Origin of the sequence: Paenibacillus sp. FSL E2-0178 (genome assembly GCF_038593005.1) — a bacterium.
GTDB classification, from domain to species: Bacteria; Bacillota; Bacilli; order Paenibacillales; family Paenibacillaceae; genus Paenibacillus_AQ; species Paenibacillus_AQ phytohabitans.
Genome location: NZ_CP151953.1, coordinates 230,687 through 288,357, shown reverse-complemented (window position 1 = coordinate 288,357; position 57,671 = coordinate 230,687). Strand labels below are relative to the sequence as shown.

Here is a 57,671-nt window from a genome sequence, read left to right as displayed (position 1 = left end):
CAGCCGCACAACCTCTTGGCCTTCCATGTCGGTAATCCGGATATCATACTTCCGCGTTCCCTCATCATCCGTGCCGGTTGCCCCCTCTGCAGGCTTCGCATAGGCGTAGCACTGCCGGGGAACCTCACCGACCAGCTCCATACGGTCCAGGGCGAACGGCACCCGGAGCGTCAAGTCCTCATCGCTGCGTCTTCCTGCCCATGAGAGCGACCGCACCGCACCGTCGATGATCGACGGATGCAGCACATAGTCGGCGTAATCCGCCTCAAGATGCTGTGGCAGAGAAATTTCGGACAAGCCTTCCTGTACAGAGCAGTAAGCAGTCTTCGTCACCCGGAAAGCAGGGCCATAATCGAAGCCGACGCCCTTGAAGATATGGTCATAACACTGTGCATGATCGAAGGTGGATGTACTTCTCTCCTTGATCTTCGCAATCTCCAGCGTTTGGGCGGAAGCCGGTGTCTCCTGCAAAATAATCCCCGAGGAGTGCATAACGCGCTGATCCCCGGCTTCACTGAACACCCGGTATTCCAGCTCTCCTGATTCAACAAGCCGGAAAGAGGTGTAAATTACCTTCCGGTCTTCCTCCAGCTCCACGGCCTTAATCCATCTGACATCCTTCAGCCCCGTTACCGGGGTGATTCCCGCCAAAGCGGCAGCGGCTCTTACCATCTCCAGATAGGCTACACCAGGCAACAGAACCTTGCCGCCGACCACGTGATCCTTCACAAAAAACTGATCCAGCCGCAGCACCGTTCGGAATTTCTCCTCTTCCATAGTGGAGACATTGCTGTCAACCATCGGATGGAGTACGGTGGCAGCCGTTTCTGCGGACGACAGCTTGGGAGCGATACGGCGTGTATTTTTACGGACCCAGCAGATTTCTCTGGCAAAAGGATACACCGGCAGCGGAATGCGTCTGCCCTTCCGGTTCACATACAGGCGGCTCCAGTCCACCGCCTCTCCGGAGGTCCATTGTTCCGCCAGCTCCGAAAGCTCCAGGGCTGTAAACGGCTGCGCCGGTATTTGATTCCCCGCTTTGACAGTTAGCGAAGTCGTTGCCGCAGGCTGTGCGGATACCTGACCGTAGCACACTGCATATACTTGTTCCTGCCCGGCGAGGCAGCTGCGCAGAATGTTCACCAGCTCCTCCTTGCCGGAGGCGGCAAAAGCCATCCGCTCCGCCATTTCCTCTCTTCCTGTCTGCAGCGTGAAGGCGATGTTATGCAGTGTAAGCTCTTCCTTATCACCATGAAGCGTCAGGTAGCTGAGAAGCTGTTGCATTTTTTGCTGAAGCTGGGGCTTGGTCTTGGCAGACAGGATAATCACGTTCCCCTGCCCCGACTCCCCGGATTGCCCGGAACCGGAACCAGAACCGGAAGAATCGCTGGCGGCTGCAGGCGTATAATCCTCCAATACCACATGGGCGTTCACTCCGCCGAAGCCGAAGGAGCTGACCCCTGCCCGTCTTGGCACACCTTCAAGCGCTGTCCATTCCTGCGTCTTCTCCACGATATAAAAAGGTGAATGCTCAAGCTCGATATACGGATTCAGCTGGTTAAAGTGAACGTTGCCCGGTAAGGTCTTATGCTTCATCGCCAGCACAACCTTCAGGACTCCGGCAATACCTGCGGCGGCCTCCAGGTGGCCGATATTAGTCTTAACCGCACCTAGTCCGCAATACTGCTCCCGGCTCACCAGGATTCCGTGTCTGTGATACAGCTCCTTAAAAGCACTTTTCAGCGCATTGATCTCCACCGGGTCTCCCAGGCTGGTACCGGTGCCATGCGCTTCGATATAACCGATAGTATCCGGGGAAATACCGGCTTTATCATAGGCTTCCACCAGCACCTCAGCCTGCGCCTTCGGATTCGGCACCGTCAGCGAGCTGACCTTGCCGCCATGGTTGATCGCCGTTCCTTTGATAACCGCATAAATATAATCCCCGTCTGCTTCGGCCTGGCTTAACGGCTTCAGAAGAACGGCTCCTGTACCTTCTCCGCGCACATAGCCGTTAGCGCTTTGATCGAAGGTTTTGCAGCGTCCGTCCGGTGACAGCATGCCTGCCCGGCTGAAGGAGATGTGCAGGGTTGGAGCGGCAATCACGTTCACACCGCCGGCAATCGCCTGTTCGCAGTCGCCGTTCTGAATACTCTCCACCGCCCGGTGCACGGCCACCAGGGAACTGGAGCAGGCTGTATCAATCGGCTCGCTTGGGCCGCGGAAATTGAGCAGGTAAGAAATCCGGTTGGCGAGTACGCAGTGAGAGCTGCCTGTGGAAGAATAAGCCTCTATCTCGATATCGTTGTCCTGCAGAAGAGTGCTGTAATCATTCGTAGAGACCCCAACGAACAGCCCCACCTTCTTGCCTGACAGCGCCGAAGCCTTATATCCGGCATCCTCAAGGGTAGACCACACGGTTTCCAGGAATATCCGCTGCTGCGGGTCCATCAGATCGGCTTCACGCGGGTTAATGCCGAAGAAGCCCGGGTCAAACTTGTCGATGTCCTTCATGAAGCCGCCCCAGCCGGAGATCGGCTTGTCCGGGCCGCGGCCCTTCAGCCGGTTCAGTTCCTGAATATCCCAGCGGTCGCCGGGAATCTCCGAGATCAGATCCTTCTGCTGCCGCAGCTGCTCCCAGAATATCTCCAGATCCCTCGACTCAGGCATAGCTCCACTGATCCCGATAATGGCAACCGGTTCGCGTTTGACGGCTCCGGCTGGCTCCGGCTGAGGCACCTTCCACCCTTGTCTGGCCTTCGTACCGGAGGTCCCCGCCTTAACCGGCCCATAATCAACAGAGGCTACAGCTGCCTGCGCGGCTCCTTGACTGAAATATTCAACCAATTCGTCCGGATAGCTCTCTGCCAGATGGGCAGATAATGCACGGACCGTCGGATATTCAAAAAAGACCGCCGGTGTCATCCGCACCTGGAACGTATCATTGACCGCACCCGCCGCATCCGTGAACGTAATGGAACTCATTCCGTATTCGCCCAAATCCTGATCGGGATGGATCACAGCTTCATCCAGCTTCATCAAGCGGCTGATGACTCCGGTGATGGCTTGCTGTGTCTGTTCCAGTAAGTCGGCTGCCAGATTCACCGGGTGACCGGCTCCTTCTCCGGTTATAGCTGTACCGGAAACCGCAGCTTCCAGGCCCAGAATGCTGCTGATTTTCTTGCGATTTGCCTGAAGCGGCAATATTTGTGATACATTCCCGTTCAGGATTGCCTCGAAATAGCCCAGTCCTGCCGCAGTCTCCAGCGGTTTCAGACCCACGGTATTCCGGAAGAACAAGAGAGTCTGTTCCTCTACCTGCATCCCCCCTTCTTTCCAGAGCGGCCAATTGATGGAGATGGACTTTCCGTATCTGTGACCCGATCGCACCAAGGCATGTCGGGACAGCATATATTCGTCCATAAAAGCATTGGCATACGCGTAATCGCTCTGCCCGGTATTTCCCGTCACTGCAGCTATTGAGGAGAATGCCGCTATGAAATCCAGCTTATCCTCCTGCGTTGCCTGGTCGAGATAGATCAGCCCCTGGACCTTTGCCTCAAGCACTTCGCCGGCCTGCTCCGCATCCTTCACCTGGATAAGTGCATCGCGGGTGACTCCCGCCGCATGAATGATGCCATGCAGGCTGCCGAACCGGCTCCTTGCTTCGGCAACAGCCGCTGCTGCTGCCTGTTCCTGCGAAATATCCGCCTGCACGTACAGCACTTCTGCCCCGAGCTTCTGCAGACGGGCGATTTGCTGTTCCTGCCCCGGCTGAAGTGCTGATCGGCCGATCAGCACAAGCCTGGCCTGAACCTGCCCGGCAAGATGCTCCGCCACAATCAGCCCCAGCTTGCCCAGTCCGCCAGTAATGAGGTACACGCCCTGAGGACGGAGGATATCCTGCACGCTTTCCTTCTCAGGCAGTGCAATCTCCTTCAGTGCATGAACATACCTTCTGTCCTGCTGGTACAGCACTTCATCGTCAGCCGATTGGACCTCGGCGGCAACCATCCGGTATATCTCCTCCGTGCTGGCTTGTCCGGTGAACAGCGTGCTGAAATGCAGTTTGGAATGCTCCAGCCTGAGTGTTTTGTTGAATCCTCTCAGTGCTCCAAGCTCCGGTGGTACAGCCTCTTTCTCCCCGCCCCGGCATAACTGGATCACCCGGGTATGCCGGTTTTCCTGGCCAGCCATCAGCGACTGGGCCAGATACAGCTGGTGCAGATAAGCTCCGGCGGCAGCTGCCCCGGCAGAAGCAGCAGCGACCTCCGGCTGTTCATACACGATGGTCTCCAGCGTACAGCCTCTGTTCTTCAATTCACGAATCAAGCGGGTATAATCGGCCGGCTGCTCCGGGTTAATCCGGTAATGCGTTTCTCCGTCCTGATGGTACTCTGCACCGGCTTCCACAATAATTAACTGGCCCTGACCGGCCTTGCTTTTGGCCTTGGCAAATTCCTTATATAGCTCAGACTGCCCGGTAAATAAGAGCACATCACCTTGAATATTTCCTTGTGGCGGAAGAGCCGTACCGTTTTCCTTCCACTCGTAGGCAAAGCTCATCTCCTCCGTGCTCTGCTGTCTTCCCTGATGGAAGACCTTCAGTACAAAGCGGGTGAACTTCAACAGGACCCGGCCCTGCCCGTCGGCCAGCACGACATCGAACTCCTGGTCACCGCCGCTATTGGCGGACTCCAGCTTTTTCACATAGGATACACAGCTCGCCGGCAGGCTCCCGAAGATTTCCAGCTTGTCAAAAGAATACGGCAGTGCCACCGCATCCTCCAGTTCTTCCTGAGAGCTGACCAGCCCGATGACCGCTTCCAGTACTCCGTCAACCACGGTGGGATGCAGCGTATATTCCTTGAAGCCTTCGCGCAAATGTGCAGGCAGTTCGATGAAAGCTAACGCTTCTGTCTCCCCGGCAAACATTTCGGTTATCGACTGAAAGGACGGGCCGAGCAGCAACTGATGTTGTCTGAACTTGTCATAGATTTGGGTTCCGCTGACGCGCGTCTTCCCTTGGCTTAGCGCGGTAATATCCAAGGTGTCCAGCAGATTACCAGACGGTTCTTCCGCTGTGTAACTGATACTGCCCTGGCTATGAACGACCGTATTTCCTTCGGACAGGCTTGTAATCTCATAATCTAGTTCAGCTTCCGCTTCCCCCGGATACAGGCGCACCTGCACAGTCTTAGCGGCTTCGCCGTCTTCCAGTTGAATCGGGTAAGCCCAGACAACATCGGTTATCCCGCGGACCGTTGTACCCGGCAGGGAAGCGGCCGCAGCGGACAAGGCCATCTCCAGCTGGACCACACCCGGAAGCAGCTTATGGCCGGATACGATATGATCGTTCAGGTAGAACTCTGTGCCGGTCAGCTTTTTCGCAAAACACTGCTCATGCACCGTAGACTGGTTGCTATCCAGTACCGGGCCTATCGCTTGTACCGCAGCGCCTCCTGTTGCGGCTAAAGGCGCTGCCGTGTTCAGCTCCAGCCAATACTTGTGTTTCTGAAACGGATAGGTAGGCAGCGGTGTTTTGTTATATTGGCGATCGCAGTACATGACGTTCCAGCTGCAAATGCAGCTTTCCATATACAGTCCTGCGGCCTCATCCAGCGCTTGCCGGGAGACTGGAGCCCCGTTTGTTTTTTTCACCATAATCCCGTCCAGCCTTCGCTGATCCTCACGCCCGTTCTGGCTTCGCCGCAGCACGCGGGAGGCACTGCCAGTATCTGCAGCAAGCGCCTCCAGGGTGCGCAGCAGCTCCGTTTCCAGCTCCTGCAGATCGCCGGCAATCACGGCCGCCCGCTCGGGAAAGTGGCTTCTGCCGACGGATAACGTGTAGGCGATATTTCCGACATCCGTACTGGCGTCCGCCTCTTCCTTGATCCACTCTTTTAGATCCGCAAGTCTCCGAATCAGGCCCTCCCGGGTCTTGGCTGAAAAGAGAAACAGATAAAAAGGGCGTTCGCCGCTATGTATGCCATTATTGCTCATCTGTTTAGCCTCCACTTCTCTTCCTAATGAATGTATGAATTTCGGCCGCTCTTACAGCTTCTAGCTTCCCCTGCGGTATTCTTCGATGACGATATGGCAGTTCGTGCCACTGAAGCCGAACCCGCTGATTGCAGCCATTCTGGAGCCCCGTTTGTTCTCCGGCCAATCTACCAGCTCGGTGTTGATGTAGAAGGGGCTTCCGTCCAGCCTGATCTTCTCATTAAGCCGGTTATAGTGGATCAGCGGCGGGATTTGTCTGTTTTTCAGAGACAGCAGGATTTTGATCATTCCGGCGACACCGGCGGCCATTGTGGCATGTCCGATATTGGCTTTGACGGACCCAAGCGCGCAATACTGGCTGTCCTGCGTAAATTCGCGGAACGCTTCGGTCAGGGCCTTTACTTCGATCGGATCCCCCAAAGCGGTGCCCGTTCCATGCGCTTCGACATAGTTGATCTCGGCCGGATCGATGCGGAACTTCTCGTACACGCGTTTCTCCAATTGAATCTGAGAGTTCACGCTCGGTGCGGTAATGCCATTGGTCCGGCCGTCCTGATTCACACCTGAGCCGCGGATTACACCATAGATATGATCCCTGTTCTCCAGCGCCTGCTTCAGCGGCTTCAGCACCACGACCCCTACACCCTCACTCAGCAAGGTTCCGTCTGCTTCCTGATCGAAGGGTCTGCATACGCCCTGCGCTGACAAAATTTCCATCTGGCTGCTCTGCACCATGCTGTCCGGGGTAATCATCAGCCGGATACCTCCGGCCAGCGCCATGTCGCACTCCTCATTCCAGAGGCTGACACATGCCTGGTGTACGGCAACCAGCGACGAGGAACAGGCGGTATCTATTGAAATGCTCGGGCCTTTCAGATTGAGAAAATACGAGATTCGCGCAGCCAGGATCGACGAAGAAGTTCCGGTAAAAGCATCTGCGGTATTGCTTAGACGGTTCGCTTCCAGATGCTTGGTATAATCGCTTGGTGCACAGCCGACAAATACGCCGCAGCGGGTATCCTGCACCGCCTGGTCGGAATATCCGGCATCCTCCAGCGCCTTCCAGGCCTCTTCCAGAAAAATCCGCTGCTGCGGGTCCATAATCTCCGCTTCCTTAGGAGAAATATTGAAGAATAACGGATCGAATTCATCCACATGGTCAAGCAGTCCGGCAACCGTACAATAAGTCTTCTGATCCGCTTTCCGGTCTTCGTCATACCATGCCCGAATATCGAACCGGCTGGCGGGAATTTCACCCGTGCTGGCTACACCGTCACGGAGATTACGCCACAGCTCTCTCGCCGAAGCAGCGCCGGGAAATCTGCCAGATAACCCGACAATCGCAATGCCTTCTGCCGCGGCGGCTAGGGCTTGGTCAACGGAAACTCCTGGTGGAGCTTCCGGCATGATCTTTACCGGTTCTTCCGCAGGGCGGGAGGCGGCAAAGCCCAGTTTGATTTTACCTGTAGCCTCTGTACTTGAAGCTGCGGGAGCTATGGGGGCTGGGCCGGTTTTCAGTGTCAGCTTGGGCGCTCCAGAGGCCGGTTGTCCAGCGGATAAGGCAGCCTGCGCCGCAGATGCTTGTTCCTCCTTGGCCTGACGCCCGGTTAGTGGCTTCAGGGATCGGGCGGCGGGCGGCGAGACTGCGGCTGGTTCAGAAGCTTTTACCGGCTCCTTAAAGTCGTTCACCGGCTCCTTCATTGGCGCTTTCGGTTTGGACGGCGCTGCTGCCGGTTTGTTTGTCGAGAATTGATCGATTAGATCATTCATATATTCATATCTGTGGTTCAAACGCTGGGACTGGACAGGTTCGTGTATCTGCTCTTGCGGGTTCGCATTCGCAGCACTGGCATTGATTCGCTTCACCGGCATTGCGCCGCTGTTCTTCTGAATCTCATCTACCATATACCGGGCCAGCTCGGGAATGGTCGGATAATCATAGAGCACGATGCCGTCAAGCTGGATATGCAGCGCTTCATTCAGATCGCGGACAATTTCCACACTGCTGATCGAATCAATGCCCATTTCCTTAAAAGAAAGCTCATGGCTCAGCTCCTCCGGCTGAAGCTTCACTACCCGGCACAGCACATCCTTGACCTGCTGCTCCACGGCTTCCGGAGAGAGGGTCTGCTCTGCACCGGAAACCGCATCTCCCCGCTGCTTTAGCTCATGGATACGTCTCAGACCTTCGCGTGCCTCCAGCTTATGGTCCTTGATCTGCTGCAATATGTCCTTGATCGTCTCGCCGTTACTCATAGTACACCTCCAAAAACTGGGCTACTTCGTCCACATCCAGCTCATCCTCGTTCAGCCTGGACAACAGCTCCAGCAGATCACGGTCCTCCTGGTTAACCGATGAGGCAGAAGAGCTGGCGGATATCTCTGATACTCCTGATCCGGCAAGCCCTCCTGAGATCCCGGCTGCTGCTTCCCCTTTTATACCTGATGATGTTCCCGAGACTGCGGATACTGCCAATAATCCCGGTATTCCCGTTACTTCCGCTTCCTTAACCTGTAAAAACGCCCCCAGCTTGCGCCCGATATGCGCGGCAAGAAGATTAATAGAGTAGTAGTCATAGATATCGATGGTGTCGAGCTGCAGGCTGAAGCTCTCATTGAGATCGCGCACAATTTCAACGCCGCTGATGGAATCCACACCCATATCCTTGAAATTCATATCCTCGTCCAGTTCTGCTTCATCCAGTTGTATCCGGTTAGCGATGATCCGGGTCAGTTCGTCCTTGAAGTTCCGTCCGGCTCCTGCTGAACCGTCATGGTCCGTTAAACCGGAATGTATACCCCCGGTCGGCAGGCTTGCCTTGTTTCCTTTATCTTCAGGTGCAGACAGGGTTGCTGCCGTTACAGCTTCCCGCTCATTCCCCCCTGTTTCCGCGGCCCGGTATAAGTGGCGGATCTTTGCTTTGACCTCTGAGGTGGTGAAGGTAATCCGGTGCATTTCATTCTCACGTTCCACGCATTGCAGCAATGAATCCAGCACCCGGCTGGACAGCTCCTGCTTCAGCACACTGACCGTGGTCCTCGGCTTCTCGGCTATCAGCCGGGCAACCGACACCGCCTCCTGCAGCACCTTGTCCTTTGCCCGGAAGATGACGGAGGCTGATCTGCTTTTGAGCTGTTCGCCGGAATACATTTTGGCCGTGAACATCATCTCAACCGCGAGATTCTTGCCCAGTTTGTCCTCCAGAATGAAGGTTGCGCCCATCCCCGGAGTGAAGCCGTATTTGGCAAAAGCAGCGGAATACAAGCTCTCCTCAGCCATAACCACAATATCCGCATACAGTCCGAACAGCAGGCCGCCACCGGAAGCGTGGCCTTCCATCGCAGAGATCACAGGAATAGGGCACTCCAGCATCCCCCTGTACAAAATCGGCGCATCTGTGAAGCTCAGCTTGGAGTCGGAAATATCCAGCAGCTGCTCCTGGGTTCCGCCCATGGAGAAGATCCGTTCATTCCCGGCAACTACAATCGCCTTGACCTGCTCATCCTGCTGCGCGGCCTGGAAGCAATGGGTAAGCCCCTGTATAACCTCATGGGTAAAAGTATTGTTATGCTTGGCATCCTGAATCCGGATAATAGCGACGCCGCCCTCCACATGCTCCAGCATAACTTCATTTCCCGCATACGCCGGAAATGCTTCAGGCGCTGCGAATCCGGCACTTGGAGCGGGTTCTGCATACTCTTGTATAGTTGTAATTAGTTGTGAAGGGTTAATCGGCTCGATCCAATAGCTTTTACGGGCAAACGGATAATGCGGCAGCGAAAGAAGCTCAGGTACGTCATTCCCGTATAATGTCCGCCAGTCTATAGCTGCGCCTTCCGCCCATGCCTGGGCCAGGCGTTCAGCATCGCCCAGCGTATACGGATTCGCCTGGATTTGTACATGGCTCTGCATTTGCGCCTTGCTTGCCTGCCCTTGTGCAGCCGTGCCTGCCTCTGACGTGAACAGTTGAGCGGATGCCCGCTGCTCCAAATAATCCCCGATCGTCACCAGCAGCTCACTAAGTGTACGGTACACGACAGCCAGCCGGTGCTTCATGGGTTCCCGGGCCACCTGAAGTGTATAGCTGAGCCCCGGCAACGACAGTTTCTGCACCGCCCCGGCCCTGACTTCAGCAGCCTCATAACCTTCCATACCTGCAACTCCGTGTACAAGCTGACTGCTGAACTCTTCCACTGTTAAGTCACCGCTAACGGCAGAAGCATTTGCCTGGATGCCAAAGCTCGCCAGGAGCCTGTCACACAGCTGGATGAATTCAACAGGCCCGAGGCCCAGCTCCTCCAGAGAGTGATCCTGTCCAATCCCGGTGACCGGAAGGTCCAGCATTTGAGCAATGACCTCCTGCAGGGCAGTTGTCATGTCCTTATGACTACCGTGGCCCTCTGTTGTTCTTTGTTCCATAAAAGCTTTCATCCGCCGGGCATAAGCCTGCAGCCGTTCAGGGGTCTGCGCGGATAATATGAAGATATACGGATCATTATCAACATTCTGCTGATCCTGATTCCCTCTGCTTCTGCTGCCGGTATATTGCTCCAGAATGACATGGGCGTTAGAACCTCCCGCACCAAAAGCACTGATGCCGGCGCGTCTCGGGTACACCGTTGTCCGCCCGTTTGCGTTACGGGTGACCGGCTTCCACGGCTCCAGCTTCTGCTGAATGTAGAAGCCCGAATCGCCAAGCCGGATATGCGGGTTAATTCGTTCAGAATGAATTGATGGTACAAGCTGCCCGTGCTGCATCTGCAGAAGCACCTTGGCGATGGAGGATATGCCTGCAGCTGCTTCGGCATGGCCGATATTGGACTTGACTGAACCGATGGCACAGCTGAAGGCTTCATCCTTATGGGGAGCAAAAGCATTCATCAGCGCCTTGATCTCAATCGGATCGCCCAGCGAGGTCCCCGTGCCATGCGCTTCGATATAATTGATGGTGCCGGCATCGATGCCGCTTCTGCGAATCGCTTCGGACACGGCCTCCTCCTGTGCACGCTGATTGGGAACCGTGAACCCGCTGGCCTCCCCGCCATGATTAATGGCGCTGCCCTTGATAACTGCATAGATCCGGTCATGATCCCGCTCTGCCTGCCTTAGAGGCTTGATCAGAATGGCGCCCGCTGCCTCGGCAGGCACGTAACCATCGCCGCCTTCGCCGAAGCTGCGGCACCGGCCATCCGAGGAAGCGAAATTCCCTTGGGACAACAGAAGATACTTATCCGGGTGCACGGAGAGATTCACCCCTCCAACCAGGGCCATGGCACAATCCTGATTCTTCACACTTTGACAGGCCATGTGCAGTGCCGTCATCGACGAGGAACACATGGTATCAATGCCCAGCGAAGGTCCGGTCAGCCCAAAATAATATGAGACCCGGTTGGCAATGGACGAGAGGGTGGAAGTGGAGACCTGCCGGCTGGTGTTGTAGAGCTGGTACTGCATCCACATGGCTCCGGTGAATACGCCTACCTTTTGACCCTTGAGCGCAGACCGGATATACCCGCCATCCTCGAATGCTTCCCAGGCCAGCTCCAGAAATACCCGCTCATGCGGGTCCATCAGCACGGCTTGATAAGGGGCCACATTGAACAGCAGTGAATCGAACTTGTCCACATCGCGGAGGAAGCCGCCCCACCGGGAGCTGTCCTTGCCCCAGCTCTCCCGGGCAATCTGCTGCTGCTCCTCATGACTCCACCTCAGCGGATCGATCTCCGATACGGCGTCCCGTCCTGCCTTGAGCAGCTCCCAATACTCCGGCAGATTGTCCGCACCCGGAAATCTCCCGCTGATTCCGATAATCGCTAGGTCATCCTCTTCTGTACCTCCGGCAGAACGGATAGTCGGATTCGGTGCCATCTCAGGCTGTGTAGCCGCCGTTTCCTTATGTAACTCCTCATTCCACTCCCCGTCCCGGACCAAGACAGCGTCAATCCTGCTTTCTTCCCCCGGAACCATGAGCAATAGGGTTTCTTCCCGCTGCAGCGCCCATTCCAGCGCCTCTATCCCTGCGGAAGTCTCCAGGAGCGAGATGCCAAATCTGTGTTTTAGCGCAAACTCCGTATGTTCGTCGCCTTTCATGCCGCCTTCGCGCCAGAGTGGCCAGTTGACGGACAGGGATTTGCCGCTTCTCAGCCCCTGCGCTCTCCAGAGTTCTCTTTGCTGTATATAGCCATCCATATATAAATTGGCATACGCATAATCGCTTTGACTTGGATTGCCCAGAATTCCCGCCACGGAGGAAAAAGCGGCAAAAAACGTGAGCGGCTCCGCCTTGAACACTTCATCGAGATTGGCCGTACCCTCCGCCTTCACCCGCAGCACCTGACGCAGCTCATCACTGTCCTTATGCACCAGTAACGAATCGCGTGTAAGTCCCGCACAGTGAAAGATTCCGTCCAATTCCCCATACTTCTCTTTCACAAAAGCATGCAGGCGCTCCACCGATATCCGGTCCGTTACATCACAAGCTACATACTCCAGACGCTGATGCGCGCCTAACCCTGCTGCAGCCTCTTCCGGCAGCTTGGCAGCTCTGCCGCAGAGAATGGCTGTCCCGCCCTGCTGCAGAACATGGGCTGCCAGCTTCAGTCCGATGCCTCCGGCTCCGCCTGTAATCAAGTAGACCTGATTGCTGCGAATGGCCGTTTTACCTCCGCCAGCTACGCGTCCTGCCTTACGGTAGGTCTGTATTCTCCGTATGTCCTGCTCATACACCACACGGCGTCCGCTATCCCAGCCCCTGTAGAGTTCATCTTGGAAAATAGTCCGGAGCTGCCTGCGGTTCTCCGCATCCAGGCCAATACATTTATAAGCCACCTTATCCGTTTCGGATTGGATGCAGTGCAGGAATCCCTCCATCGCTGCATCGCCCGGATGAGCGGCAGAACCTTCTTGATCGAAGAAATACAGCACCTTTACTGCCGATTTAATTCTGCTTCTCAGCAGCTCCCGCAGGATGTAGAACATGGGGATCACCTGCTGCTCGGACTCCGGCAGACCGCCTTGCTTCCGCCCGCCGCAATTCAGGCTGTTGACCAGAACTGTGGGCATGCGGTCCGCTGCCTGCAATTCATCTGCCAATTGCCTGTAATCATCCTCGCAGTTAAAGTTCATGCGGTAAATGCCAGCTTCTGCTGCGGTAAATTGCTCTCCCGGAAGCACAAAGGTGTAGCGATTGCCTGCCTCTATTCCCGCCAGAGACAGCAGCTCATCCTGCTGCCCGCACAAGACCAGTACCTGCTCCTGCTGTCCCGGGTATCCTGACTCGCTAAGCTGTGTTAGCGGGCCGTTGATCCAAGCGGAGGTATAGGCGTGAATGGCCGCAGCGGACGGTTCCGGCTTGACCGATTGATGCACATCGCCAGCCGCTGTATCGGAGCCAAAAAACGAATCGCTATGCTCCCGGAGAATATACTGGCTTAACTCCTCCATCGTGGCGTATTCAAACAGCAATGTTGGGTAAAGGGGGCATCCCAGCTTCTCTTCCAGCCGCTTGACGATGTCCAGCAAATGCTGTGAGTTCAGCCCTTGATTGTAAAAACCCTCATCGGTCCGCAGCTCAGCCTCATCCCTTCCGGACAGACCGCTTACCAGCCGCTTCAGATAAGCGGTGACGGCAGCCTTGCGCATACCTTCTTCCGCCGGATCTCCTATACGGGCCAGCGGAGCTTGGGCTTTGACTTGGACCGGCTCCAGCTTAGCAGGTGCGGACGAAGCCAGTGGGGAAGCTGCTGGAGATTGAACCTTCAGAGGCCCGCTGATCAGTTCCCTGGAGCGGATCTTCTTCAGGCCCCAGCGTCTGAAGCTGGCAATCTCCTGTCCTTGCCCGTTATACACCTCGATATCGAAATACATCAGGTCCTTGATGTCTCCATCCGGATAACCCTCATCCTTGATATAGACATAGATCTGCTCCTTCATCGGTTCATAGGAACGGAAGGATTCGATGAACATCGGAATGGAAGCCTGAATGTCCCTGGAGAAATCCAGCTCCTGCAATACGACGAATCCCTGAACCAGCGTTGCCGCATCCAGATAACAAGGGTGCATGTAGAACTGGTCCATATATTCCTTCGCCAGCTCGCCCAGGGTAATCTCAGCCAGGATACGCTGATCGCCGTAATACAGCTTCCCCAGACCCTTCATAAATTCCAGATGGCGGATATCAATTCTCCGTACATAGCTGTAGGCATGGTCCATATCTTCTACGCGATGACTCAGACTTTTAATCTGCTGAATGTCGATTGATTTCCTCTCGCCGGTGCGCGCAGGGGACAAATGCAGCTCACAGCGCAGGTTTTCATCCCAGGTACTGTCAAGAAGCTCGTGCTCCTTAATCTTCCGGCTCTGCGCCACGACCTCGTATCCGTCCGCTTTTTTGGTGAACGAGATTTGGATTTTTTTATCATATTGTCCGCTGGTGGAGACCGGCTCGCTGAACAGAACCTTGCGCAGCTCGATATCCCGCAGGTTGATGCCCTTGGTCTGCAGGAACCGGTAGATCATGTCTAGCAGCGTCACACCCGGCATGATCCGTACTCCGTGAACCCGATGATCTCTGACGATATAATTGCTGTTTTTAATTACTGTACTGAACTTCACACCGTTTAAAGCGTCCATGCGTGCACACCTCTCCGCTCTCCCGTATTCATGCCTACTCTTCCACGAATTGCAGAAAGGACAGCTGATCCTGTTCATCCTGTGTCTGCCTGCCCTCTTCCTTCCCGCGGTTTACCCAGGCCTGCTGCCTGTTATACAGCGGTGCAGGCAACGGATATCTGCGCCGGGTATAACCGTTGAGTGCATCCTCCCCGCACTCCCCGATGATCATATGAACATTGGTGCCGCCGAATCCGAAGGAGCTGACGGCTGCCCGCCGGACCTCCCCGTGGCTGTCCCAGGCTGCGGCCTCAAGCACCGGATAAAAAGGCGAGTGCCCGAAGTCGAAGCGCGGATTGGGCCGGCTGCAATTCAGCGTGGGAACAAGCATCTTGTGGTGGACGCACAGCGCCGCCTTAATGAAGCTGGCAATGCCTGCCGCGCTGAGGCAATGGCCGATATTGGTCTTCACGCTGCCCACACCGCAAAAGCCTGTGGCACCGGTATATCTTTTGTAAACCGAGGTCAGGGCCTTCAGCTCAATGGGATCGCCGATCATCGTACCTGTGCCGTGCGTCTCCACGTAACCAATCGTCTCCGGGTTAATACCGGAACGGCGGATCGCTTCAGCGATAACCTCTTCCTGGGCCTGCATGCTTGGGGTGGTAACCCCCATCGTACGGCCGTCATTGTTGGTTGCCGAGGCTTCAATGACCGTGTAGATTCTGTCTCCGTCGGCGAGGGCCTTGGCCAGCGGCTTGAGCAGCACCGCCCCGCAGCCTTCTCCCGGGACGATGCCGTTCGCCTCCTCATCAAAGGTATGGCATTTGCCGTCCGGCGACATGGCTTTGGAGGCGCTGAATACGAGATGGGGACGCTCATCCAGAAGCAGATCCACCCCCCCCGCTATAGCCATTTCCGACTCGCCGGAGCGGATGCTCTGGCAGGCCAGGTGCAGACTGAGGAGCGAGGAAGAACAGGCGCTGTCCACCGTTAGGCTGGGACCCTTGAGATTGAAGAAATGGGAGGCATAAGCCGCGATGAAATTTTGCCCGATGCCGATGATCGTATTCTTATTGATATCCTGCACCCAGCCCGGATAAGAGCCTGGATGGGCGCCGATGAATACACCGACCTTCTTCCCGCTGATGTCCTCCATCTCATAGCCCGCATCCAGAATGGTCTCCGCAGTAACCTCAAGGGACTGACGCATGAGCGGACTGATCTGCTCCACATTCTCCTTAAGGCCGAAATACCCGCCGTCGAAGCGCTCGATATCGTCCAGGAACCCGCCCCATTTGCTGATGCTTTTGCCTTCTGCATAGACAGGTGCGTACCATTCATCCTTATCCCAGCGGCTGGCCGGAACCTCCGTAATACTGTCCAGTCCCTGCCGCAGATTGTTCCAGAAGGCGTCCTTGTCTCCAGCCCCCGGAAAATGGCAGCCCATGCCGATAACGGCAATCCGTCCGTCATGCCTGCCTTCAGGGCTAGGCGTTTCGTCCTGTACGTTGTGTACCGCTTGCATTCTTGCTTCCCTGCCACGGCCGTAATGAAATTCCGGCACCCGGTTATACGGTTCAGCGAATCTGATTCTATTGCCTGTCAGCAAAGGCGGGTCATCCTGCACCAGCTCCGGCTGACTCTTATATTCTGCGCCGGTTGAGCAGAGATGCTCTGCCAGCGCGCGCATGTCTCTAAGCTCGAAGAACAACGCCGGATCCATGCGGGTCTGAAAAGCGGTGTCCAGCTTCTTAATGACCTCGATCAGCAGAATGGAATCCACACCGATTTCGGCAAACGGAACATCCTCACGTACACGGTCCCCCGGCAGCTTCAGCTCTGCACAGAAGATATCCAGAATCAGGGCGGACGCTTTTTGCAGCTCACTTGGGGTACTCAGTGTATTCTGTACATTCCCCCCGGCTACCGCAGTGTCAGGACTGCCTTGACTCTTCACAACGGCCTTCGCCCCAGGTAAACCCTTACTCCGTTCAGCGCTTGCCTTGATCAATAATTCCGGGCGGTAAAGATCCATATCCAGGATAGCCGGAATCACACTTGGCGGATTACTGCCAATGATGATGTCCTCCAGCATGAAGAGGCCGTCGGCAAGGCTGTGTGCGGTAAGTCCTGACTGTGTATAGAGCGGGCTAAGCTGAAATCCGGAATCCGCCAGCATCCCGACCTCTGACCAGCTCGGCCAGATGATCGACTGATAATAACTGTTTCCGAGGGTGTGCTGATGCTGTGCATACAGGTCCAGATAATAGTTGGCTGCGCTGTAATCGCTAAGCCCGGCAGACAACAGCGGCGCCAGAGCTGAAATGGAGGAGAATAGAACAAAGAATTCCAGCTTATCCTGGGCAAAAATGTGCTGGAGTGCCGCCACCCCTTCAACCTTAGGTTCAAAGACCTGCCGGATATCGGCGATTTTTTTGTTCACAAAGGCCGGGTGCTGATTCAGATTGGAGCCTGCGCAGTGCACAACACCGCCAATTCCGCCCCACTGCTGCCGGATGCTCTCAACAAAAGGCATAAGCTGCCCGGCATCGGTCAGCGAACCGGAATACACCTCAACCTGGGCACCGGAGGCTTCCAGCTCCACTACCCGCTTGATTCGTGCCAGACTTCCCGGATCATGGACAGTGCCGGACAAGATGTCCGGCCAATCCTCCCGGGCAGGAAAAGCCTGAACCCCCATCAGCACCAGCTTCCGTGCGCCTCTTCGGATCAGCAGACGGGCCACCTCGGCCCCGATCCCCCGCGTGCCTCCGGTAATGACGTAGACCTTCTTGGGGTCTACCTTCAACCGGTTATGCCGTTCGCGGCCGATCCATTTATTCTGCTGCTTCAGCGTGGTGATAACCGGCTCATACCGCAATCCGTCCGCATAGCACGCTTCAGCGGTAGCGGATTCCAGGCTTAATTCGCCTAGGACAATCCGGAGCTGCCGGTTAATATCCGAAGCATCCAGGCCGATATCCACGGTGCGGGCGGTGACTTGTCTATATTCTGCGCCAAGCGTGCGGATGATCCCGGCGATATCCGCTCCGGCCAGAGTAGCCGTACGGTTCTCCGGATTCTGAACCCCGCCGGTCAAATGAACAATCCGAAAATCCTTGCCCGCCTGCTTAACCAGCGCTTGCAGAAGCATGATTTTACCGTAGCTCTGCTTGGACATGGGCTTCGGCTGTGCATGGAGATCGGAGAAATCAACGATTCCCTTGAGTTTCAGCTTCATCCCGAGTACGGCTTCAATCGTCTGTTCACTATCTTCTGTAAGCGTGAAGTCAACAGGTAACACGGAGTCACGGGCTTGCTGCGCCTTTCCGTCACACAGGATTAGCGGTTCTTCAAAGCTTGCTCTGACCGCTGCAAGTGCGTCATCATCCATTTCTTCATTTACGATGATGAGATACTGCCCTTCAACCCGTTTGCGCTCAAGAGGCTGCTCCGACTTCATCCATTCCTTCTTAAGCAGAGCATATTGCTCCCCGGTAACAATCTCACGGGTGCTGACGGGGACCATCTGGATGTTCTTAAAGTACAGCACCGCTTCACCCGACTCATTCAGCACATGAACGTCATAATGAAGCTCACTGCCGGTAGTCTCCAGACCACCCGACTGAAAATGAACATATTTCGCCGTTGAGGCTTGGCGGATTAGCTGTATTTCGCCGATCTCATAAGCTGCAGACGCCGTGCCGCCATTGCCGATAATATCCATGTTCAGCCCCTGCAGGACAGCTTCAGTTAACATAGCTGCCATGACATCGTCCTCCGAATGGAATGGGCCTGGTGAAATTACCGCCAAGTGGTCTGTCAGGCTGCTGTACAAGCCTGTTATGATCTGTGCCTGTGCTTCATAAGCTATACCTTGATTCTCCAGTACCCGGTAGACTTCATCCCCAGTCCGAACCTGCGCTGCTTCCTGCTTGAGCTTGCCTATATCCACCGCTGCCGGTTCGTGAGACGGATAAGCCAGGCCTGTTCTGGCCGTACCTGCCGCCAGGATATCCTGCTGCGGTCCTTCGTGCAGGATAGCGAACCGGAGGGAATTCCCCTCACCCTCACCTTGAAGTTGAATATTCAGTTTCACTTGCTGCTTGTCAGAAGCAGGATGGCAGAACTGAATCTGCTCCAGTGAGGCAATACCCGGAGCACCACTTCCCAGCAGTGCTGCCTGCGCGCCTATAGCCAGCAGAATAGCTTCGCTGAATACCGCTGCCCCATAAATGGACTTGCCGAACACGGATTTTCCGGCAGCCTCCGGTTCACTTATGAAGCCGATTCCCTGCACCGTTGACACATTGCGGTGAACCAGCGGATGTAGCTGCCCCTCTGCCGCTGCTCCAGCACTTCCGGCAGCCCCGGCAGCTGAACTGCTTCTGGATACTTGGTCAGCTCCTGTGGCAGCTCCGCCACTTCCGGATACTCCGCGAGCCCCTCCGGCAGCTGCGGTACTTCCGGCAGCTCCGCCATTCTCCGCGCTTCCCTTCTCATCCGCTGCCTCAATCCAGCAGCGCATATAATCGAAGGGATAGCCTGGAAGCGGCACTCTGCGGAAGCTCCCGGCAGCGGACAGGCTTTTGAAATCGGCTGCATAGCCTTTGATGTAATAATTGGCAATCAACTGTGCCGCCTTTGCCCGTTCCTGCGGAGTAAGCCGGTCCTGATGAAACTGGACCAGCAATTGCTCCATCTTGGATTTCAGCGCAGGGTTCACCCGCTCACTGCCGCCCGATCCGCCGCCGCTACACCAGCCTGAGCTTGGCTGCTTATGAAGAAAAGCCTCCAGCTCCCGGACCAGCTCTTCCTTGCTTGCGGCAATGAACATGCTGCGGTAGGTGTAATGATCTCTTCCGGCCAGCAGCGTATACGATATATTGGCCAGTCTGCCCAAGCTTCTGTGCTCCTGCAGATAATCCCGCAGATGCTGTACCTTGGCCTCGAGTGCCGTATCGCTTTTCGCTGACAAAGCGAACAGCAGCACTTTCCCGTCATTGTCCCCGGCTGTGCCGTTGACAGCTTCTTCCTGCTCTATATGCTCCGCAATCACCACATGGCAGTTGGTTCCGCTCATTCCAAACGAGCTGACCGCCGCCATTCTTGGCCGTCCGGCTTCCCTGCGCCATTCCTCGGTCTCTTTTCCAACATAGAATGGGCTGTTCTTAAAATCGATTAGCTTGTTCCCCTCACCAGAGTGAAGCGTAGCGGGAATTCTGCCGTGCTGCAGGCTAAGGAGAACCTTGATCAGACCCGCCATGCCCGAGGCGGACAGGGTGTGTCCTATGTTGCCTTTGACTGAGCCGAGATGGCAATATTGCTTCTTGTCCGTGAATGCGCCGAAGGTCTCCGTGAGGGCAGCGACTTCGATCGGATCCCCCAGCCGTGTGCCCGTGCCATGTGCCTCCACATAGCTGATGTGTTCAGGGTTAATCCCGAATTTCTCATAGACTTCACGTTCCAGCGCTGCCTGTGAGAGACCATTTGGGGCGGTAATGCCATTGGTTTTACCATCCTGATTGACCCCGATGCCCTTGATGACTCCGTAGATGTGGTCTCCGTCCCGCTTCGCGGCAGCATACTTCTTGAGGAGCACAGCACCCACGCCTTCACCCAGGCCTATGCCATCCGCCTCCTCGGCGAACGGCTTGCAGATTCCATCGGTGTTCAGCATCCCCAGCTTGCCAAGCGACATATAGATCCATGGCGTGAGCATAAGCTGGACACCTCCGGCGATCGCCATCTCGCTGCTGCCGTTATGCAGGCTGTCACAAGCGAGTGACAAAGCTACCAGTGACGAGGAGCAGGCCGTATCCAGGGCGATGCTCGGCCCCTTTAAATTCAGCAGATAGGAAATTCTCGCCGGAATGACCGACAAGCTGTTCCCCGTAGGGACATGCTCGTTCGTCTCACCAAGGAACCGCTCCAGATACTCCCCTTGCTGAAGGCCCACGAAAATGCCGCATTTGCTGCCTGACATATCCTGCAGCGAATATCCCGCATCTTCTATGGCCTTCCAGGATTCTTCCAGAAACAGCCGTTGTCTGGGGTCCATATGCTCCGCTTCTTTAGGTGAGATGTGGAAGAACAAAGGATCGAATTGATCCGCGCCCGGGAGAAAGCCCCCATAACGGATATGTGCCCTCTGCGCCGGGGTCAGCTTGTTCAGCTCCGTGCGTTCAGCAGGCGCTTCCTGAAGACTGCTCACTTCCTGCACAAGGTTGTCCCAATACTGCTGCACATTGCGGGCGCCGGAGAATCTGCCGGAGAGGCCGATAATGGCGATATCATCGCTGCGCACATTCCCATTATTTTGCGTAAAGTCCGGTGTATGTGTTCTGCTCTGCATCGGCATTAGCTCCCCTCCAGTAAGAGTTCAAGTTCATTCAGATCTATAGGGCTATCCACTGCCAGCCCGGAGTTCCCGGAGGCCGCAAATCCCGTTCCTGCTGTCTCCAGAATATGGGCAGTCAGCAGCCGTACCGTGTTGTAATTGAACAAATCATTAGAATGCAGTGCAAGGCCGAGCCGGTCGTTCAGCTTGTCTACCAATTCCAGCGTCAAGACTGAATTCACGCCCAGTTCCGAGAATGGAAGATCGGAGTTAACCTCTCCGGCCTCCAAATAAATGACCTCCTCCAGGGTGCGGTTCAGACATTGCTCCACCGAGTCTGCAGACGTGTCTACATATCCGATCGATTCTGCCGGAGTCACGGTTTGCGGAGTCTGTGAAGTTTGTGGCCGAAGGCTCCTGTTCTGCTCATCACAGGCCGGTTCCGATTCCCAATCCGGCTCCGCTTCAATCGTGTAGCGATTGGCCTCAGCGGCAGCTGCCGAGAAGCCATTGCCGATCCAATATCTCTTCTTGTCAAAAATATAATTCGGCAGCGGGATCACCCGTCCACCGCTGCGTTCATCATGCAGCAGCTTCCAGTCTATCTTCGCCTTCAGCAGCCAGAGCTGGGCAATCTGCGGCAATTGTCTGTTGCGAACCGCGCTGGTGATAAACTGATGCCCGGATTCGTTCTGGAACAGAATGGCGGCAATATCACGCTGCGGGTCCAGGCTGCCTGTGTAGACATCCGGCAAATTCGGTTCTCCGGAAGCAAAGCGGATTAACACTTCCCTAAGCTCCCCGATATCCCGGCTGACAATGGCCACTCTCTCGGCAAAAGCTTCCCGCCCAACCTGCAGCGTATAAGCGACATCCTCTAGTCGCAGTGTATATCCTTCTGTATCGGCGGCATCCATCTCCGCCGCACTAGCGACAGCAGTCTCGGCGTAAGCCTGGGTATCAAATCCGATCCCGGCATTCCTCTGGTTAAGCTCAGCCAATTCCAGATGATTCATCAGCTCACGCAGCGACCGGTTAGCCCCTAGCGTGCTGTCGGCAGCATGTTCCTGAACCAGCTCATTGATGGCATCGGCCAGCCTAACCTGGTGCACAGCATCCGCGCACAGCTCAGTCAGAATTTCGTCGTAGTCGATCTGCCCGGGGTTCACGCCAAGCACTTCCGCGACAACGTCCAGACAGCGGTTACGGACAGCCTGTAATCGGGCGGCTATTAGCTCACTTGTGTCCACAGCCCGTCCCCCCGTCCGGTGGCGGGCGATAAATGCCGCGAGCTGCCGTGCCTGCGCCTGCAGCTTGTCCCTGCTCTTGGCGGACAGCACGATGAGCTGCTCCTCACTCTGCGCTGCAGGAGGTACGTCCGGCTCATATTGCTCAATCACAATATGGGCGTTGGTGCCGCCTGCCCCGAAGGAGCTGATGCCCGCCCTGAGCGGCTGAACCTTCAGCCCATCCGGCGTCTCCTCCTTAAGCGGCTTCCACGGCTGGAGCGAACGCTGTACATAGAACGGCGTTTTGGCAAAATCTATATTCTCGTTGAGCTGTTCCGCAAGAATTGAAGGCACCAGCTGCTTGTGCTTCATCTGTAGCAGTACCTTGGTCAAGGAAGCCATACCGGCTGCCGATTCGAGATGTCCGATATTGCTCTTGACCGAGCCAATGGCGCAAAACTGCGTTTTGGCGGTGAATTTCTTGAACGCCTTCGTTAACCCGGCCACCTCGATCGGGTCTCCCAGCGCGGTTCCGGTACCATGGGCCTCAATGTAACTGATCTGCTCGGGATGCACGCCAGACCTCCGCAGCGCCTCCTCTATCAGCTCGGACTGGGCATTTGGATTAGGCACAGTATAAGAACTGACCTTGCCGCCGTGATTGACCGCCGTTCCTTTGATTAAGCCATAGACAGGGTCCCCGTCACGGAGCGCCGCCTCCAGCGGCTTCAGCAGAACCGCGCCAACGCCTTCACCGGGAACATAGCCGTCCCCGCCCTGGCCGAAGGCCCGGCACTTGCCTTCCGTGGAGCCGAATCGCTGATCGGTCAGGAAGATATATTTTGCCGGATGCACTAGGGTGTTGACACTACCGGCCACCGCCATTTCACTCTCACCATGCCGGATGCTCTCGCAGGCCATATGGATAGCCACCAGCGCAGACGAGCACATCGTATCAATGGCCAGGCTCGGTCCCTTGAAGTTGAAATGATATGAAATCCGGTTGGCAATGGACGCAAACGAAGAACGGACATCCATGAGCCGGCCGTTATTGTATTGCTCGGCACCTAGCAGCTGATAATGGGAATTCATAACGCCGATGAATACGCCAACCTTCTTGCCGGAGAGAGTATCCGCGGCAGCTCCCGCATCCTCCAGCGTGTGGTAGGTGGTCTGGAGCATGAGCCGCTCCTGCGGGTCCATCAGCTCCGCTTCCCGAGGGGAGATATGGAAGAATCCGGCATCGAACTTCTCGACATCCTTCATGAACGCTCCCCACTTGGTGTACACTTTGCCCGGCTTGCCTTTCTCAGGATGGTAATCCTTGCGGTAATCCCAGCGCTCCGGCGGAATCTCCGTAATGCAGTCCTGCCCCCCGCTTAGCACATCCCAGAATTCCTCCAGCGTATCCGCCATCGGGTACTGTCCGCTTAAGCCAATAATCGCAATATCCCCGCTTACTGCTTCTGCACCCTGATGCCGGGACATGGCGGGGGCAGCTTCCTCTTTTACAGCCGCTTCCTGTACAGTTCCCGTTTGTGCTGCCATCACTTCTGGCATCACTTGTTCCGCCGCTTCATCCACTACTGCTTCTTGTTGCTCCGTTCCCCTACTCTGCCCTGACTCCCCGGCGGACTGCTGAAAGAATTCCGCATGATTATCCATAAAGAATGCCGCCAGAAGGGCAATCGTGCTGTATTCAAAGAAAAGTGTGCTTGGCAAATCGGAGAAGTCCTTGCCCAGTATTCCATTCAGCTCCATGATCATGATGGAATCGATGCCGTATTTGGAGAAGTCGGCTGAGGCTTCAAGCTGCGCTGCCGGAACCCCGGTCGCCTGCGACACGACTCCCTTCAAGTACTGCTGAATAGCTTCCTCCACCTTAACGTTGGGGACAAGACCGCTATGAAGCGGCTGCTGCTGGATTGGCGGAACCGGAAGCTTCAGTGGAGCTGTTGCCCCGCCCGTTACCGTTACCGCTGCTGCCCGCTGCCGCTCATGAACACTCTGCGCGGAAGCATTCAGCACCCTCTCCTGCTGCGGCTTCTCTTCTGTAACTGCCGCAAGTACCCGGCTCACCTGCTGCCGTTCTCCGCAGGCTACAATAATACGGGATTCACCCGTGCGGACCAGCTGCTCCAGTAGTTCAAGACCGGCCTGTGTATCCAGCTGCTCCATCCCGGCCTGCTGGCGGTATTGTACGGCTTCCTCTCCGGACAACTGCATCGCGCCGTCATTCCACACCGGCCAGTTGATAGACACCGAGGCACCTGAACGCATACCCTCCTTAACCTGCTCAGCCCGGAGTAAGGCAAAGCGGTCGAGATAGCTGTTCGCCGCCGCATAAGTACCTCTGGCGAAATCTCCAATGATTGCGGAAACGGACGAGAAAAGCACGAAGAAATCCAGCTTCTCCTGCTGCGTAGCTTCATCCAGGTTGACCGCTCCCTGGATCTTGGGCAGCAGCACTTCTGCCATCTGTTCAGGACTGGCTTCCATCAGTGGGTGCTCACCGAGCACTCCGGCACAATGAATGACGCCGTGAATGGAATGAAAAGCCTCTTGGGCCTGCGCCACAATCTCGGCGGCAGTCTGCCGCTCCGCGATATCACCAGGCAAGTAAATAACCTGCCCGGGATAACTCTGCAGCCGCTCAAGCTCACGGCTTCTCGGTTCATCCAGTGCGGATCTTCCGGTCAGCACCACATTGGCTTCATAATTCCGCAGGGCAAATTCGGCCACGGCAAGTCCCAGCTTACCCATTCCGCCGGTAATCAGGTAGGTACCCTGTTTGCGGAAACCACTGAACTTTGCTTCGGGTAGTGACTCCAGCGGAAGGATCACACGGCCGGCTCTCGCTCCGCCTGTATAACTAATTTCCACAAATGACGCCTGCTTGCGGTACAGCAGCTCTTGCGCCGCGTAGAACGGAATTTCTTCAGCATGGTCGCAATAGATTACGGTCGGGATGAAGCTGCGGTTGGTGGCCTGAAGGGCCTTGGACAGCCCCCGCAGCATTCCCGCTCCCGGCTGGCTGCCGCTGCGGACTGCGCCAAGCAAGAAGCGGACCTGATCCTGGGAATAGAGCTGAGTAACCGCCTTGAACAGATACAGAACCGGATAAAAAGCGTTCAGGATCTCTGCCTGTTCCCCATCCCACTCATACAGAATAGCGTCAATCCTTATCCCCTTAGCCAGCAGCTCCGTGAGCAGCCTGCCATAATCCGCTTCCTGTTCAGGCCGGATGCTGTATTCCAGACTTCCGGCAGCTGCGCTGTAGTCCGCTCCCGGATTCACAATAATGATGTTGTCCGGAACCATATGCTCCCGGGCGAATGCTTCTGCCAGCCGGTGAGCCTTCCCTTTGTCCCGGACCATATAAAGCATATTCTTCACTTCGGCCTTGCTGATCCCTTCACTATGGCCGCCAAGCCCCCCGGCTTCCGGAAGCTGGGCTTCCTGCCAGCGCTCAGTGTACAGGTGAATACGGCTTGCCGCACTAACCGCATTGGTTGGCTGAATGGCCCGGATCGTGAAGTCTCTGGCCTCCACCAGCACTTCCCCCTGCTCATTCAGAATGTAGACATTGAACCGCTTCATCCCCGCTGCCTTGCCTGCGGTCTCCGGTACGATCTCCGCATAGGAATAGCAGCTTGGCGTCAGCCTGCCGTAGATGCGGACTTCACCGAGTGCGAACGGAATATGCAATCTTAGCTGCTTGTACGCCTCGGCTCCGCCGATCCAGGTCACTGCCCGCAGCGCAGCATCAACAAGGGACGGGTGCAGCATATATTGGCTAAATGCAGGCAGCAGGTCCGGAGGAAGGTCGAGCTTCTCCAGCGAATCTCCGCTTCCGCACAATGCTTCTGTTGTAGCCTGGAAGCTTGGCCCATATTGAAAACCGATGGAGCTTCCAAACACCTCGTTGTAGCAGAAATCCTTGGCAATTCTGACTCCGCCCCGGGCCTGAATAGCGTCAAGCTTGAAGCTGCGCCGCTCCGCCTGCTGTGCAGTCCCGGTATAGAGCTTGCCTGTGCAATGAATAAGCCGGGTACCGTTCTCCGCGGTATACACCTGGAACTTCATATATCCTGATTCGGGAGTGAGCTGTATATAGGCATCCCGTGTATCGGCCACTTCCAGCCGGTTCACCCATAGCACATCTTTAATGGAATGCACCTGCGTCCTGGCCGCGAATTCGCCGGCCGCCCTGACCATCTCCAGATAAGCGACTCCCGGCAAAATCACCCGTTCATCCACAATATGCTCGCCAACATAGAAATCGCTCACCTTAAGTGTCTTCACGAATAGCAGCCGCTCCGGGCTGGACTTCGCCAGATCAATCATCGGATGGCTCTGAGCCGGAGCGGCCTGAGGGGCCGCCATCCAATGCGAAGAACGGTTAAAGGCATAGCCGGGCAATGGCTGCTTCTTGAAGCTTCCGCCGGGATACAGCCTGCTCCATTCCAAATCTGCGCCAGCCAGCCATAGCTTCAGCAGAACCTCATGGAACCCGAAGGCTCCGTCACTCTGAGGCGATAATGCTGCCGTTTCCTTATCCCCTGCACACAGCCGGATCACCTCAGACTGCAGGACGCTCTGCCCGGCACATTGCTCCTGAAGCTGTTCTCTCCAGCTTGCGGGCCCGGCAATTTCGTCCATATGCTGATTGGCTTCATGCAGACAGGTATAGGGGACATTTAAATTCAATTGCTCCTGCCGTTCATTGAGCTGATTCCGGACAGCTTCGAGTACTCCAGCCTCTTCCTCATCAGAGGAAGTTAACAGCCGGACGGCCATTTCCTTGGATATGACCTCATCCAGAACAAGCTGGACCCATTCACTAAGCCGCGCATCACTTAAAGTGATGCGTTCCGACAAATCCCATTTCTGATTCAGCTTCAGCAGCGAACCGTAGGCGATCAATAGCAGAAGAACACGCTGCCGCTCCATTGCCTGGCCGCCCTCACCGGCAGCTAACAACTGCTCCTGATGCAGCAGCGAGTCTGTGGACAGCTTCGCTGCCTGCAGCGCCGGGGATTGATCCCAATCCCGCAAATATTTCTTAAAGGTAAATTGGGTTCGGCTGAGTATTCTGGCTTTCTCCACATAATGCCTGAACGCCGCAGCGTCAGCACCGGTGATGCATACATTGCGCAAGCCGGCAATATACGCCGGGCCAATGTTAATACGGTGAATCTTCACTTGATGAACAGGGTCTATGAAGGTCAGCTCCGGTCTTTGCAGCACCGTTTCCGCAAGAGTAGCCCTGCCGGTCAGAATGTCATACGCCTGAACAGGCGTAATCATTCCGCTGACCGCCATTGCTAGCAGCGTCCCTTGCTGCTCACCGCTCACGGATGCGACATCTACTCCCAGGCTGATCAGGACTTTAGCCAGCGTATAATTAATCAGGAAAGAGTAGGCGGCAAGCTTATCCTTGTTCCATTTGGCAATTGTAAGGCCACTCCGGATAGCGGCCGGCCCGCCGCGCAGCTCAGTTTCGGCAATAACCTCTTCAAGAACTTCGCGGATATACGGCTCTTCCATCACGCTCTTAATCTCCGTGTATCCTGTATAGATGACATTGGTGAAATGTACCGACCAGCGCTTGCGGCCCGGCTCCAGCCGCTCAACAGCGGAGGCAGCGGATTGCAGATACTCGGCTAGCTCCTGCCTGCTCCGGATGACAGCGCCGATTCTGTATTCCCGGCAATGGCGTCTGCCTGCAAGCAGCGTTTTGCATAACTCTCCGATGGATACGTCCGCTATCTCCGGCGAATTCAGATGAGACTTCCAGACGGCTATACTCTCGTTCAAACTGTCGCTATTCAGGGCAGAGAGAGTGAAGAGCTGCGCACCCGGTACGGATTTGTTACTGGCTCTGGCCGGTTTCGGTTGCTCGTAGGCCTCAAGAATCACATGGGCATTGACTCCGCCGAAGCCAAAGCCGCTTACGCCCGCCCGCAGCGGGGTCTGTTCATTGACCGGCACCCACTCCGTGTTGTCCGTGGCTACCTTAAACGGGGTATGCTCCCAGTCCAGCAGCGGATTCAGACCGGTAAGGTTGAGCAGCTTGGGAATAGTCTTATGCTTCATCATCAGCAGCACCCGGATGATCCCGGCAACGCCGGAGGCACTTGCCAAATGTCCGATATTGGTCTTGACCGAGCCAATGGTGCAGAACTGTTCCTGATCGGTGTACTGCCTGAACACCTGGGTCAGCGCTTCGACTTCAATCGGATCGCCAAGAGCGGTTCCGGTGCCATGCGCCTCAATATAATTGACGGTCGAAGCATCTACCCGGGCTTGCCGCAAAGCGGCTTCAACCAATTCCTTTTGCGCTTTCATGCTCGGTGCAGCGATGGTCTGTGAAGCGCCGCAGTGGTTCACTGCCGTTCCCCGGATAATGCCGTAGATATGGTTGCCGTCCCGCACCGCATCCTCCAGCTTCTGCAGCAGCAGGACGCCAACGCCCTCTCCCTGCACAAATCCGTCCGCATTCTCGTCAAAAGCCTTGCATTGTCCGTCCCGGCTCATCATATTCGACTTGGAGAAGGTCACGTACCGCCAAGGATGATAGGCCAGGCACACGCCTGCCGCTATGGCATACTTCGCTTCTCCGGCCTGGAGATTCTGTCTTGCTTTGTGAACAGCAACCAGTGAAGAGGAGCAAGCGGTATCCAGAGAGAGGCTCTCTCCGGTCAGGCCCAGAGTATGCGAGATACGGTTCGCCGCAATACATTCGAAGTTGCCGAGGCCCGCATAGTGATCGACCTTATCACCGCCGGTCAATGCAATCAGACCGTAGTCATTGCCGGTAACCCCGACATACACAGAAGTCCGTTCCTTCTGGAGTTCCGCCAGCGGAATCCCTGAATCCTCAAGACAATGCCATGTTTCCTCCAGCAGAATCCGCTGCTGGGGGTCCATGCTCGCCACCTCTCTGGGTGACAAGTTAAAGAAGGTATTGTCGAACTTGTCGATGCCGGATAATGAAGCACAGTATTTCACAAACTGATCATTGTCCCAGCCGAGGTCCGCCTCATTCTTCAGTCCGTATCTTCCGTTCTGCCAGCGGTCATAACTGATAGGCTTGACGGAATTCACATGATTGATCATGTTGTTCCAGTAGCTGCTGTAATTCTCTGCCTCTGGGAATCTGCACCCGATGCCGACAATCGCCACATCCTGCCCTGCTGCAGCCCTCCGCGGCTTAAGCTTGCTTGCCGAAGCCTTAGAGCTCATATACCGTCTCCTTTTCTTCGACAACCCGTTGTTCCCTCATCCCTCTAAGCAGAGAGAGAATGCTGTCCTCCTGGTACTGCTTCTTGATATACTTCTCCATCGTGCTCTTCCAGGCCCCGAATTCAAATCCAAGCGCCTGCAGCAGTGCGCCCAGCATGACGAAATTCTCATTCCGCACATTTCCCGTTTCCTTGGCAATGGCAGTTCCTTCGACATAAGTGACATGCTTGTACCGGCTGAAGCTGTCCTCGTACTTTCCTTTGTATGTATCTTCATTCAGCTCTGCCAGATTGACGAGCATCCGCCCCTCCTGTTTCAGGAAGCTTCCCCAGCGCAGCGCTTCGATCTGATCGAAGCCGACAATATAGTCCGCTGTGCCCATTTCAATCAGGGGAGAGTAGATTTTGTCGCCAAAACGAACCTGTGCATGCACGCTTCCGCCTCTTTGCGACATACCGTGCACCTCGGAGACCTTCACGTCATACCCGAGCGCAACCAGTCCCTGGGATAACACATTGGTTACAGTAATGACACCTTTTCCGCCCACACCGGCTAAAATAATGCTTGTAGCTGCTGTCATAGGTCGCTTAAGCCTCCTTAATGCTGTCATAGGGACAAACCTGCTGGCAGATGCTGCAGCCCTTGCAGTCCAGCGGATCAATCATGATTTGGCGGTCCACAATTTTGATTGCCGAGCAGCCTAGCATAGTGCATTTTTTGCAATTCACACAAGTAACATTGTCAATGATGTATTTTTTTGTCGGTTCCGCTTTGCTTTTGAGAAGTTCACAAGGATGTCTGGAGATGATTACGAACGGTTCAGTGCTGTGCTTGGCTGTGTCCACACACTGCTGCGTTTCTTGGAGGTTGGTGGGGTCTAGTATTCTGAGGTTGTCCGGTTTAATGCCCAGTGCGAGCACAATATCTTCAATCCGTATGGCTTCCGACGTGCTGCCCTGCAGTGTGCGCCCGGTGCCCGGGTTCTCCTGATTGCCGGTCATAGATGTGGATCGATTGTCCAGGATACAGATGACAATCGGAGTCTTGTTGTAAACTGCGTTCAGCAGTCCGGTCATACCTGAGTGAAAAAAGGTGGAGTCACCGATGAAGGCGAATACCTTCTTGCCCATCGGTTTGAAATCCTGAGTCCGCTGCATGCCCGTTGCCATAGAGATGGAGGCGCCCATGCAGAGCACGGTGTCTAGCGCCTTGATCGGCTCGGTGCCGCCCAGCGTATAACAGCCGATATCCCCGGCGGCAATAATGTCCCTGTGCTGCTTGACTGCGCTGTACAATCCGAGATAACCGCAGCCTGCACACAGCCTAGGCGGCCTAGGCGGTACTTGGACACCCTCGTAGCAGTCGAATTCTTCACGGGTGATCGCTTTTCTGATAATTTCCGGGTTCAGCTCGCCGCAGACGGGAATGATCTCCTTACCGGTACAGGCAATGCCCATCGCTTTAAGTGAGGTTTCGATGAAGGGCTCGCCCTCCTCGACGACATAGATTGTTTTGGCCCATGCAGCGAATTCTTTGGCCTTCTCGTCCGGAAAAGGATAACTCATACCCAGCTTCAGCACGGATACCGTATCTCCGAACACTTCCTTAACATATTGATAGGATATTCCGCTCGTCACTATGCCGATCTCCGGAGAGCTGTACTCTATTACATTTAGAGGGGAGGCATTGGAGTATGCCTGAATATCCAGGAGATTCGCTTCGATTTCCAGATGCCGCTTTCTGGAGATGGCCGGAAGGAGCAGCCTGTCCAGCTTGTTTTTCTTATAGTTCTTGAATTTCTCCTCCACCGCCAGGTCTTCCTGAAAGTGAACAATCCCCTTCGAATGGGACACCCGGGTTGTGGTCCTGAACAGGACAGGCGTATTGAAGCGCTCGCTGATCTCGTAGGCTTCTACAATCATATCCTTGCATTCCTGGGAGCTGGTCGGCTCGAGCAGCGGCATCTTGGCATGACTGGCATAAATGCGGTTGTCTTGTTCGTTCTGCGAGGAATGGATCCCCGGATCATCTGCCGAAACAATGACCAGACCGGCATTTACACCTTCATAGGTCATATTGAACAGCGGGTCTGCCGCCACATTCACCCCTACGTGCTTCATGGTGGTCAGGCTGCGGATACCGGCGATACAAGCGCCTGCTGCTACTTCCAGAGCTACCTTTTCGTTGGGTGCCCACTCGGCATACACGCCCTCATAGACACTGATGCTCTCGACAATTTCCGTACTCGGTGTTCCGGGATAGGATGAAATGATTTTACAATTTGCTTCATAAGCGCCTCTTGCAATTGCCTCATTACCCATCATTAGAGCTTTCATCGGATCGTCCTCTCGTTCATCTCATTTAACAGAACCACGCGGCTGAATTTCTCCCAAATCACAGATTACATATTTAACATTTATAGGCTCTTACTACTTATATATAGGCTATAATCAATATTATAGTGTTACTATTAACTTTGTTACTTTTTTTTAATAAATTCCTGCCTTTCAGTTCCTTAATCTGCTAATTTTCACAAAATTGAAATAATTAAAAAGCCTGCAACCTTTTATTGCAGACTTTTCAAATAAAAACGTATATTTTTCTTTTATAGTATTTATTGTCGATTCCCCTCAAAAGGCCAAATGGACCAGACCGTCCTTCATAGATACCGGATTGTGGGTACAGAGAAGCATTCCAAATCCGTTTGCAGTGCCATTGTCCTTTAGGTCCTTCAACAGGATTCATTTATCTTTCAGTGTGTTAATTAAAGCCAGTATGCGGTTAATCTTCGTCTCTTCCTTTTTGGCGAGCTCGATGTAATGTATCTGCTCCCGCTTAAGATAATCTGGCTGATCCAGGAATGGATCAAGCATATCGTGATCTTCAAGGTTTCTGGTGATGTAGTCCGGCACCACAATATTACGGCTCTCCTCATCTTTTGTAAGAATGACATGGAGTTTGTCACCGGGCTTTTTAAGTACGGCTCTTCGGATGAATTCATTATATACAAAATAATGCCCGTTTCTTGACGGCAGCAGCGTATGTTCGAACCGGTGTCCGTCAACGGTAATTTTAACCGGCACTTTACCGTTCGTATCGAATATTTCCTTCACTGCATAAGGGAAATACACTACTTTCCATTTCATTTTGCCTTCCAGCATCTTGATCTCGCTATCAAATTCATACTCCATCTTAAGCATCACTCCTCATTATAAAGAAGCTTCAATATCCACTTTGTCTCACACTTCGGCATTGTGTCTATATTCTTGATCTCTATAAAAGAAACCTTCACATTCCCGGCAATGCTATTGGCAAATTTGTGAATCCCCAGACAAAAGGCTACTGCTCCTCAATGTGGAAGTAGTAGCCTTGGGTTTCAGTGATAAATACCGGACTCCTGCTGCGATTCACCGGAAAAGGGCTGAACCGGCAATGCTGCATGATTTTCTCTGAATTTATGCTTATAGTCTTCGAAATCCCATGTCTCCAGGAATTTATCTGCCGCAGTGTGGCCGGATGAGAGCAAGAAATGCTTATCTTCTTCCGTCAATTCGAACTTTGTCGTCGTTACTTTACCAGTAGGAATAAATATTGTGCGCTCTTCCGCATGTTTGTCTACATGTCTTTGATCATGAGCCTGCAGCATGGTTTTGAACATCCCTTTGAGTAAAGAGACCGGACCATTGATCTCTATCGATTGGGCATAGGTTCGCCTTTCCGACAGTCTGAATCCGAAGGTTGGCCACCGCGGGACTCCATCTACGTCAAACAGCCAGATCGGATAATTGCTAAGCATTCCTCCGTCCAGCATATAATAGGGTTTCTTCTGCAGGGGCGTATGCCAGACATAGGGTTGAAAAAAGAAAGGCAGCGTGGTGCTCATCCGAACTGCTGCGGCTATGGGGAATTCGGACGCCTTCAGACCATAGTGAGGCAAATCATTAGGAAAAACTGCAATCCGCCCATTGCTTATATTCGAGACTATTATCGAAAGCTTGCCTTCGGGAATATCTCCAAACGTTACAACTTTCTTACGCTTCAGCCATTCCGTCATTACCTGTTCTAAAATGTGGTTGCTGTAAATGCCTGACTTCATCATTAACGGAAGCGTTTTGTTCAAGATCGGCAGGCTGTTCATTCTGGTACGCCCGAGCAGCTTCATATAGTCCAGCGAGCTCATCAGCTCTCTGATTTCAGCACTATTGTAACCGCAGGCCAACAAAGCTGCGACGATCGCGCCGGCAGAAGTCCCCGCAAGCTTGTTCCAGGTATATCCTCTGGATTCCATCACTTCAATGGCTCCTACAAAAGCAATTCCCTTTACGCCACCGCCTTCAAAGACTGCATCTGCCTCCACCTGAGTACCCCTCCTGTTACAAATAAAAGATGTATCTGTAAGTATGTGTTGGATACTCTGATTTATTCACCTGTAAAACAACAAAAAGCGGATGCACCAGGACCATGAAACCAGTCTTGGACAGCCGCTTGTTGGGGAGACAGATCAAAAGATCCACATGATCACAAAAATGAAAAAGGCAATGACAGCTATGGCAATAACCAGATCGGATATTTGCCTCCATAAGCCTGGAGGGCCTTCGGTGTGATACTTCTGCGCATTCACGTCATGGTTGGCTTTATGCCCGCCGGGATCAGTCGAATTCGCATGTGGTCCCGGATTAAAGAAGTCACCCATGAAATCACCTCCCTTTCCATGATTATACACCATTTAATCTCACTTTTGATTCATTTGTCCTGAAACAGCACTTATTGTTAAAAAGCGATTTGCACCGATCCGTCCTCGTAAATATCGACCCGCTGGGTGCATAGGAGCATGCCGAGTCCGGAAGCGGTGCCTTTGGTCTTCAAATCCTGCTGTCTGCGCTCCCATAGCTCGCGGTCGTGGATGATGTCATACAAGTAATAGCTCTCAGCGTTAGCCGCTTCCATCTCCTCCACAAAAATGAACCCGCCCGGGAACATGCTGCGGAACCACTGGGCCGCTTCCAGGTGAGAATGGAATACCGGAAGCTCCTGCTCAAACCGCTCTGACAAATAACGCTGCTTCAGCCGGCCGATCCTTACATAATACTCTTCAAGATTGTACGGAGTTATCACCGGTAAGCCCCCCATCTCCATAAATATTTGAAATTTCGCATAAAAATATCATACTTTTAGAGGGATGAATATGACATTCTGCATGAAACGGGATGAAGTCTGTTCAACCGGCCCCGCAGAACTACGTATGATCTGTTCCTAATTCAAGATTGAAGTGTTCATTCTTCTGCTCAGCGGGTAGTAGAATATGATAGGTCTAGTTACTGTGATCGATGCTATAAGGGCAGAAAGGAGCCGCTCCCATGGACAATACGGATATTATCGCAATTCTGGCTTTGGTTCTTGTGTTGCTGCTTATGTTAAGTGTGTTCCGTCTGAAAAAGCGCGTAACAGAGCTGGAGTCTCAGTTGGCGCAGAGGGACGCATATGGGGGACCTGCAGGAGCTGGAGGCAGGATGGCCGGCATTCCGACCCCGCTGTTCGTGCAGAACCCGGAGATTGCTCCTGATCTGGAGCGGAGGCTGCATCTGCTGCTGGCGGAGGGCAAGAAGATTCAGGCGATTAAGGTAATGCGGGAAGCACGGAATTTATCCCTGAAGGATGCCAAGGACTTCATCGACAATCTGGAGCAAGGCGGCACCTTCCGCTGAGCTGCCCCTGCAGAACCAAAAACGACCCCGTCCTCCACTTTATAGTGGAAGCTGAGGTCGTTTTTTATGGTGCCGGATTGCCGGCAGCCCGGCTGGGGTTATACGTCCTTTTTAACAAAAATCCGCAAAGAGAGCAGATAAGAGCCGTAGATAATAACAAGATAGGCCAGAACACCAATAACGGGCAGAAGCGTGCTGTCCAGCCTGCCGGTCTGGAACCATTCTGCAAGTGCCGGAAACCGTTCAGATAAACTTTTGAATGCCGTGACGTTCAGCATGATTAACATGATGAATACGAAATTGACGACTTGCATGCCCTTTTGTCCCAGCCAATAATACAGCGGCAGATAGAAGGAAGCAAGCAGCGGAAAAGACGCGGCCGCAAGGCCCAGCTCTCTCCAGCGGAGCGGAGCGTCTATCTTCCCCATCGCAAATGCAAACAAATAGAGCAGCAGTGTGCAGAGGATGCTGAAGGCCAAGAAAGGAATGAGCGTTAAATATTTGGCCTGAATCAGACGCTGCCTCGGTACCGGAAGACTGACAAGAAATTTCTGATTGTTATGCTGCATATCAATAGTGCAGGCATTGATCAGCAGCAGCATGGCCGGAAACAGCGAGAACATAGTGTAGGCATCCGCATTCGTATATCCCATGAGTATATAATACGGCACCAGCAGCAGAATGAATTTCCGGGTAAGGATGAAGTCTTTGCGGATCAGATGCAGGGAGCTATACATGCGCTTCACTTCCTTTTACCGTAAAATACATGATTTCTTCCAGAGTAGGCGTCTCGCAGATAGCCGTATCCCTGAAATACTGTTCGCCCTCCGCACGGTTGCTGATCAGACCCTCGAACCCCAGTCCGCTCTCGCGGATGCCGACGAACCAGCGCCGGACATCACGGTCGAGCAGCTCCTTCCCGCCTTTGATCAGGAGGTAACGCTCGCTGATACTCTCTTTCATCTCATTGAAAACAATCCGCCCCTCGTTGATGAATACAATATAGTCGGCAATCCGGTCCAGATCCATCGTGTTATGGGTGGAGAACAGAATCGATTTCTTCTCGTCCTGAATATGCTCACTGAGCAGCTCCAGCATCTCTCTGCGGAAAATCGGATCAAGCCCCGAGGTAGGCTCATCCATAATCAGCAGATCGGCACCATGGGATAAGGCGATGGCGAGCGAGAATTTGATTTTCATCCCCTTGGACAGATCCTTAATCTTCTTGCCTGGCGGAAGCTTGAACAGCTCCTGAAACTTCACATATGTATCTTCATTCCAGCGGGTGTAGAACGGCGCGATAACTCTCTTCATCTGCTTGACGGTGAGATTCTCATAATAGATATTCTCATCTGAGACGTACCCAATCCGCTCCTTGACCGCTGCTTGATATAGCTGGTTATTCTGACCCAACATCGTGATATTGCCTTGATCCGGGTAGATCATACCCATCATCATTTTGATCAGCGAGGTTTTGCCTGCACCGTTCGGGCCGATCAGGCCTGTAATAAAACCTTCCTTGATGGACAATGAGATATCCCTCAGCTCAAACCGGTCGTAGCTTTTGGTTAAATGGTCTAACCGGATTACATCGCTCATTCCTGTTCCTCCTCATAGAGCAGTTTCAGCATCTCCGCCAGTTCGGCATACTCCATGCCCAGCAGTCTGCTCTCATCAATGATTTCTTTCAGCTTGCCCTCTACAATCCGCAGCCGCTGCTCCCGGATATATTCCTGATCTGCCCCGGAGACAAAAGAGCCCTTGCCGACAATAGAGTTAATCAGCCCTTCACGCTCCAGCTCCTCGTAAGCCCGCTTCGTGGTAATGACACTGATCTGTAGCTCCTTGGCCAATAAGCGGATCGATGGCAACGGCGTACCGGAGACCAGTTCCCCTTGCAGAATCATCTGGCGGACTTGTCCCACAATCTGGGCGTAGATCGGTTCACCGGATGTACTTGATATCAAAATATTCATGCAGCAGCACCAGCGTCCTTTGCGGTATTTGTATTTAATGTATATATATAATATATACACTATGTCCAGTGGTGTCAATCCTCTATTCGCAACGGTCGGGTTGCTGCTGCGCCGCATATTTGGACTACCGCTCTCTCGCAGGTATTGATCTAATCACTTATGGGAAGTGGTGATGCTATATAGAGGCGGAAGCCGAATGCCTACACAGAGGGGAAGTTCATATGTCTAGAAAAACCGCCGTCTACCCGCTCAGCTGCGGGCTGCTGACGGCTGCCGTTATACTGCTCATGCAGCCTAAATATTCGTATAATGATCCGGATACGTTCTGGCATCTGGAGGTCGGACGCTACATGCTTGAGCACGGGAAGGTGCTGCATCATGCGATACATACCTTTTATGGAGACAAGCTGCCGTATATCCCGCATGAAGCCGGGTTTCAGCTGCTGATTACACGACTGTACCAGTGGTTCAGCTGGCCTGGGATCTATCTGCTGACCGCCCTGTGCCTGCTTGGCTTACTGTTGGGACTTATTCGTCTTGGAGAAGTATCACGTAAAGAGCTGGGTCTGCGGGAGAATCATGTTCTGCTCCTGCCCTTTGTCCTGCTGGTCTCCTGCTGGATCTACTATAACTACTTCAAGGGTAGACCGCAGATGGTCTCCTCTCCGCTGATTGTCTGGTTCTTCATCTGCATGCGGGAGTATCAGCTGAAGCCCGGGGCCAGGTATGCGGCAGCAATGATGATCCTCTCCTGTGCCGTTGCCAATGTCCATACCGGAGTATGGCTGGTGATTGCCGTGTTTACCGGTATGGCCGTGCTGGAATCGCTAATTGCACGCAATCTCAGCTGGAAGCGGGCTGCCGTCTTCCTGCTGGTCCTGCTGGCCGGTCTGCCGAATCCGGGAGGACTTCAAGGACTGCTGTTCATCTTCACCGTCACACACAATAACTACAATCTGCTCATTAATGAATGGCAGCCTCTCTCCTTCAGCCGGCCGGACCAGCTGCCGATTCTGCTTCTGCTGCTCTTTTTCGCGGTCACCCTGCCCTTCTCCCTGCAACGGAAGCCGTTCCGCTTCTTCCTGATGACCGGTATCCTCTATCTCGGAGTATCAAATTTCAAGCAGAATCTGTTCATGTGGCTGTTCATTCCTTATTTCGCGGCAGTCTTCTTCGAAGCGGTTCCGCTTCCGGGCAAGCTCAGGCTGCGGACAAGCGGAAGAGCGGTTGCCCTTGGACTTGTCACCGGGCTGCTGATCAACACTGTATATATCTTCTCGGTCCCGCCAGTGGTGACTGCTGCAGATTACCCTGTCTTAGAGATGAGCTATGTACTGGAGCATACACCGGCAGGCAGGCGGCCTAAGGTGCTGTCCAGCTATGGGTCTTCAGGTTATGTGATGTTCCGCGGCGGGGATGTGCTCTGTGACGGGCGTCAGGACCCTTTTATCACCAAGGCTTCGATTGGAATCATGGGCTGGAATGCCTTCGAACGCTCGATGTACGGCTTCTCCGAATACTTGCCTGATATCGTGAAATATGACCACCCGGATTATGTGATTGTGCGAAACGGCAGCTCCGGGAGGCTGTATCAGGACTGGGTGAAAGCACTCGGCACTCCTGTCTACAAAGGAAGCTACGGGAGTGTATTTGTTCCCGGCAACGGAAAGCAGCCCAAAGAAGATCCGGGGTTACAGAGCAGCTGAACTATACGGCATCAGCCGGTTAAACCCGCAGCCCTTAGGAAAAGACTGACAATCTCACTTTGCAGCCGCACTCTTAAGGAGAAATCAAGACTCCAGCAGGTTTCCACTGTAACAGCTCTCGCTCCGAGCAGTCGCTGCATAGCCATACGTGAAGTCCCGGCGCGCTCGCGGCGGCGGATATTGAAGCGGTAAGCTTTATTCGGAACCGACAGGTTCATCTTCTTCACAATTTGCTTCGCCACACCTGCCGCCCGGCTAGCCGGGCTGATAATCAGCGTCTGCCCTACGCGCCGCGGATTAAGCTGTGACAGCCCGTTCGCTTCATGCAGATCCAAATACCAGGATGGACGATAACGTGCAGCGAGTTGAAACACCGCTGCTGACAGCGGATGTCTAGCCTTAGCGCCTGTACCCACCGGGAAGGTACGGTTCAAATCAGGTTTGCCGCGGATGCCCTTCCGCCGTGCGGATACATTCACCAGCGGGACAATAATCAGCTTCCCTCTGCGCAGAACCCACTCTCCGCGTTTGAACCGGTTTACGATCCCCTGTGCCGCACGGGTACTAGCCGGTTCATTGCCATGAACGCCGGAGATGATCATAAATACAGGACCGGGCGCTGCACTGCTAACGACATAATAAGGTGTGGCATAGGGAGTTCCTGCTGCCAGCATATGCTTCTCGACAGACACCGCGTTTCACCTCCGTTTACGTATGCAGAAGTACATTCGCTTTATTCTGTAATGTATGCGGATCGCCAATGGTGGATTGGACACATAGACTGGCGCGGCAAAAAGCCGGGTATAGTCCAGACGGACCTTACCCGGCTTCTGTGTTCATAACGGTTATTCAGTGAAATACAACCTGGTTTTTTCCGCTGGATTTCGCCTCATAGAGCGCCTTCTCCGACCCGGCAATGAACTCTGAAGTACGGTCCGTTGTAAGAGGGACTTTCAGCAGACCGCCAATACTTACGGTGACCACGCCTTCTTCTTCATAACGGTCGCGGGGAATTTGCAGATCATAGACACCCTTGCGCACAGCTTCGGCCAGCTGCTCCGCCTCTCCGGCGGTTGCCCCGGACAAGGTCAGGATGAAGGCTGCTCCGCCGAAGCGGGCGACGAAGGCGCCGTGCTGCTTGCTGATAAGGTTCAGTACATCGGCTACTGACTGAATACACAGATCTCCGCCTTTTAACCCGTGGACCGCATTATAAGAATGGAAATCATCGATGTCAATAGACAGTAATAGAAGCGGCTCCTGCGCGCGCAGGCAATTCTTCCATGTACTAGTGAGCTCGTTCTCGAACGCCAGCCGGTTCGGCAGATCCGTTAAGGAATCCGTTGTCAGGTAACTCTGCAATTGGGTAGTTACACTGGTGTAGGCTTCACCCTTCGCATCAGCGTTAGCCCCCTTACTCAGAACAGCCATGACGGAAGGTTTGCCGCCGTGGATTACAGAGGCCAGTGTCAGGTTCATGTCCAGCGTCAGTCCATCCGCATTCTGAAACTGTCCGCTGCCGGTTACGAACTGGCTCTTGTTCAGGGTGAGCTCCGAGAAATACTGACGCAATGCAGGACGGTATGATTCGTGCACATATTTCAGGAACGGCTGACCCGTTAGGGACTTGCCCTTCTCTATAGCCATCAGGTCCAGCGCACGGTTATTGCTATAGACGATAAGATCATCGGTAATCATAAAGAAAGCTACCGGTGACAGCTCCATCAGCTGGAGATAACGTTGTTCATTATGACGCAGACTTCGTGCATTCTGCAGTGCCTGTTCCTCGGCCTGACGCAGCTGATTCTCCGTCTGTCCGCGCAGGATAGATTTCAGCTGAGGCAGAATGTTGAGATGCTGCTCTTTCCAGGGAAGTGAAGTAGACTGAACGACCTGGCGCCATTTCTCAAAAGATTTCCGGGGAGACAGACGCATCCCGTCATTCTCCTGAATGACAGCCTTGGCCGGATCTCCTGCCCAGTCCACAATCTCTACAACTTCTGGTCTGAACCAGATCATATAGTTCTGCTGTCCGGGAGTCAGGGCCAGATACAGTACTCCGGAGGCCTTGTCCTTGTAAGCTTTGGCTGATTCATATTCCAGACTGAGCCTCGAAGTACAGTAAGTGTAGTCCCTGGCTTTACCGGCCAGCCAGCCCGCAAGCTCCCGTACCTGATCCTGGGAAGGCGTAACCCCGTACAGCATCAGCTTGTCCTGGTAACATACCGCTGCTCCTGAAGCATCCATTAGCGCAAGCAGCGTCTGCTCTTCCTCTCCCAGCTGCTCAATCACCCGGAAGGAGCTTGAATTTCCTGTGAATACATCGACAATCCGCGTCGCTTTGGTCCGCAGCTGCAGCTCTGTCTGATACGTATCCAGCTGCTGGCGCTGGTACAGCTCACTGGAGAAGAAGGAACCCAGGAAATTGCACAGATTGCGGATGCGATGCGGTACATACTTTGGCGAATGGTGATGGCAGGTGATCAGTCCCCAGAGCTTGTTATTATTAATTAACGAGATGGTTGTAGTAGCTCCAACTCCCATATTCTGCAAATATTCGATATGCAGCGGGGAGACACTGCGCAGGATCGACAGGCTGAGGTTCAGCGGCTTGCCGGTTAGGGGCTGAAGCACCGGGATAATCGGTACCGGCGTATAGTGAACATCCACGATGGTCCGCAGCCAGTTGCGCAAGTACAGCTCACGCGCCTGCTTGGGGATATCCGATGCCGGGTAGTGATGCCCGAGGAACGGTTCCAGACCTTCCTCCTTCGCTTCAGCTACAACTTTCCCGTTCCACTCGTCATCGAATTCGTAGATCATCACGCGGTCATAACCGAGCATTTCTTTGACCTGTTCAGCCGCTGCCTGACTGGCTTCAATCCGGCCTGCAGTCTGCTTCATACGGCCGAAGAACGTGCGGATCCATTCAAAATCATTGGCTCCTGCACCCTCCTCTTCTGAGGCAGGCTCCAGCTCGACAATCATCAGCCCTTCACTTTCGTGAATAATGCTGAAGAAATCGGTCATCTCTCCTTCAACTTCAATCTTCAGGACAATATATTGTAAATCTGCGGTTTCCTTGGCGTTCACACTGCGCTCCAGTAAGGCCTGAAGCTGACTATCGCCTACCAGCTCAGCCATAGAAGTTCCGAGCAGCGTCTCTGCAGGAATTCCCAGCAGTACATCTGTGTTCCGGCTGGCCTGGACAATAAGATTGTCATTGCCCTGCGTCACTGCCAGCAGCACGCCATGCGGCTGAATAAGCCCGGGAATATGGATCGGCTCCTTGTCGCAGTTCGTGAGGTCCAGCGATTCATTCAGTTCCAGACCGGCTTCGTTCAGCAATGTGCGGTTGAGCGGATCATTTTCGTTATGGGCTTTAGAGTCTGACATGGTGCAACGCCTCCAATGAAGTAAAAGATTTCTATGCATACATTATGTGTAGTTTCATATTATCTTATTTTCGGTAGCGTTAACAAATCGCGTGTACGTTAGAAGAAACTTCTATCTGGGAGGGCCGGGGGTATTTCCGGGACAGATGGATACAAAAATCCCGCCAGTTCAGAGCTGGCAGGAGAATACAATCAACGTAGCTTCTTCGCTATGCCTGGAATGGAATAATTATGTATAATATTTATGGTTAGAGGAAAGTCTTAGGAGGTTAAATCATATGGAAGAAGTACGGATACAGAAGCATGACCGTTCCGTGAGCTTCAGAGTTGCAACAGATGCAGGGGAATTTATCGTCTTTGATTTGTCACTTTCCAGCCCAACCCGTAACCGCACCCTCTACAGCGGAAAAGAGTTTAGTCTGGCTTGGGCAGCCGCAGAAGCGGTACTGGGTGAAATCGCAGTCCCTGATGAACTCTTGAAATTCGCAACAACAGCCTGATGCCCCAGAGTTGACCCCTCAACAGGGGTCTTTATTATTCTTATACGAGGTGACCGTAAATGAGAAAATACAAACGTTCAGGCAGAGACATTGTTTCTTTCCTGCTGGGATTCGCTTCTGTGCTGATCATTGCCTTCTTCGTTATCCGGTATGTTCTTCAGAATGTTTCGTTTGGGCCTTAGGGGGTGGCTGTGGATGTCGAGTCACTAATTAGCTTTGAAATGTTGTACGTAATACAGGCGTGTTGATTTACCAAAAAAAGGACAAAAAAGGCCGCCATTTCGGGTAATGGTAAGTACCACCAAACCAAACCGAAATGAGGCGACCTCATGAACAAGAATAACCCATTCTTAGCTGTATTTAAACAAGTTTTAACCCAAGAAGAAGTAGCCGAACTAACCGGGCAAGAGAAAGACTATACGGACACTGCAACTAAATTCACGGTGTATACCATGCTGCACTATCTCGCCCAAGCCAGTTATCTGAAATGGGACGGTTTTCGTGAGTGTGCAAGGCTAGCTCCAACCCATGATTTAGTTCCTGTTCACTACTCAACCCTCTCGAAAAAAGCCGGCGAGGTTCCCTATGAGATCTTTAAACGAGTCTTTCGACTCCTGGTGAAAAAATGTAATCGCGAAACCCGGCGTCACCTGAATCTTCCCAAAGATTTATTACTAATCGACTCTACGACGATCACGGCATCCAACCATCAACTGTCCTTTGCGAAATACAAAAAGCACAGAGGGGGCCTCAAAATGCACACGGCCTTCTCCTATGCTCAGCAGTCTCCCCTTCAGGTGGAAGAAACGATCGCCAGACGCCACGACGCTCCGTTAGGCGAAGTATTGGCAAATCCAGACTATATTATAGTACAGGACCGGGCCTATGGGAAAATCGGGAGATTGGATCATTATGTGTCCATAGGCCAGTCCTTTGTGATTCGGCTTAAAGACAATCTACACTTAGTCGAACCGGAAATACACACCTACCAACTCCAAGGAGATCCCAAGATTGTACGAGATATCATCTGCAATATCGGCCAAGGAAAGTGCCGTTCTGCGGAGCGTCAACGTGTGGTTGAATTCAAAAATGACCGTAACCAAGTGGTCCGAGTGGTCACCGATTTAAGAGAAGAGTCCCCAGAAGTCATTGCCGAAATCTACAAAGCCCGTTGGCAAATTGAAGTCTTTTTCCGCTGGATCAAGCAGCATCTCAATGTACCTAAATTGTTTGGAAAAACAAAGAATTCGGTCTACAATCAGTTGTTTGCGGCGTTCATGGTCTATGTTCTTTTAAAGTGGTTGTTTGACGTAATGAAAGACAAAGTCCCTTGCTTCGTAAAGCTTACTTTCTTGGAATTTATGCAGTTCCTGCAGAACCAGAATCTTCCGGTCGAGTGGCAGGTTCAGTTTGATTTGCTCCGGAGAAATACTGGAGATTTCTGTGAATTAATCAATCCAGTATCTGGGTAATCAACACGCCTGTACGTAATACAACTTGGACTCATAGATATAAGGGAATTTGTAAGGTTTGTTGTATGAAATACAACAATTTCCAAGCACAACAGCATGAATACGGGGAAATCCTGCATTTTGTACAACATTTTTCGTTTAAGCTCAATATTGAGAGAAGAATGTTGTATTTCGTGCAGGATTTTTGGGATTTACCCTCCATCGAAAGTAACCCTTCTCATTTCACGCAAAAAGGAGCATTGGGGGAATGCTCCTCTTCGGCTTGCATATACCGTTATTGGAACTGCGCCTCCGGCAAAAGTTAATCCGGAAGTTATATCAATAAGTTACCTTGAAAATGACAATAATACAAGTATTTCCTACTCCGTCCAAGAAAATATGCCCTTATAATGATTGCGCTTCCCTGTATAGCAGCCCATGCGGGTATTTCGGCCGGAACGGACTTTGCCGACTGAAGAGCTCGCCCGTTATAATGGACCTACTCTGCGCAGAGAGTAAACGAGAGAAGGTACTTATACAATGGATGCTAATCCCCCTATTCAACGCAGGACCGCACAATATTCCCATATCGTTACGGAGGGCACACATTATGAGGTCGGCCGTGCATTAGGCGCTCATTACAAGCACAATTCCGAGCTAATCTCATTCTTATCCTCTCCATTCATGGGGGCTTCCCCGCTTCTGCCGTCTGCGGCAGATAAAGTGATGGAGAGCTTCGAGAAATATTGCCCCGGCATGAACGAAGAAATCAAAGGCTTCGCCGACGAGACCGGTATCGAACCCGGCCAGGTTGTGTTCTATTGCTCCTACTTCCAGCCTTCCGGCCACTGCACACAGGCTGCATACCGGACAGGTCCGGATAACGGCGGGCATATCTGTCATATGCGTAATTATGATTTTGGCTGGGAGGATGAGCCTTATAATCAGCTGCTGCTCAGTACAACACGGGTGAAGGGTAAACCTGCACATATCGGCTTTGCGCTCCAGCTGTTCGGCCGTTATGACGGAATGAATGATGCAGGGCTTACCGTTACAACAACGTCGGGGAGAATCCGGCCGGAGATGACCGGGGAAGGCTTTATTTTTCCGGGAGTGGTCCGCGCCTTGCTTGACAACTGCACCACTGCGGAAGAAGCGGCGCTGCTGATGCGCAGCATGCCAGTCTCCGACTACCGGAATTTCCTGATCTCAGACGCCAAAGGCGATATCGCACTAGTTGAAACTGCCGGTACGCAAAAAGAGGTCCAGTATTATCCGGCAGCGGCGGGCGGGAACTGCAACCAGCTTGTCCTCCCAGCCAACCATTATACCCTTCCATCCATGCAGGTTCATAATTTGCAGGTGATGGGGAATTCGAGGACAAGGTATGAAGCGCTGCGGTCGGCACTTACGGACGAAGTTGCCCTCCAAAGCCCCGTGGGAGCCATGCAAGCCATCGCAGGCACAGAATACCCTAAGGGAGTCTGCTGTCATCATTACAGTGAGGGCTTCGGAACGTTATGGTCCATGGTCTGTGATAACTCGGCACGCGAGGCGCACATCTGCTTCGGTTCCCCGCAGCTGAACAGCTGGAGGACTTATGGGTTCAACTACCCGGCCGGAGTGCGCGAATATCACGCCGTTCTGCCTAACCGCCCATCTACAGCCGGATTCTGGAATCAGCTGCCTTCCGCAGAATAGAGTGCACGAACTCTGTCTTCCCCTCACAATACGAATCGATATCATAACGGTATTCGTCAGCCAGCCGCTGCTTAACCGCTTGATACTCCTCAAGGTCAGCTGGACTGCTGCGCAGATAATTGCGGAAAGCGATATGCTCAAGATATCCCTTCCCGTCCTTGGGACAGACATAGAGATGGTATTTCATGAAGCCGTCATCCTTCACGCTTCTGAAGGCTTCCCTGCCCTCAATCCCCAAATTGCCCTGATGCTCATAACCGTACTGCTGTAATCTCCGGATGATCTCCGGCAGCTTCTCATAGCTCTCCATCACCAGATCGATATCGATAACAGGTTTGGCCGATAGTCCCTCGATGGAAGTACTGCCCACATGCTCAGCCGCTATGATCAGATCTCCCGCGATCTCCAGCATCCGCGCTTCAATTCTGGCGTATTCTGCCTTCCAGGCCGGCTCGTAGGGAACAACTTCAACAACTTTTGTTTTCTCAGCGATGATCTTCCCCTCCTTGGTGTGAACAGTTTTTAGTAAATATATTATAGCGCACCTGTCAACGGGGGAAGGCGCCTGCCTGCTAAGTATTCTATGTAACGTTTAAGTCTGCCGGGATAAAATGCAAACCGCTATCTCATACTATCCAACAGATATGGAGGTGAACAGTATGCCCAAGAACAGTGCAGATCCGAAGCATGACCGTGCTGATAACCGTGCCGATAAAAAGAACAACCAGCAGAATCACTCCAGCATCACCGAAATCCCCCAGATGGTAAATCCGGATAAAGCAGAAGATTATGTGCCAAGCTTAAATGGCGTGACCAAGAACGAAAGCTGAATGTAAAAGGACCGGGCTTCGCTGATGAAAACATTGGCGGAAGTCCGGCCTTTTTTATGTTTTCCGATGAAATTCCAGAACTCAAGCACAGCCGGGAATCAGAATTCATATATGAATTAGAGTGTGTGAATCTGAACGGACAATGTAGTTATAAAGTTAATGTAGTGATAGAATAATACAATCATTCTAATAATCACGGGAAGAGTGGAAATATGCGAATAGGATTTTTTGACTCCGGAATAGGCGGGTTAACGGTGCTTCATCAGGCACTGAAATTTCTGCCGCAAGAAGATTACCTCTTTTACGCAGACACTGCACATGTTCCTTATGGAGAGAAAACAAAAGAAGAAGTTAGAGAGTACATTCTAAATGCTGTAGATTTCATTGCTAAACACAATATAAAAGCTTTGGTTATTGCTTGTAACACTGCCACCAGTATCGTGATTGAGGAGCTCCGAAGCCGGTATGACTTTCCTATCCTGGGCATCGAACCGGCAGTGAAGCCTGCCATTGAACAATCCGAAGGAAAACAGAAAAAAGTTCTGGTGTTAGCCACGAGACTTACGCTGCAGGAGAAGAAGTATCATGATTTAGTTCACCGTATAGATCATGGGGAAATTGTGAACAGTTTACCTCTTCCCGGGCTGGTGCAGTTCGCTGAAAGCTTTGAATTTGATGAAAAGAAGATCATCCCCTACTTGAATCAAGAATTGTCCCGGTTTAATTTGCAGCAGTACGGCACGGTGGTACTCGGATGTACTCATTTTCCTTATTTTGAGAATAGTCTTAAGAAGGTTTTCCCTGAAGACGTCGATTTCATCTCAGGAAGTATTGGAACAGCCAGACATCTGAAACGTATCCTCGAACACAAAGGTCAGGTTAACCAAGGTACTGGTGATATCATCTTTTTCAAGTCTGGTGTGAAAGTTGAGGATACCTGCACATTAGACAATTATCATCGCCTTTTCAAACTTCTGGATGAACTGTGAATTGAATTACGATCAGCAGCTGATGATTACCGGAGAAAAGGAAGTGTATGACTTGAGCCACTATGAAGCGGTCATGGGGAGATTACGCCGAAGCCCCCTGAAGAATATAACGCTGCTCAAAATGATGACCGCCTATCACACTCAGATTGACAGTACGCTAATCGAACAGCAGGATCACTGGGGAGTGTTATTGATGATGCCTACCGTGACCTTCCCCTACGATCACCGGACCTATCCTGAGGCCGACACCGTTGTGCTAATGGACTACAGCAGCCCGGAGGTCTTCCCCGCCCTGCTGAAGCTGCTGCCAAGGGACGCAAGGCTCGTATTTAAGCTGCAGGAGGATGCGTACCGCCAGGCGCTGGAGCCGTATTTCACACTGCATAAAGTCCGCAGTCTCTATTCCTATTCTACGGCCGAAGGCCAAACCTTCAGCGCGGACGGGGCATGCATCGTAAGTGAAGCAATAGATGAACGGCTGCTGCCGTTATGGATGGCTAACGACTATTCACAGGGGGAAATCAGTCAATATTTTCAGGAGGGGGCTTTCTCTGTAGCATTGTTCGAGGGAGACGTGCCGCTCAGCACTTGTATGGTATTCCGCAATGAGGAGTCTGTCTGGGAGATTGGAGCTGTACATACGGCTGCTGCCGCAAGAAAAAACGGACTGGCGCAGCGCGTGGTCCGCACAGCGTTATACCATACTCTGCAAAGGGGATATATTCCGAGGTATCAGGTACTTGAAGACAATCTCGCCTCGATCCGTCTGGCTAAATCGATTGGACTTACCCCCGCAGTGAAGCTTGAGCACTGGATTAACTATTAACGGTTATCTCTGTATTCAAAATATTATATACTGTTAGAAACATGTATCTGTCTATGGAGCCTCTGCTCACAAACTATGAAGGAGTTAACTTATGAGTTATCAACCCCCACCCTTTGGAGATCAGGAATTTTATCAACAGTTTCCCCCGCCGCCCCGCCAGGAGCGGACGAATGGCAAAGCGATCGCAGCACTGGTGCTCGGCATTCTCTCCATCGTAGTTCCTTATATCGGACTTATCTTCGGGATTATTGCGATCGTTCTGGCTGCACTCGCCTTCAAGGAGATCCGTCTCCGCTATGAGCAAGGCCGGGGGCTGGCGATTGCCGGGCTGGTCTGCGGGATTGTCGGCACCATCATTTACGCTGTACTCATCCTCCTGTTTGTTCTTGCACTCGTGATGTTTGGTAATATTGACACCGGCACGGTGAATTATTTCAACAATTTAAACAGCTTCTAAATGGTGAAAAAATCAATAAAAGGAAGCTGACACCGGTTTCGATAACCGGCATCAGCTTCCTTTTATTGTTGCGGTGGAGTACCCTTGCTCATGAGAATGTTGATGCTCTCCTGCTGACGGTATTCCGTCGGTGTAAGCTGATATTTCTTACGGAACATTTGCGTGAAGTGGCGCATGTCCTGATAACCTACCCGTTCAGCAATTTCAGCCAGCTTCAGCTTGGGATTGAGCAGCAGCAGCTTGGCCTGCTCCAGCCGCAGGGAGGTTACATATTCCTTGTAGCCCTGCCCCGTCTTCTGCTTGAACAGCTGGCTGAAGTACGCCGGATTCAGGAACACCACCGAAGCCATTTTCTCCAGCGACAGATCCTCGTAGAAATGCTCCTTGATATAGTGCAGGGCAACATCAATGGCCTTCTCCCCGCTGCCTTTCATCGGCTCCAGTTCAAGCGCCTGGGAGGCCGATGCCTCCCGCATCCGCTTTACAACCTGCGGCACGGTGTTGAAGTCATAGCTGAGCCCGGAGTGGATAATCTGGAAAGGAATCTTCAGGTAATGCGTCAAATGAGCCTTGACCTCTTCCTGAAATTGCTCTACCCGGATGTTCTCACCCGGCGTAATAAGACCCAGCAGGCTCTGCCGGTCATAGCTGACAACGAATCCCCGTCCATGCTGGTCGATCAGCTCAGACAGTACATTCTCGACGATGAAATGCTCCAGGCGGACACTTTTGTCACCCGGGTCCAGCTGGATCATTACCAGATAGAAGTGGTTGTAATCTTCAATAAAAGGCTCAATATCCAGATTCCCGATATCCAGCCCAGAGGCCAGCCGCTGGAATACCCCCTCGCGGAGGAATCTCAGACTGGCCTTCAGCCGCTCGCCTTGCCGCGAGATATTGTTGTCCTGCTGGATTTCCGTTGTTAGGCTGTCAATGAGCTCGGTCAGCTTTGTTTTGCCGATCGGCTTAAGCAGATAGTCTCTCGCACCCAGCCGGACCGCTTCCTGCGCATAGGAGAATTCGCTGTGGGCAGAGATGACAATCCATTTCACATAGGGATACCGGCGCTTCGAAATCTTCATGAATTCGAGGCCGTTCATTCCCGGCATCAGAATATCGGTCAGCACAATGTGGATGCGCTGTTCTTCCATGATTTTAACCGCTTCTTCCGCCCGGGCGGCCACGAATACCTGATGCTCCGGGCTAATCTGCCCAATGGTGCGCTTGATGCCTTCACGGATGACCCGTTCATCATCGGCAATAAGAATATTCACGTAGTCTGTTCTCCTTCCACTGAAATCGGCAGCACGATGGCAACCTGTGTCCCTGCTCCGGGGAAACTCTGAATCTGCAGGCCATAATACTCCCCGAACATGAACTGCAGCCGGCGGTGCAGGTTCTGCAGGCCGATGCCGCTTTTGCCGCTCTCCTTGGGACTGGGACTAGGAGCGTCCCCATTCAGCGAGTCCTGCAGCCGTTTCAGCTGCTCCTCATTCATTCCGTTTCCGTTATCTTCCACAATCAGTCTAAGAACAGAACCTTCTTCTCTGGTATATACCTTCAGAATACCTTGGCGGCCCAGTGATTCCAGACCGTGCTTGACGGCGTTTTCAATTACAGGCTGGACTGTCATTTTGGGAACACGGATGTCCAGCCAGCGTTCATCGATTTCCGTAATAATCTGCAGCCGGCCTTCCAGCCGGATCGAGATAATCTTCAGATAATGGCCAATCTGCTCCAGCTCTTCGCGCAGACTCACTTCGGCCCCATCCTCCCACTGGCTGCTGTAACGGAACATTGAGGACAGGGACAAGACCAGCTCACCCAGCTGCTCATTGCCTTCCTCATCCAGCATCCAGTAGATCATATCGAGTGTATTGTACAGGAAATGCGGATTAACCTGGGACTGCAGCGCATGCAGCTCGGCATTCTTCTCACTGACGGACGAGAGCTTCACGCGTTCAATCAGCTCCTCGATCCGCCGGACCATCCGGTTGAACGAAGCCACGAGAATATTAATCTCCTGATAGGAGGAGACATTGACCATTCCGCGGAAGTTACCGACCTCTACCTGCCTCATCTCCCGGATCAGCTTCTTCAGCGGCGAGGAGATGGTCTGAGATACGATCGAGGCAATCAGCGTGGAGACAATAATCAGCGCCGAGATGACAATCAGCAAATAACGCTTCATCTCAATCAGCTCTACATTCAAATCCTTGTCCGGGGTTATACTCATCACCCACCAGCCGGAGAATGACAGCTTGGAGGCTACGACCAGCCGGTCGCTTTGCTGCTCAACCATCACATTCTGCGTAGTCGGCAGCATAGGCAGATTGGAGACGTCCGGCGTCGGATCTGTAGCAGAAGTGACAAACCGTCCATCCGGGGACATCAGGTATACCTGACTGTGCTCACCGAGCTTCAGATTCTCCAAGGCGTCCAGAACCGGCTGGGGATTCGTCTCATACAGCACGATCCCGATCGGCTTATGCTCATTCAGATCATAGATCTGCCGGCCGAAGGCGAACACCGGGCTGTCCTCCACCTGATCGATCAGGGAATGCTGGTACACCCCCAGCCAGACCATTTTACCTGACGAGGCCTGCAGCTGGTGATACCAGTCTTCATCGGCGTAATCCGGATCGACCACGTTCATATAATTACCGTAATTATAAATCTTCCCTCTGTCTGTGATCACATGAATGCCCACCAGGTCATCCCGTGAATAAAAAATCGAGCCGATAATATTCGTCACGGTCTGCTCATTGATATAAGCCACCGCCGGCTCATCGGTTTTCTCATTAATCAGACGAATCATCTCGAAGTTATTGCTGAGCGATTTGGACAAAGCGTCATAACCCTTGTAGAGGAGTGTGAATAACCCTGCGGTCTGGGCGACGTTTTTTTGCGACAAATCACTGATCTTCTCATGCAGCTGATCCGTAGTCCGGTTATAGTACAGCAAGCTGACAATAAGCAGAATACTGGACATGCAAAAAAGAAACAGCAAGAACAACCGATGATGGATGGAATGAAAGCCGCTCTTCATAGGACTCTCTCCTTTCAACACCCTGTCCTGCCGTTTCCTATTATAAATCTAACCCAATTTTATATGCAACGCGTGAATTCATAATTGTGCAGATCAGCCTTTAACTGCTCCTGCCACCATGCCTTTTGTAATCTGGTTGGACAGGAAGAAGTAGATCAGAATGACCGGCAGCGCGCCCATAACGAGGAATGCGCCGATGTTACCATAGTTGACCGAATACTGGCTGACGAAGGTGTAGACCCCGAATGGCAGGGTTTTGAGCTTCTCGGACGAGATGAACGTTGCCGCCAGGATGTACTCGTTCCAGATGTTGATGAAGGTCAGGATACATACCGTCATTACCGGCGGTACAGACACCGGAAGAATAATGCTGCGGAAGATCCGGTACACACTCGCTCCGTCGATGAACGCCGACTCTTCAATCTCATGCGGGATAGCTCTCATGAATCCGCTTAAGATGAATACGGCGATTGGCGTGGAGAATGCGACGTAAGGCAGAATCAACGACCAGTGAGTATTCAGGATATGCATATTTTTGAAAATAATCATCAGCGGCAACAGTGTAGCCTGCATCGGAATCATCATCCCCATCAGGAAGATGGTCATCACGAGATTGCCGTATTTCCAGCGGAACCGCGAGATCGCATAAGCTGCCATTGAAGCCAGCAGGATGACACAGATCATTGTAAACGCAGTAACGAATACGCTGTTGGACAGATACTTCAGATAACTCCCGGAGGTGTAAGCTTCATAGTAGTTATGCCATTGAATTTTTTTGGGAAAAGAAAAGAAGCTGCCGTCCATGATTTCTTCGTTGGTCTTGAGTGAGTAAAGCAGCAGCCATAACAGCGGGTACAGCTGGGTGACCACAGGGATTGCAAAAAGAAGATACACGATTCCTTTTTTAAATTTACGCATGATTCGCGCACTCCTTTCCTAGTTGTATTTTTTCTCAAGTTTATTGAAGATGGTATTGATCACTCCGGTAAAGATGAGACAGACAACAACCAGGAACGTTGCGATCGCACTGCCGTATCCATACTTGAAGGACATGAAGGAACTGTTATACATATGGGTTGAGATGACATCCGTCGCATGCGCCGGACCGCCGCCTGTCATGACCATGACCAGATCGAAGGCCTGCAGGGAGCCGATAAACGCCAGGATAATCGATATTTTGAAGATCGGAACAATCAGCGGGAGGGTAATATAACGATCCGCTTTGAAACCGTCTGCTCCGTCAATTTTGGCCGCTTCATATAGCTCATCAGGAATATTCTGCACTCCGGTATACTGGATCAGCAGATGGTAGCCGAAGAACTGCCAGAGTGATACCAGATAAAGGGAATACATAGCGATGTTCGGCTCGGTGAGCCAGTTGTGAGTCCAGCTGTCAAGACCCAGTGACACCAGCACGCCATTCAGCATGCCCCCCATGGAAGTAGGGTTGTAGATGGTCTTCCAGAGTTGTCCAATGATAACAACCGACAGGATAACCGGTGTGAAGTAGATCGACACCAGTGTGTTGGCTTTCTTCAGATAACGGTTAAGCAGGATAGCCATTCCTAAGCATAGTGGAATTTCCAGCATGGAAGCCACTGCATACAGCAGCGTTCTTCGTACGGAAGGCCAGAACACAGGATCATTGAAGAACATATCTTTGAAATTGCCTAAACCAATAAACTCCGCAGTAGTAAGACCGTCCCACTTCAATAAGCCCGTATATAATGATACCAGTATGGGAACAAACACAAGGCACACGTACAAGAGCAGACATGGCAGTATGAAGACGGCTATTGTGCGTGCTGGCACCTTAAGTACTTTCATCTTTCCCGCCTCCTAAACAAGCAGATTCTTTGTCTATTTACGATATTCACGATATTCACATTGAAAATCTTCATGATAAACTCGATGCGAAGAAGCCTGGATCAGCTTGCTTCGCATCGAGAAGGACAGCTTTACGGTTGCCTGTAGCGTATTGCTTATTGCTTATTTGTTGGCTTCAAATGCAGCCTGGTGCTCTTTCGCTACCGCAGCGGAATCCATTTTCTGAACGAACAGGTTCTGAATGCTGCTGAGGTGAACTTGAGCTGTTGCAGGGTTCATCGTGTTATCGAACGCCAGGTCGCCGCCTTTAACTTGGTTGAACAGGCCGGCAATGTTAACAGCCAGATCAGAGTAACCGGCAGCTTTGAGGTCGCCGTCTACCTTTTGACCGATACCTACAGCATTTTTCAGTTCAAACTGTTTCTTAGGATATTCGGAAGCGAAGTAGTTCAGGAAGTCTTTGGTTTCTTGCAGGTGTTCGCTGTTTGCAGATACGGCAAATGCGCTGCCTGGTGCAAGCATGAATTCGTTAGGGTCACCCTTGCCGTTTACTGTAGGGAACTGGAAGGCTCCAACTTTACCGGCTACAGGGGATGCGTCAATTGCGCCTGTTTCCCAAGATCCGATCGACCACATTGCTGCTTTACCTGTTTTGAAGATGTTACCGCCGGCATTGGCATCAATGGAAGTAGCTCCATCCGGGAATGCACCAGCTTGAACCAGTTGCTGGAATGCTTCTACAGCTTCTACGAATGCAGGATCTTCGAAGGTTTTCTTGCCGTCAAGCACATCCTGCAGGAATCCAGGGCCGCCGTTGGTGCGGAGCAGGATGTTCATGAACAGGAACGAGCCGGTCCAGGAATCTTTTTCACCGATAGCCAGTGGGGTAATTCCCTTATCTTTCAGGATTTTGACATCCTGGAGCAATTCTTCAAAGGTTGTCGGAGGAGCAGCAATTCCTGCCTGTGCGAACAGGTCTTTGTTGTAGTACACAACTTCGATGTTGTTGCCGTCAGGAAGCGCATACACATTGTTGTCGAAGCTGTAGTAATCGAGCAGGCCTTCCTGATAAGTGTCTTTCAGGCCGTTCTGTTCGAGCATATCATTCAGCGGTGCGAACAATCCTGCATCTACGAAAGGCTTCATTTGTGCAGCCGGGTTAACGATGGTAATGTCCGGTACTTCTTTGGAAGCAGCCTGTGTTTTGAGCTTCACCTTCTGCTGGTCCGTGTTCAGCGTATCCAGTTCAATCGTTACATTCGGATGGTCTTTCTGATACTGCTCGCTCAGCTCGTTGATCATTTTGTAAGCCGGTGTTGCAGGGTCAGGATAGATATTCTGGAAGGTAATTGTTACTTTCTTGTCGCTCGGAGCAGTTGTTGCTGCGGCGTTTCCGCTGTCAGCTGCACTCGGTGCGGCGTTGTTCTTGGCGCCGTCGTTTGTATTGTTGTTCGAATTGCCGCATGCTGCAAGGCTTAACGCCATAACTGCGGTGAAAGCGATGGTAGCGGATTGCTTCATTTTTCTGTTGACCATTAATTGATGCCCCCTGTGTTCGTGATATGCTTATTATCATCCAGTGAAGCGCTTCCAACAAGGTGGGAACTACAGAATAAAGGTTTGTTTTTTCTAGGTATACTGCACTTAAGCAGCCTAATCGTCCAACCTTTTCTCTAACATCTGTTCATCGTCTTTAACATAGCTGCACTGTTCATAGGTTCTGATTGCAGCAGTGTTGCTTCTACCTGTCAGTACCTTTATACTTTTCACTCCGCGTTCTCTAAAATTTTCTTCCAGGCAAGAAATAATGGCAATTGCAATTCCTTTTCTTCGAGCGGCTTCTTCTACGTAGAGTTCAGTAATTTCTCCATAGGGTTCATCATAACAAAATGAAGAAAAGCATTGAGCACAGCCAAAACCAACGATTCTACCATTTATCTCTGCTACGGCAATCAGTTCATTATGATTTATATTCAAATGTTCAATTATCTTAGCTGCGGGTCTTGGTGCACCACCGTTAAATTCCTGATTTAGTCTGGAAAGATCTTCAGCATCGGTTAAGGATGCCAGCCGTACATTTGCAACAGAATCCATCTTCGGTCACCCCTCCATTTCTATATCTAACCCCTAAAGTTTAAGATTATTGGATTTGGTAAACGCTCTAACACATTCACTTCCATAGAATCCTCACCCTTTCATCTTTCCTTGAAAAGCAATTCTTCCAAGGATATCCTATCCACTCACTTCAACGTCTGCCCATAGCTAACCGGGGCTGCCGTCTCATACCGGCAACCTCGGTTAAATGATTGTTAAGCTATAGTTACCCCGTTATGGAGTTCAATGATTTTATCCTGTAATAACTAATCCCTTATTTCGGTATTTCATTGAAAGCAGCCGTCGAGTAGGTTTTTTCCTTTATGATAATCTTTCATTAATTTTGATCAATATTTCCTTCAAGATTTGCTTCTCCTCCTCGGTAAGGACTTGAACGATTTCTTCCTCCACCCTTTGGAATGAGTCTTGAAAGTCTGCAATCAGTTCAATCGCTTTTGGCAATACATATATATTTTTTTGCCGTTCATTATTGGCCGGGATTTTGCGCTCGATGAACCCTTTTTGCTCTAGACCTTGAAGCATGCTTGTAATGCTGGCCCCACGTAGATGAAACCTATCGGCAAGGTCCTTTTGAATAATATGATTATTTTGGTTCTGGTAAATATAATCGATTACTTTTCCTTGTTGAGCGTTTAACCCCTGCTCTTTTATACTTTCGTCCGCTCTTTTCTTTAACTTAAGACCGATAATCTGAAACAAATCCAGATAAGGCGTATCCTTTCGGGATTCCATGATCTTCCCCCCTGTGATTGTTAGGAATCTAACTGTAAGCAAATAAACTATACAGTGATCCTATAGGCTTGTCAAAAGAATAATTAGATTATTGACAGTTAGTTAACTAATAGTTATACTTCGAATTGTTCAAATTACAAACACTTGGGAGGAATTCATATGGAGATGGAGAAGGTCACACAAAATGCTGCGTTAGAACAAGTTACGGCAATCACAAATATACGTATTTTTGATGGAAATCAAATGATTGCGCCAAGACATATTGTCGTTAAGGGGGAGTCCATAATTTCAGTGGGCGGAGACCTTCCGGCTGGTTCAACGATTATCGATGGAGAAAATGCGACTCTAATGCCTGGTTTCATTGATGCACATGTCCACACCTCGATCGGCGGATTACGAGATGCACTAAAATTCGGCGTGACAACAGAACTCGAAATGAACGGCGATTTTACAAAAAGAGGGCGCGAGATTCAGTTGAAAAATGTAAATGACGTCGCAGACGTCCGTTCTGCTGGCACAGCGATCACCGCTCCGGGCGGACACCCAGATGAATTATTGCCAGATGGAGATGAAATACCGGAATTCATATTAAAGGAACTAGAGAAGTTATCGGAGGAAGACCGGGAATCGATGTTGGCTGCATACGCTCACGATCACGAAGAAATACCGCAAGTGACAACGGTGGAAGAAGCGATTAAACATGTGCATACCCAAGTGGAGAATGGCGCCGACTATATTAAGATCATGATTGAAGAAGGAACGGTCATGGGTGCGCCTGGCCTGCCTGTACTAAGCGAGGAGATTCTAAAAACAGCCGTGACAGAAGCCCACAAGTTCGATAAGCTGGTCATCGCCCACGTATTGACGGCTCTTTCATCGCAAGAGGCCATCGATTTTGGAGTCGACGGTTTGGGCCACTTGTTTATCGACAGACCCGAGAATACGTCCGGGTTAGTAATGTCCATAGCGGCTTCAGGC

At 52.4% G+C, this 57,671-nt stretch carries 36 protein-coding genes (2 of these 36 running past the window's edge); 12 read left to right on the top strand and 24 right to left on the bottom strand.

Features of this window, described 5'->3' with window-relative positions:
- The 11 genes from MHI42_RS01305 to MHI42_RS01255 form a co-directional block, all read right to left on the bottom strand.
- Window positions 1-6,003, bottom strand: the 5' portion of a protein-coding gene (locus MHI42_RS01305) for an SDR family NAD(P)-dependent oxidoreductase (protein WP_342422455.1). 6,390 nt of this gene lie to the left of the window's left edge; 6,003 of the gene's 12,393 nt are visible here — the first part of the coding sequence; the start codon lies at window positions 6,001-6,003; the stop codon falls past the left edge of the window.
- Window positions 6,004-6,063: 60 nt separating this feature from the next.
- On the bottom strand, window positions 6,064-8,259 hold the full coding sequence (locus MHI42_RS01300; protein ID WP_342422454.1) for a beta-ketoacyl synthase N-terminal-like domain-containing protein: 2,196 nt from the start codon (window positions 8,257-8,259) through the stop codon (window positions 6,064-6,066).
- Window positions 8,252-14,635 carry an SDR family NAD(P)-dependent oxidoreductase gene (locus tag MHI42_RS01295; RefSeq protein WP_342422453.1) on the bottom strand — a complete coding sequence of 2,128 codons (6,384 nt, stop codon included), beginning with the start codon at window positions 14,633-14,635 and terminating at the stop codon, window positions 8,252-8,254. The genes MHI42_RS01300 and MHI42_RS01295 overlap by 8 nt, the downstream gene beginning before the upstream one ends.
- A gap of 34 nt (window positions 14,636-14,669) precedes the next feature.
- Window positions 14,670-20,972: a beta-ketoacyl synthase N-terminal-like domain-containing protein gene (locus tag MHI42_RS01290; protein ID WP_342422452.1), complete on the bottom strand. Its 6,303-nt coding sequence runs from the start codon at window positions 20,970-20,972 to the stop codon at window positions 14,670-14,672.
- A 5-nt stretch (window positions 20,973-20,977) separates the two neighbouring features.
- Window positions 20,978-29,434, bottom strand: a complete 8,457-nt coding sequence (locus tag MHI42_RS01285) for an SDR family NAD(P)-dependent oxidoreductase (protein WP_342422451.1) — start codon at window positions 29,432-29,434, stop codon at window positions 20,978-20,980.
- The gene (locus MHI42_RS01280) at window positions 29,424-30,014 is read right to left on the bottom strand and encodes an indolepyruvate oxidoreductase subunit beta (protein WP_342422450.1); all 591 of its coding nucleotides are present in this window, start codon (window positions 30,012-30,014) and stop codon (window positions 29,424-29,426) included. Before MHI42_RS01280 ends, MHI42_RS01285 begins: the two co-directional genes overlap by 11 nt.
- 7 nt (window positions 30,015-30,021) lie before the next feature.
- Window positions 30,022-31,758, bottom strand: a complete 1,737-nt coding sequence (gene iorA / locus MHI42_RS01275; protein WP_342422449.1) for an indolepyruvate ferredoxin oxidoreductase subunit alpha — start codon at window positions 31,756-31,758, stop codon at window positions 30,022-30,024.
- Window positions 31,759-32,175: 417 nt separating this feature from the next.
- A complete protein-coding gene (locus MHI42_RS01270) occupies window positions 32,176-32,625 on the bottom strand; it encodes a YdeI/OmpD-associated family protein (RefSeq protein WP_342422448.1) in 450 nt (149 codons plus the stop codon).
- Between the two features lie 185 nt (window positions 32,626-32,810).
- On the bottom strand, window positions 32,811-33,791 hold the full coding sequence (locus MHI42_RS01265) for a patatin-like phospholipase family protein (protein ID WP_342422447.1): 981 nt from the start codon (window positions 33,789-33,791) through the stop codon (window positions 32,811-32,813).
- Between the two features lie 144 nt (window positions 33,792-33,935).
- Complete coding sequence (locus tag MHI42_RS01260) at window positions 33,936-34,127, bottom strand: hypothetical protein (RefSeq protein WP_171715704.1); 192 nt, start codon at window positions 34,125-34,127, stop codon at window positions 33,936-33,938.
- A gap of 77 nt (window positions 34,128-34,204) precedes the next feature.
- Window positions 34,205-34,549 carry a hypothetical protein gene (locus MHI42_RS01255; RefSeq protein ID WP_340986943.1) on the bottom strand — a complete coding sequence of 115 codons (345 nt, stop codon included), beginning with the start codon at window positions 34,547-34,549 and terminating at the stop codon, window positions 34,205-34,207.
- A gap of 242 nt (window positions 34,550-34,791) precedes the next feature.
- On the opposite strand from MHI42_RS01255, the gene MHI42_RS01250 reads away from it, so the two are divergent.
- Complete coding sequence (locus MHI42_RS01250) at window positions 34,792-35,139, top strand: ribosomal protein L7/L12 (protein ID WP_042137651.1); 348 nt, start codon at window positions 34,792-34,794, stop codon at window positions 35,137-35,139.
- 98 nt (window positions 35,140-35,237) lie between these two features.
- On the opposite strand, the gene MHI42_RS01245 is transcribed toward MHI42_RS01250, so the two are convergent.
- Genes MHI42_RS01245 through MHI42_RS01235 form a run of 3 tightly spaced genes read right to left on the bottom strand, consistent with a single transcriptional unit; the run spans window position 35,238 to window position 37,115 of the window.
- Window positions 35,238-35,876: an ABC-2 transporter permease gene (locus MHI42_RS01245; protein ID WP_342424665.1), complete on the bottom strand. Its 639-nt coding sequence runs from the start codon at window positions 35,874-35,876 to the stop codon at window positions 35,238-35,240.
- A complete protein-coding gene (locus MHI42_RS01240; protein ID WP_342422446.1) occupies window positions 35,869-36,738 on the bottom strand; it encodes an ABC transporter ATP-binding protein in 870 nt (289 codons plus the stop codon). Before MHI42_RS01240 ends, MHI42_RS01245 begins: the two co-directional genes overlap by 8 nt.
- Entirely contained in the window at window positions 36,735-37,115 is a 381-nt protein-coding gene (locus MHI42_RS01235) for a GntR family transcriptional regulator (protein ID WP_042137658.1), read from the bottom strand. The genes MHI42_RS01240 and MHI42_RS01235 overlap by 4 nt, the downstream gene beginning before the upstream one ends.
- A gap of 221 nt (window positions 37,116-37,336) precedes the next feature.
- Between MHI42_RS01235 and MHI42_RS01230 the strand changes: the two genes are divergently transcribed.
- On the top strand, window positions 37,337-38,821 hold the full coding sequence (locus tag MHI42_RS01230) for a hypothetical protein (RefSeq protein WP_342422445.1): 1,485 nt from the start codon (window positions 37,337-37,339) through the stop codon (window positions 38,819-38,821).
- Between the two features lie 11 nt (window positions 38,822-38,832).
- Here MHI42_RS01230 and MHI42_RS01225 read toward each other — a convergent pair whose 3' ends face one another.
- Both MHI42_RS01225 and MHI42_RS01220 read right to left on the bottom strand, forming a co-directional pair.
- Window positions 38,833-39,513, bottom strand: a complete 681-nt coding sequence (locus tag MHI42_RS01225) for a succinylglutamate desuccinylase/aspartoacylase family protein (protein WP_342422444.1) — start codon at window positions 39,511-39,513, stop codon at window positions 38,833-38,835.
- Between the two features lie 157 nt (window positions 39,514-39,670).
- Window positions 39,671-42,217 carry a diguanylate cyclase gene (locus tag MHI42_RS01220; protein ID WP_342422443.1) on the bottom strand — a complete coding sequence of 849 codons (2,547 nt, stop codon included), beginning with the start codon at window positions 42,215-42,217 and terminating at the stop codon, window positions 39,671-39,673.
- Between the two features lie 277 nt (window positions 42,218-42,494).
- Between MHI42_RS01220 and MHI42_RS01215 the strand changes: the two genes are divergently transcribed.
- The 5 genes from MHI42_RS01215 (at window position 42,495) to MHI42_RS01195 (ending at window position 45,868) form a co-directional block, all read left to right on the top strand.
- Entirely contained in the window at window positions 42,495-42,716 is a 222-nt protein-coding gene (locus MHI42_RS01215) for a hypothetical protein (protein ID WP_342422442.1), read from the top strand.
- Between the two features lie 59 nt (window positions 42,717-42,775).
- A complete protein-coding gene (locus MHI42_RS01210; protein WP_268794596.1) occupies window positions 42,776-42,898 on the top strand; it encodes a hypothetical protein in 123 nt (40 codons plus the stop codon).
- 147 nt (window positions 42,899-43,045) lie between these two features.
- A complete protein-coding gene (locus MHI42_RS01205) occupies window positions 43,046-44,188 on the top strand; it encodes an IS4 family transposase (protein WP_342422441.1) in 1,143 nt (380 codons plus the stop codon).
- 65 nt (window positions 44,189-44,253) lie between these two features.
- The gene (locus MHI42_RS01200) at window positions 44,254-44,493 is read left to right on the top strand and encodes a hypothetical protein (protein ID WP_342422440.1); all 240 of its coding nucleotides are present in this window, start codon (window positions 44,254-44,256) and stop codon (window positions 44,491-44,493) included.
- 214 nt (window positions 44,494-44,707) lie between these two features.
- Window positions 44,708-45,868, top strand: coding sequence for a C45 family peptidase (locus tag MHI42_RS01195; protein WP_342422439.1), 1,161 nt, complete (start codon window positions 44,708-44,710; stop codon window positions 45,866-45,868).
- Here the strand turns inward: MHI42_RS01195 and MHI42_RS01190 are convergent.
- A complete protein-coding gene (locus MHI42_RS01190; RefSeq protein ID WP_342422438.1) occupies window positions 45,828-46,280 on the bottom strand; it encodes a GrpB family protein in 453 nt (150 codons plus the stop codon). The two genes, MHI42_RS01195 and MHI42_RS01190, sit on opposite strands and share 41 nt — an antisense overlap.
- Before the next feature lie 247 nt (window positions 46,281-46,527).
- Here MHI42_RS01190 and MHI42_RS01185 point away from each other — a divergent pair, with 247 nt between their 5' ends.
- The 4 genes from MHI42_RS01185 (at window position 46,528) to MHI42_RS01170 (ending at window position 48,970) form a co-directional block, all read left to right on the top strand.
- Window positions 46,528-46,698, top strand: a complete 171-nt coding sequence (locus MHI42_RS01185; protein ID WP_179093454.1) for a hypothetical protein — start codon at window positions 46,528-46,530, stop codon at window positions 46,696-46,698.
- Window positions 46,699-46,910: 212 nt separating this feature from the next.
- On the top strand, window positions 46,911-47,687 hold the full coding sequence (gene murI, locus MHI42_RS01180) for a glutamate racemase (RefSeq protein ID WP_342422437.1): 777 nt from the start codon (window positions 46,911-46,913) through the stop codon (window positions 47,685-47,687).
- 1 nt (window position 47,688) lies between these two features.
- Window positions 47,689-48,513, top strand: a complete 825-nt coding sequence (locus tag MHI42_RS01175) for a GNAT family N-acetyltransferase (RefSeq protein WP_342422436.1) — start codon at window positions 47,689-47,691, stop codon at window positions 48,511-48,513.
- Window positions 48,514-48,604: 91 nt separating this feature from the next.
- On the top strand, window positions 48,605-48,970 hold the full coding sequence (locus MHI42_RS01170) for a DUF4190 domain-containing protein (RefSeq protein WP_076243064.1): 366 nt from the start codon (window positions 48,605-48,607) through the stop codon (window positions 48,968-48,970).
- Between the two features lie 62 nt (window positions 48,971-49,032).
- Here MHI42_RS01170 and MHI42_RS01165 read toward each other — a convergent pair whose 3' ends face one another.
- The 7 genes from MHI42_RS01165 to MHI42_RS01135 all read right to left on the bottom strand — a co-directional run bounded on the left by MHI42_RS01165 (window position 49,033) and on the right by MHI42_RS01135 (window position 56,693).
- On the bottom strand, window positions 49,033-50,244 hold the full coding sequence (locus MHI42_RS01165) for a response regulator (protein ID WP_042214249.1): 1,212 nt from the start codon (window positions 50,242-50,244) through the stop codon (window positions 49,033-49,035).
- On the bottom strand, window positions 50,241-52,019 hold the full coding sequence (locus MHI42_RS01160) for a sensor histidine kinase (RefSeq protein ID WP_342422435.1): 1,779 nt from the start codon (window positions 52,017-52,019) through the stop codon (window positions 50,241-50,243). Before MHI42_RS01160 ends, MHI42_RS01165 begins: the two co-directional genes overlap by 4 nt.
- Before the next feature lie 93 nt (window positions 52,020-52,112).
- Complete coding sequence (locus MHI42_RS01155; protein WP_039301053.1) at window positions 52,113-52,937, bottom strand: carbohydrate ABC transporter permease; 825 nt, start codon at window positions 52,935-52,937, stop codon at window positions 52,113-52,115.
- 18 nt (window positions 52,938-52,955) lie between these two features.
- Window positions 52,956-53,846: a sugar ABC transporter permease gene (locus MHI42_RS01150; protein ID WP_039301056.1), complete on the bottom strand. Its 891-nt coding sequence runs from the start codon at window positions 53,844-53,846 to the stop codon at window positions 52,956-52,958.
- Window positions 53,847-54,008: 162 nt separating this feature from the next.
- Window positions 54,009-55,382, bottom strand: a complete 1,374-nt coding sequence (locus MHI42_RS01145; protein WP_171715867.1) for an extracellular solute-binding protein — start codon at window positions 55,380-55,382, stop codon at window positions 54,009-54,011.
- A 117-nt stretch (window positions 55,383-55,499) separates the two neighbouring features.
- On the bottom strand, window positions 55,500-55,940 hold the full coding sequence (locus tag MHI42_RS01140; protein ID WP_342422434.1) for a GNAT family N-acetyltransferase: 441 nt from the start codon (window positions 55,938-55,940) through the stop codon (window positions 55,500-55,502).
- A 321-nt stretch (window positions 55,941-56,261) separates the two neighbouring features.
- Entirely contained in the window at window positions 56,262-56,693 is a 432-nt protein-coding gene (locus tag MHI42_RS01135; protein ID WP_042137690.1) for a MarR family transcriptional regulator, read from the bottom strand.
- 165 nt (window positions 56,694-56,858) lie between these two features.
- Between MHI42_RS01135 and MHI42_RS01130 the strand changes: the two genes are divergently transcribed.
- A protein-coding gene (locus MHI42_RS01130; RefSeq protein ID WP_342424664.1) for an amidohydrolase family protein crosses the window boundary here: on the top strand, window positions 56,859-57,671 show its 5' portion. The gene runs 498 nt beyond the window's last position; 813 of the gene's 1,311 nt are visible here — the first part of the coding sequence; it begins with the start codon at window positions 56,859-56,861; its stop codon lies beyond the right edge, outside the window.

What these genes read in the sequence shown, in the direction of transcription:
- MHI42_RS01235 (WP_042137658.1), bottom strand. Translation starts at nt 37,115, where the DNA reads ATGAATATTTTGATATCAAGTACATCCGGTGAACCGATCTACGCCCAG.
- MHI42_RS01135 (WP_042137690.1), bottom strand. Translation starts at nt 56,693, where the DNA reads ATGGAATCCCGAAAGGATACGCCTTATCTGGATTTGTTTCAGATTATC.
- MHI42_RS01220 (WP_342422443.1), bottom strand. Translation starts at nt 42,217, where the DNA reads ATGTCAGACTCTAAAGCCCATAACGAAAATGATCCGCTCAACCGCACA.
- MHI42_RS01245 (WP_342424665.1), bottom strand. Translation starts at nt 35,876, where the DNA reads ATGTATAGCTCCCTGCATCTGATCCGCAAAGACTTCATCCTTACCCGG.
- MHI42_RS01160 (WP_342422435.1), bottom strand. Translation starts at nt 52,019, where the DNA reads ATGAAGAGCGGCTTTCATTCCATCCATCATCGGTTGTTCTTGCTGTTT.
- MHI42_RS01295 (WP_342422453.1), bottom strand. Translation starts at nt 14,635, where the DNA reads ATGGACGCTTTAAACGGTGTGAAGTTCAGTACAGTAATTAAAAACAGC.
- MHI42_RS01300 (WP_342422454.1), bottom strand. Translation starts at nt 8,259, where the DNA reads ATGAGTAACGGCGAGACGATCAAGGACATATTGCAGCAGATCAAGGAC.
- MHI42_RS01285 (WP_342422451.1), bottom strand. Translation starts at nt 29,434, where the DNA reads ATGAGCTCTAAGGCTTCGGCAAGCAAGCTTAAGCCGCGGAGGGCTGCA.
- MHI42_RS01140 (WP_342422434.1), bottom strand. Translation starts at nt 55,940, where the DNA reads ATGGATTCTGTTGCAAATGTACGGCTGGCATCCTTAACCGATGCTGAA.
- MHI42_RS01290 (WP_342422452.1), bottom strand. Translation starts at nt 20,972, where the DNA reads ATGCAGAGCAGAACACATACACCGGACTTTACGCAAAATAATGGGAAT.
- murI (WP_342422437.1), top strand. Translation starts at nt 46,911, where the DNA reads ATGCGAATAGGATTTTTTGACTCCGGAATAGGCGGGTTAACGGTGCTT.
- MHI42_RS01200 (WP_342422440.1), top strand. Translation starts at nt 44,254, where the DNA reads ATGAAATACAACAATTTCCAAGCACAACAGCATGAATACGGGGAAATC.
- MHI42_RS01195 (WP_342422439.1), top strand. Translation starts at nt 44,708, where the DNA reads ATGGATGCTAATCCCCCTATTCAACGCAGGACCGCACAATATTCCCAT.
- MHI42_RS01215 (WP_342422442.1), top strand. Translation starts at nt 42,495, where the DNA reads ATGGAAGAAGTACGGATACAGAAGCATGACCGTTCCGTGAGCTTCAGA.
- MHI42_RS01145 (WP_171715867.1), bottom strand. Translation starts at nt 55,382, where the DNA reads ATGGTCAACAGAAAAATGAAGCAATCCGCTACCATCGCTTTCACCGCA.
- MHI42_RS01230 (WP_342422445.1), top strand. Translation starts at nt 37,337, where the DNA reads ATGTCTAGAAAAACCGCCGTCTACCCGCTCAGCTGCGGGCTGCTGACG.
- MHI42_RS01280 (WP_342422450.1), bottom strand. Translation starts at nt 30,014, where the DNA reads ATGACAGCAGCTACAAGCATTATTTTAGCCGGTGTGGGCGGAAAAGGT.
- MHI42_RS01260 (WP_171715704.1), bottom strand. Translation starts at nt 34,127, where the DNA reads ATGGGTGACTTCTTTAATCCGGGACCACATGCGAATTCGACTGATCCC.
- MHI42_RS01210 (WP_268794596.1), top strand. Translation starts at nt 42,776, where the DNA reads ATGAGAAAATACAAACGTTCAGGCAGAGACATTGTTTCTTTCCTGCTG.
- MHI42_RS01190 (WP_342422438.1), bottom strand. Translation starts at nt 46,280, where the DNA reads ATGCTGGAGATCGCGGGAGATCTGATCATAGCGGCTGAGCATGTGGGC.
- MHI42_RS01150 (WP_039301056.1), bottom strand. Translation starts at nt 53,846, where the DNA reads ATGAAAGTACTTAAGGTGCCAGCACGCACAATAGCCGTCTTCATACTG.
- MHI42_RS01250 (WP_042137651.1), top strand. Translation starts at nt 34,792, where the DNA reads ATGGACAATACGGATATTATCGCAATTCTGGCTTTGGTTCTTGTGTTG.
- MHI42_RS01185 (WP_179093454.1), top strand. Translation starts at nt 46,528, where the DNA reads ATGCCCAAGAACAGTGCAGATCCGAAGCATGACCGTGCTGATAACCGT.
- MHI42_RS01155 (WP_039301053.1), bottom strand. Translation starts at nt 52,937, where the DNA reads ATGCGTAAATTTAAAAAAGGAATCGTGTATCTTCTTTTTGCAATCCCT.
- MHI42_RS01205 (WP_342422441.1), top strand. Translation starts at nt 43,046, where the DNA reads ATGAACAAGAATAACCCATTCTTAGCTGTATTTAAACAAGTTTTAACC.
- MHI42_RS01170 (WP_076243064.1), top strand. Translation starts at nt 48,605, where the DNA reads ATGAGTTATCAACCCCCACCCTTTGGAGATCAGGAATTTTATCAACAG.
- MHI42_RS01270 (WP_342422448.1), bottom strand. Translation starts at nt 32,625, where the DNA reads ATGGAGTATGAATTTGATAGCGAGATCAAGATGCTGGAAGGCAAAATG.
- iorA (WP_342422449.1), bottom strand. Translation starts at nt 31,758, where the DNA reads ATGATGGGTAATGAGGCAATTGCAAGAGGCGCTTATGAAGCAAATTGT.
- MHI42_RS01240 (WP_342422446.1), bottom strand. Translation starts at nt 36,738, where the DNA reads ATGAGCGATGTAATCCGGTTAGACCATTTAACCAAAAGCTACGACCGG.